The sequence below is a fragment of the Thioalkalicoccus limnaeus genome (assembly GCF_041197575.1).
Taxonomy (GTDB): domain Bacteria; phylum Pseudomonadota; class Gammaproteobacteria; order Chromatiales; family Chromatiaceae; genus Thioalkalicoccus; species Thioalkalicoccus limnaeus.
Map to the genome: position 1 here is coordinate 225,013 of NZ_JBDKXB010000001.1, position 57,671 is coordinate 282,683.

Consider the following 57,671-nt stretch of genomic DNA (forward strand, 5'->3'; position numbering starts at 1 on the left):
CGCGAAGCAGGGAGGTACCGAGGGCTTGTCACTGAGGCTGGCGGCAGCGCGGCAGGCCGACGGTTCGATCGATTATCGGATGGGTTTCGACGATGCCAGCGAAGAGGATATCCGGTTCACCGCCGATGGTGTGGATATCGTGATCGCGCCGGAGTTCATCCCTTTGCTCGAACAGGCGACATTGGACTATGTCGAGATAGAATCGGGTCAACATCATTTCATCTTCCTGAACCCCCTCGATGCGAGCTATGTCCCGCCACGAAGCGACTAGACCGCGGGACCATCCGTCGATCCCTCCCGGGCCGCGCATTTCCGCGGTAAGTCACCCGGGCCTGGATGAGGCGCGCTCGGCGATGGGGCCTGGCTTGTTCGGGTAGCCGGCCGTGCTCAAGCCGATTCGTCTGTTGCCGTCCCAGCTCATCGATCAGATCGCCGCCGGCGAGGTGGTCGAGCGCCCCGCGTCCGTTGCGAAGGAACTGATCGAAAACAGCTTGGATGCGGGCGCCGGCCGGATCGACATCGACGTGGAACAAGGAGGTATCAAGAGGTTGCGGGTTCGTGACGACGGGCACGGCATCCCTGCCGCCGAGCTGAGCTTGGCCTTGTCACGTCATGCGACCAGCAAGATCGTCGAGTTGTCCGACCTGGAGGGTGTCGCCAGTCTCGGGTTTCGAGGCGAGGCGCTGCCGAGCATCGCGTCCGTCTCGCGTTTGACGCTGACGTCGCGGGTCCGTGGTGCCGATTTGGCCTGGCAGGTGCAGAACGATGGCGCCGCCGATTTCGACCAGCCGAGACCGGTGGCGCATCCCGACGGGACCACGGTCGAGATCCGGGATCTCTTCTTCAATGTGCCGGCCCGGCGCAAGTTTCTGCGTACCGCCAAGACCGAGCTGGGCCACCTCGAGCAGGTCGCCCGATGTTTTGCATTGGCGCAGCCGGGGATCGCGCTGAGTCTGACGCATCAGGGCCGGGTCCTGTTCGATCTGCCGGCTGCGACAGATGCCGCGGCGATCAGGCAAAGGTTGGCCGACCTGCTCGGTTCGGGTTTCGTGGAGCAGGCCCTCGAGATCGATGAGCAGGCCGGAGACTTGTCTCTGCGCGGCTGGGTTGTGCGCCCGGCCTTCTCCCGGAGTCAAGGGGATCGGCAATTCTTCTTCGTCAACGGTCGTTTGGTGCGTGACCGGTTGGTGGCCCACGCCGTTCGCCAGGCCTTCAAGGATGTGCTGCACCATGGACGTCATCCGGCCTATCTGCTGCACCTCGCGATTCCGCCAGCATGGGTCGATGTCAATGTTCATCCAGCGAAACAGGAGGTCCGGTTTCGCGACGGGCGCCAGGTTCATGACTTTCTGAATCGGGCCTTGAGTCGGCGTCTTGCCGAAGGTGCGGCGCTCGGCATGGGAGCGCCAACGCTTGTCGGTGACGCTGAGCGGTCGCAACTAGGGGTGCCAAGCCTCGCGCTTCAGGCGCAGGAGGCTTGGCACCAGGCGGTGATGCCGCTGCGCATTCGGGATCGTCGCAGCGACTACCGGTTCAGCGATCTGGTGCAAGGTCCTGAGGCGCCGACCGCGGCGTCGGGTCCGGTGGAACGGACCGATGCCGGCGATGAAGGCATGCCTGATACGACGGCCGAGATGCCGCCGCTCGGGCTCGCAATCGCCCAGCTCCATGGTACCTATGTGCTGGCCCAGGCGGCCGATGGCTTGATCATCGTCGATATGCATGCGGCCCATGAACGCATCGGCTACGAGCGGCTGAAGTCGGCCTGGGCCACGGGTCGACTGACGAGTCAGCCGCTGCTGGTGCCGATCTCGGTTGCGGTCGACCCGAGTGCCGTGGCACTGGTCGAGTCCCAGCGTCTGCTCCTCGAGGACCTCGGGTTGGTCGTCGATCCCCTCGGCCGCGATCGGCTTGCCGTTCGGGCGATCCCGGCACTGCTGCGCGGGGCCGATGTCGGGCATCTCGTCCAGGATCTGCTCGCGGATCTGGCGGCTCATGGGGATCCTGGCCGTGTTCGCGACGAGATCCATCGCGTGCTGGCGACGATGGCCTGTCACCGAGCGGTCCGGGCCAACCGGCGGCTGACCCTGATCGAGATGAACGCCCTGCTGCGCGACATGGAGCGGACGGAGCGTTCAGACCAGTGCAATCACGGCCGACCGACCTGGATCAAACTGAGCCAGGCCGATCTCGATCGACTCTTTGCCCGTGGCCGATGAACGCGGCGAAACACCAGGTAGAGTAGGCGTGCGCGTGTCCAAAGCGGCCGCGTCACACCGTCACGCGGCGCCCGATCCCGCGGACCGGCCACTGGCGATCCTGCTGATGGGGCCGACAGCCGCACGCAAGACCGATCTGGCGGTGGAGCTCGCTTCGCGGTTGCCATGCGATATCGTCAGCGTCGATTCGGCGATGATCTACCGCGGGATGGACATTGGTACGGCGAAGCCCGGGCCGGCGATCCTTGCACGTGCGCCGCACCGCCTGATCGACATCGCAGACCCGGCGGAGCGCTATTCTGTTGCCCGGTTCCGTTCGCAGGCCCTGGCCGAGATGGCAGCGATCGCGGCCACCAGACGGATCCCGCTGCTGGTCGGCGGTACCATGCTGTACTTTCGAGCGCTGCAACAGGGTCTGTCGAGGCTCCCGGAGGCCGATCCGGGGGTTCGGGCCGGGCTCGATCAGCAGGCTCGGCTCATCGGTTGGGACGCGATGCACCGGCGTCTCGTCGCGCTCGATCCGGTCACCGCGGCACGGATCCACCCGAACGATCCGCAACGGATCCAGCGTGCCCTGGAGGTTCAGATCCTCACCGGGCGACCGATGAGCGAGCTGCTGGCCGCAGACAGAGCGGCGAACGTGTTACCTTATCGGCTGCTGAAATTGGTGCGGGCGCCGTCGGATCGGGTGGAGCTGCACGCGCGGATCGCACAGCGTTTCCAGCGAATGCTCGATGCCGGGTTCGTCGCGGAGGTCGAGAACTTGTTGGCCCGCGGGGATCTGTCGCCGGATCTGCCGTCCATGCGCTGTGTCGGTTATCGCCAGATGTTGAAATACTTGGCTGGCGAATATAGCTTCGGGACGATGGTCGAGCACAGCATCGCTGCGACCAGGCAGCTCGCCCGGCGTCAGTTGACCTGGTTGCGGGCTGAACCGGCTTGTCACTGGCTCAGCGACGAGGATCCCGTTTCGTCGGCCGTTGCCTTGATTGCCGGTTCCGGGGCGGTGCTGGCCGAATAGCCGCTTGATTGCTCGATTCGCGTCGGTGAACGAATTCAGTGGCGGACTCTCACAACGAAGGTCGTACAACAACAAGGAGTCATTTCATGTCCAAGGGTCAAAGCCTGCAGGACCCATTTCTCAATGCGCTGCGAAAGGAAAGGGTCCCGGTATCGATATTTCTCGTGAATGGAATCAAACTTCAGGGTCAGATCGAATCCTTCGATCAGTTCGTCGTCCTTTTGAAGAACAACGTCAGTCAGATGATCTACAAGCACGCCATCTCGACGGTCGTTCCGGCGCGTAACGTCAAACTGCCGTCAGCGCCGGAGGGCCATGTACCGGAACCAGGCAACCATTAGCGCCAACAATCAGGAGGCGATCCGGCGTCGTAGTGCCCGCACGCGATCCGGTTGGGCAGGTGTGGATGATTGCCGTTAGGACAGACGATGTTTGACCGTCCCGCCAGTGGGGAACGGGCCGTCCTCGTTCAGATCGATCTCGAAGGGCCGTTGGCTGGTGGCGATCGCGAGGAGCTCGTGCAGCTCGCGATCGCCGCCGGGGCTGAGTGCGTCGGTCTGCTGGGTGGCTCCCGCGCCACGCCCGATGCGCGTTTCTTCATCGGCGCCGGCAAGGCGGACGAGCTCAAGGCTTTGGTGGCTGAGACCGAAGCCGACTTGGTCATCGTCAATCACTCGCTGACCCCGGCGCAACAGCGGAATCTCGAGCGGCTCCTCGAACGCCGCGTCGTCGATCGGACCGGACTCATACTCGATATCTTCGCCCAGCGCGCCCGCTCGTTCGAAGGCAAGCTCCAGGTCGAGTTGGCCCAGCTTCGCCATTTGGCGACCCGGTTGGTGCGCGGCTGGACCCATCTCGAGCGCCAAAAGGGTGGCATCGGCCTGCGTGGGCCAGGCGAGACCCAGCTCGAGACCGACCGGCGGCTCCTCGACAAGCGTGTGGCAGGGTTACAGCGCCGCCTGCAGCGGATCGCCGTGCAGCGCGATCAGGGGCGGCGTGCGCGACGCAAGGCCGAGCTTCCGCTCGTTTCGCTGGTCGGCTACACCAATGCCGGTAAATCGACGCTGTTCAACCGCCTGACCGATGCCGGTGTGTACCAGGCGAACCAGCTCTTCGCGACGCTCGATCCGACGTTGCGACGGCTGACGATGCCATCCGGTCAGCCCTTGGTCCTCGCCGATACGGTGGGGTTCGTCGAGAACCTGCCTCACGAACTGGTCGCCGCCTTTCGGGCAACGCTCGAGGAGACCCGGACCGCCGATCTGTTGTTGCATGTGATCGATGCCGCGGCGCCAGAGCGCGATCGCCAGATCGCCGATGTCGTCGCGGTCCTCGCACAAATCGGCGCCGATTGCCTTCCTCGATTGCAGGTTTTCAACAAGATCGATCTGACTCAGGATCCCGAGCCTCGGTTGGAGTGCGATTCGAGCGGACGACCGGTGCGGGTCTGGTTGTCGGCGCAGGAGGGCGCGGGGCTCGACCTGCTGCGGACAGCAATCGATCGATTGTGTGGCGGGGATGTCGTTCACCGGCGTATTCACTTGGCCCCGGGTCAGGGCCGCCTGCGGGCCTGGCTGTTCTCTCATGCCCGGGTCACCAGCGATGACCCAAGTTCAGACGGCGGCTGGGATGTCGAGGTCACGATTCCACGGCTGGCCTTGCATCGGCTGCGCCATCAGGATCCAGAGGCCGCGGCGTCGCTCGATCGGACGTCGAACCACCCGCCTTCGGCGGTACGCCCCTAGGGAAGCGCCGAGCGAGTCAGCGCATCCCGCGAGGGGCGGGAACTCCGCCGCCTTCATCGCGATAAGCGACTGCAATACAAGGAAATCGGTTACCGCGCTCGCGACTTCCGTGCCGAAGTTTGGCCAGGAGGGCCGATCGATCAGCGTCTCCTTCGTCGCTGTGGATGCCCGCTTCGGTCCGGCGTGCCACCCGGCGCGGGTTTGCCCTCGATCTCCGGTCCCCCTAGAATGACGACCCTACAGTGTGTTCCCGAGAACAGGCGCGATGCCTGTCCGGCTCCTCGCCTCGATATCCGACCGACGCGGCGGCACTTTTCCCGGTCCTCGGTTGTCTTGAGTCAGGAGCGCCCGTACTCGGGCATCGGCAAGAAGCGATGGCGGCACGCCCCCGGCAGCGGGGAACAGCTACCTTGTCTCCAATAACGACCTTGATCGGTCACAGATTGCGGCGGAGTTACTATGGCGTGGAACGAGCCAGGCGGCGGTAAAGACCCCTGGGGCAACAAGGGAGGCGAACAGGGCGGGCCTCCCGATCTCGATGAAGTGGTGCGCAAACTTCAGCAGCGGCTCGGTGGCCTCTTTGGCGGCCAGGGCTCCGGGTCCGGTGGTGGTTTCAGTTCGATCGGTGGTGGCGGCGGCGGTGGCCTCAGCGGTCGCGTCATCGGCATCGGTGCCGCGATCCTGTTCGTGCTGTGGTTGGCGTCGGGTATCTATATCGTCAATCCGGCGGAACGGGGGGTCGTGCTTCGCTTCGGCGCTTACGCCGATACCACCGGGCCGGGGCCGCATTGGCATATTCCGTTCCCGATCGAGAGCGTGACCAAGGTCAATGTCGACGAGGTCTCGACCTTCACGCATCGCGCCTCGATGTTGACCCGCGATGAGAACATCGTCGAGCTGGAATTGACCGTGCAATCGAGGATTCAGGATGCCGCGGACTTCCTCTTCCAGGATCGCGATCCGCTGAAATCGATGCGCGATGCGACCGAGGCGGTGACCCGCACGACGATCGGAACCAGCCTGCTCGATTTCATCCTGACCGAAGGGCGCGGACCGATCTCGGCCCAGATCCAGCAGATGATTCAGGAGTTGATGAACGAATACCGTACCGGGCTCCTGATCACGGCCGTCAACATGCAGCCGGCTCGGCCGCCCGAGCAGGTTCGGGATGCGTTCGACGACGCGATCCGGGCCCGTGAAGACCGCGAACGCATCGAAAACGCGGCCGAGGCCTATGCCAACGAGATTCTGCCGCAGGCACGTGGTGAGGCCGCTCGTCTCGTTGCGGATGCACGGGCCTATCGCGATCGCGTGATTGCGGAGGCCGAAGGTGAGGCTTCACGGTTCGTGGCCGTGCTGACTGAATACGAGCGTGCCCCGATCGTGACGCGCGAGCGCCTCTACCTCCAGACGATGGAAGAGGTGTTGCGCAACAACAAGACGGTCTTGCTCGACGTTCCAGAGGGAAATAGTCTGATGTACCTGCCACTGGATCAGATTCTCCAGCATTCGCGCGGAACCACGGGGCAGTCGACCGCCGTGCAGGATGCCTTTGCTCCGCGCGTGACCCAGGATCCGGGATCCCAGCCGGAACGGACCGTGACCCGTGAACGGAGCGTGCGCTGATGAACCAACTCAAGGTATTTCTCCCGGTCGGGCTCGTCGCGTTCGGTCTGCTCTTCTACGCGTCGGTCTTCGTTGTCCAGGAACACGAGGTCGCGATCAAGCTGCGGCTCGGCGAGATCGTCGGGACCGACTACCAGCCCGGGTTGCATTTCAAGGTGCCGGTGTTGAACAACATCATGAAGTTCGACCGGCGGATCCAGACCCTCGATGCTCGTCCGCAGCGGTTCCTGACGCTCGAGAAGAAGGATCTGATCGTTGACTCCTTCGCCAAGTGGCGGATCGCCGATGCCGCGCAGTTCTTCCGCTCGACAGGCGGGGATGCCGATCGCATCGCCCGTCTGCTGTCGGAACGCATCAACACGGGGTTGCGTGATGAATTCGGCCGGCGGACCGTCCAGGAGGTGGTCTCGGAGGATCGCAAGGAGATGATGACGGAGTTGGCCCGGGAGATCGATCGACGAGCGTCGGACCTCGGTGTCGAGGTCGTGGATGTTCGGGTCAAGATGATCGATCTGCCGGCCGAGGTCAGCGAATCCGTATTCGCCCGCATGCGGATCGAGCGCGAGCGGGTCGCTCGTGACCTTCGGGCTCTCGGTTCCGAGGCGGCCGAGCGGATTCGCGCCGATGCCGACCGTCAGCGTACCGTAACCATTGCCGACGGCTACCGCGAATCCGAAGTGCTCCGTGGTGAGGGCGATGCGCGTGCAACCGAAATCTACGCCGCGGCCTTCGAGCTGAACCCGGACTTCTATTCCTTCTATCGCAGCCTGAATGCGTACCGCACGGCCTTCATGTCCGGCGACACCCTGATGGTGCTGCAGCCTGAATCGGACTTCTTCCGCTATTTCCGCGAAAACACAGCGCCCTGAGGTCGGTCGGCGCGCCTCGCGATCGGGCCGTTGCGTCCACTTGGGCGCAGCGGCCCAGCCGCATTTGGCGGTAGCCGGTCATTCCGTGTTTCGGGAGGGGCGGCCCGCCTTTCGGTGCCTTCGCGTCTGCAGGAGCGGTGCAGCCCTGTCGCCGGACGGTCTCTGTGAGTCCAAACGGTGATCGACCCTTGACGCCGCTGCTCCGGCCCATGGACAGGGCAAGGTATTTCTGAAATAGTTACCAGGTTTAGCATGGTTTCCCTCACCGAGCTGGACGCCGGGTTCCCGCCCTGGTCGCCTGGCTCGACCTGTTCATGGTCACGGGGAATCCCGCGCGCCCAGGTATAAGGATAAGAATGACTGGCGCGATTCGGTCGCCTTGGGCGGGTGTTAGGCTGGTCCTCGCCCGACCTCCGGGTCCTTCGATGATTCGAGAACCGTGACTTGATGTATGTGGCAGGAACTGCTGATAGTGCTGGCCCTTCTTCTGGTGATCGAGGGCATCTTTCCGTTTCTGGCCCCTGGGCGGTTTCGCGCGGCCTTGTTGGAGTTGGCGAAGGCCGATGATCGGCTGTTGCGGATAACGGGTCTGATCAGCATGCTGGTCGGCGTCGGTTTGCTCTACCTTGTCAAGTGAGAGGTGTCGATGGACGAGGAGCGCTGGTTGCTACCCGTCGGTATCGAGGAGATTCTGCCGCCGCAGGCCGAGGCCGTGGAATTTTTGCGGCGTACGCTGCTGGATCTCTATCGCAGCTGGGGCTACGAATTAGTCATTCCGCCGTTTCTCGACTATCTGGATTCGCTGTTGACCGGGACCGGGCAGGATCTCGATCTGCAGACCTTCAAACTGACGGATCAGGTCTCGGGTCGTTTGCTCGGTATCCGCGCCGATATGACACCGCAGGTTGCTCGTATCGACACGCACCAGCTTCGCCGCGAAGGACCCAGCCGGCTATGCTATCTGGGTACGGTGCTGCGGACTCGGTCCGACGGGTTTGCGGCGAGCCGCAGCCCGCTGCAGGTGGGTGCGGAGATCTTCGGCCACGCGGGCCCCGAGAGCGATGTCGAGATCTTGCGCCTTTTGATGCTCACGCTCGCGGCGGCCGGAATCGATTCGGCGTACCTGGATCTTGGACACGTCGGCATCTTCCGCGGCTTGGCCCGCGAGGCTGGGCTCGACCGCAGGCAGGAGATGGCCCTGTTCGACGCGCTGCAACGCAAGGCGTTGCCGGAGATCGAGGAGCTGATCGTATTGGCCGGGGTCTCTGGAGAGCCGGCCCGTCGGTTGCTGGGGCTCGCGGAGCTCTGTGGCGAGGCTGCGCTGGACCGTGCAGCGACCCTGCTGTCCGGGGCTGGCGCGCCGGTGCGCTCCGCCGTCGACTATCTTCGGCGGGTCGCGGATGAACTGCACGGATGGCTGCCCGACGTGCCGGTTCATTTCGACCTGGCCGAACTGCGTGGTTATCACTACAAGACAGGTGTCGTTTTTGCGGCCTTCGTGCCGGGCTGGGGGCAGGAGATCGCACGTGGAGGGCGCTACGACGACATCGGCCGTGTCTTCGGGCGAGCCCGTCCGGCGGTCGGGTTCAGTGCCGATGTCAAAGGTTTGCTGCGTCATGGCCGGCCGGCGCCCGCGGCCATGCCTGGAGCGGTGTTGGCCCCATGGTCGGCTGACCCGGATCTGCAAGATGTCGTAGCCCGGTTGCGCCGCGCCGGGCGTCGGGTCGTGGCCGAGCTGCCAGGGCCCACCAATACGCGCGCACCCTTGGGCTGCACGGAAAGACTTGTTCGCAAGGATGGGCAATGGCTATTGGCTCCCTGTGAGTGACCGGACGGAAAGAGAAGCGATGGGCAAATTTGTTGTGGTGATCGGCACCCAATGGGGTGACGAGGGTAAGGGTAAGGTCGTCGATCTGTTGACGGATCAGGCCGAGGCCGTTGTGCGGTTCCAAGGTGGCCATAACGCTGGGCATACCTTGGTGATCGGCGGCCATAAGACCGTCTTGCACCTGATCCCCTCCGGTGTCTTGCGCGACGATGTCTTGTGCCTTGTCGGAAACGGCGTGGTGCTGTCGCCGACCGCGCTGTTCGAAGAGCTGCTGATGCTCGAGCAAACCGGTGTGCCAGTGCGCGAGCGTTTGCGTATCAGTGCCGCCTGTCCCTTGATCCTGCCCTATCATATCGCGCTGGACCAGGCGCGCGAACGGGCGCGCGGGCAGCGGGCGATCGGTACCACGGGTCGCGGCATCGGTCCGGCCTACGAGGACAAGGCGGCACGGCGCGGGATCCGGCTCGGGGAGTTGCTCGATGCCGAGCACTTCAAGGAACGCTTGCGCGAGGTCCTCGACTATCACAACTTCACGCTGGTCAACTACTTTCAGGCCGACGCGCTCGATTATCAGCGGGTGCTCGATGAGGCGCTGGCGCAGGCGGCCGCGTTGGCGCCATTGGTCGCTGACATACCGGGTATCCTGCACGATTTGCGCGCCGGCGGAAGAAACGTCTTGTTCGAAGGCGCTCAAGGCGCGCTGCTGGATATCGATCATGGCACCTACCCGTACGTGACCTCATCGACGACGACTGCTGGCGGCGCGGCGAGTGGCAGTGGTGTCGGCCCGCGCGATCTGGATTATGTTCTCGGAATCGTCAAGGCATACACGACGCGAGTCGGGAGCGGTCCCTTCCCGACCGAGCTGTTCGATGCCGTTGGCGAGCATCTCGGTACGCAGGGTCATGAGTTCGGCGCAACGACCGGCCGCCGCCGTCGTTGTGGCTGGCTCGATATGGTGTCGTTGAAGCGGTCTTTCGCGTTGAACAGCGTGACCGGTATCTGCATCACCAAATTGGATGTGCTCGACGGCATGGAGACGATCAAGCTGTGCGTCGCGTACGATCTGCACGGGGAAGAATTGGCGGCGCCGCCGGTTGGGGCCGATCTGCTGGCCGAATGCCGGCCACGATTCATCGAGCTGCCTGGCTGGAAGACATCGACGGTCGGTGCGCGTTCTCTCGACGACCTGCCGGAACAGGCCCGGGACTATCTACGCACCATCGAAGAGATGAGTGGGTTGCCGATCGATATCATCTCGACCGGGCCGGACCGTGAAGAAACCATCGTGCTGCGGCATCCGTTCGATGTGAACCTTGACGCGATCGGGTAAGGCTCGGTACCATTCGGCGCTTATGTCCGAAGGGTTACCTGAAGATATCGATTGGCTGCGCGCGGTCAAGAGCGGGCTCGTCCTCGAAGGGGTCTTGCCTCTCGTCGATCTGCCGAGGCTGCGCGAAGCGCTCTATGGTCGGGTCGAGGGCATGCTGTGCTATTCGATCGCGTTCGAGCGCGACCAGGCGGGGAGGGCGCTGATTCGCGGGAGGCTTTCAACGGCCTTGCGGCTTGAATGCCAGCGATGTCTCGGGCCGATGGCGCAGCCGGTCGACGTCGAGCTGATGGTGGTCCTGGTGACGGCGGAGTCGTCTCTCGAGGCACTGCCGGAAGAGTATGATCCGCTCGTGGTCGAGGGCGGCTCGGTTCGACTTCGAGACCTCATCGAGGACGAGTTGCTGCTGGCGATTCCGCTGGTCCCGCGACATCCGCTCGGCCAATGTGCTGATCCGGGATTGGCCGAAGGCGACCTGTCGTCCCGCGACGGGGCGCGGCCAAATCCTTTTGCGGTGCTTGCCGGTTGGCGGCGGCACCCGTCCAACTGAAGACTTCTTAACGGAGGCCGCCGCTATGGCAGTCCAACAAAACCGGAAGACCCCTTCGAAACGGGGCATGCGGCGTTCGCACGATGCGCTGTCGAAGCCGACGCTGTCGACCGATCCCACCACGGGTGAGACTCATCGGCGCCATCACGTTTCGCCGGACGGTTTCTACCGTGGTCGCAAGGTTGTCGATAAAGGCGACGAATGAGATCCCCTCGACCGAGAGGTTTTTGAGTAACACCTTGGAAGGCCTGCCCATGCCTCGAAAGCCTGCCCGAGTGGTCGTGTCTTGAGCGCGCGCCTGACCATAGCCCTCGATGCGATGGGCGGCGATTACGGTCCCAGTGTCGTAGTGCCGGCCGCACTCGATTACTTGGCCAAGACGCAGGGCATCGCATTGATCCTGGTCGGCCAGGAGGCCTTGATTGCGAAGGAGCTCGCGGGGGTCCGCCACGACGAGCGTCTGGCGATCCATCATGCTTCGCAAACGGTGGGCATGGACGAGCCGCCGTCGAAGGCCTTGCGCACGAAGAAGGATTCGTCGATGCGTGTGGCCATCGAGCTGGTCAAGAGCGGTGTGGCCCAGGCCTGCGTGAGTGCTGGTAATACCGGCGCACTGATGGCGACGGCGCGCTTCGTGCTGAAGACCTTGCCCTTCGTCGACCGTCCCGCGATCATCACGGCCGTCCCGTCGCAGCACGGCTCGACCCATCTGTTGGACCTCGGGGCCAATGTCGATTGCACGGCGATCCAACTGTTTCAGTTCGCCGTGATGGGCAGCGAGCTGGTGACCGCTGTCGAGGGGTTGGCGGCGCCGAAGGTCGGTCTGCTGAATATCGGCGAAGAGGAGATCAAGGGCAACGAGCAGGTGAAGCGGGCCCATGAACTGCTCGTGGCGAGCCACCTGAACTATGTCGGTTACGTCGAAGGCGACGATATCTACCTCGGCGACGTCGACGTGGTGGTCATGGATGGATTCGTCGGGAATGTCGCTCTGAAGACGAGCGAAGGCGTGGCGAAGCTGCTGGCTCGCCGTCTCGGCAACAGTTTCAAGAAGAACTGGGCCACACGGTTGGCCGGTTTGGCGGCCCTCCCGGTGCTCAACCGTTTTCGTCAGACCTCGGACCCCCGTCGCTATAACGGTGCCAGCTTGCTCGGCCTGCGCGGTATCGTGATCAAGAGTCACGGTGGCGCGGATCGGATCGCGTTCGAGAATGCCATCCGCATCGCCGAGAAGGAGATCCACTCCAACGTGCCAGAACGGATTGCGATGCAGGTGGCGAGCCAGCTCGATGATGGCCGGAAAAGGGCCGCCGGATGACCGTCTATACACGTATCCTCGGGACGGGCGGCTATCTCCCCGATCGTGTGGTGACGAATGCCGATCTCGAGAGGACGGTCGACACCTCGGATGCCTGGATCGTCGAGCGCACCGGAATACGCACGCGTCATGTCGTTGCCGCGGACGAGACCTGCTGTGATCTGGCCGAGCAGGCAGCGCGTCGAGCGCTGAGCGCCGCCCAGCTCGATCCGGGTGATATAGACCTGATCGTGGTGGCGACGACGACACCCGATCAGACCTTTCCCAGCACCGCCTGCCTATTGCAGCAGCGTCTCGGAATCCGCGGTTGCCCAGCCTTCGACGTGCAGGCCGTATGCACGGGTTTCGTCTATGCGTTGTCGATCGTCGACAAGTTCATCCGCACGGGCAGTGCCCGTTGTGCCCTCGTGGTCGGTGCCGAGACCATCTCGCGGATCTTGAACTGGGAAGATCGTGGCACCTCGGTGCTGTTCGGTGACGGCGCGGGCGCGGTCGTCGTTGGTGCGGCCTCGGCACCGGGTGTCGTCTCGACGCACCTCCACGCCGATGGCGCCTTCAAGGAACTCCTTCAGGTACCGGCGGGTATTGGGAACGGTGGTGCTGGATCCCCGTACATGGAGATGAAAGGCAACGAGGTCTTTCGGATGGCCGTGACCATCCTCGGGCGCATCGTCGACGAGGCCTTGGAAGCCAACGGCATGGCTCGGTCCGAGCTCGACTGGTTGGTTCCGCACCAGGCGAATATCCGCATCATCCAGGCGACTGCGCGAAAGTTGAACCTTCCGATGGAGCGCGTCGTCGTGACCGTCGGTCAACATGGCAACACGTCGGCTGCATCGGTGCCTCTCGCATTCGACCAGGCGGTCCGCGATGGTCGCATTCAACGCGGCCAGACCGTATTGATGGAGGCCTTCGGCGGCGGGTTCACTTGGGGTTCGATCCTGTTACGTTATTGATCCGGCCAGATCCAGACCATGGCGTCATCACTCGCTTTTCTATTTCCAGGTCAAGGTTCGCAGTCCGTCGGGATGCTGAAGGCATTGGCGGCCGCGTGGCCGGTCGTTGGCGAGACCTATGCCGAGGCGTCCGATGTCCTCGGCTACGATCTTTGGCACCTGGTCGACGAAGGTCCGAAATCGGAACTCGATCGCACCGCGGTGACCCAGCCGGCGATGCTTGCGGCCGGGGTAGCCGTCTGGCGAGTCTGGCGGAGTGCGGGTGGACCTTGGCCGATCTGCGTCGCCGGCCATAGCCTTGGCGAATACAGTGCGCTGGTGGTGGCCGAAGCGATCGACTTCCGTGACGCCGTAGCCTTGGTCGCTGAGCGCGCCCGCGCGATGCAGTCCGCGGTGCCGCCTGGGGACGGGGCGATGGCCGCGATCATCGGGTTGTCGGACGCGGAGGTTGTTGATCTGTGTGCGACTCAGGCCCGCGGAGAGGTGCTCGAAGCCGTCAATTTCAATGCCCCGGGGCAGGTCGTGATCGCCGGCACCAAGGCCGCCGTCGACCGAGCCGTGGTCGCCGCCAAGCCCGCCGGGGCCAAGCGAGCCTTGCCATTGCCCGTCAGCGTTCCGTCGCATTGCGCCTTGATGCGGCCGGCGGCCGAGGCACTCGTCGGGCCTTTGGCATCGATTCCGGTTGCCGCGCCGCGCATCCCGGTGCTGCATAATGTGACAACGGCGCCCGAGTCGGCGCCCGACCGGATTCGTGAGCTCTTGGTCCGGCAACTCTTCAGCCCAGTCCCCTGGGTCGGGACGATGGAGCGTTTGGCGAAACAGGAGTCGGTGACGCTGGCGGTCGAGTGTGGCCCTGGTAAGGTGTTGACCGGTCTCAGTAAACGTGTGGAGCCGGCGGTGCCGACGCTGCCGGTCTATGACCCCGATACACTTGCGTCCGCGCTGGAGGTGGTCAATGCGGCTTGATGGTGAGATTGCGCTGGTCACTGGGGCCAGCCGCGGGATTGGTCGAGCGATTCTCCTCGAGCTCGCGTCGCGGGGGGCGGCCGTGGCGGGCACGGCAACCACCGAAGCTGGTGCGTCGGGTATCGCCGAGCGCTTGTCCTTGGCTGGCTACACCGGTCTCGGCCTGGTGCTCGATGTCGCCGATCAAGCCTCGTGCGAGACCGCGGTCGAGCGCGTGGCGACGGCCCTCGGTGCGCCGACGATCCTGGTCAACAACGCCGGTATCACTCGTGACAACCTGCTGATGCGCATGAAGGACGACGAGTGGTCGACGGTGATCGAGACGAATCTGACTTCGGTGTACCGACTCTGCAAGGCCTGTCTTCGGCCAATGACCAAGGCCCGCAAAGGCCGAATCGTCAATGTCGCGTCGGTGGTCGGGGCGACGGGCAATGCGGGACAGACGAATTACGCGGCGGCCAAGGCGGGCATGGTCGGTTTCACCAAGTCGTTGGCCAGGGAAGTCGGCTCGCGCGGCGTCACTGTGAACTGTATCGCCCCCGGTTTTATCGATACCGACATGACCCGTGAGCTGCCCGATGCCCAGCGCGGCGAACTGCTCAAGGGGATCCCGTTGGGCCGGCTCGGGCAGGCCGACGAGATCGCTGCGGCGGTGGCCTTTCTGGTGTCGCCGGCGGCCGGGTACATCACCGGAGAGACTTTGCATGTCAACGGCGGAATGTATATGGCCTGAGATCTCGATGCGCGACGCCGGAGCAGCGGCGTGGCGCGACGCGCGCGTCGCCAGCAGGTTTCAACTGTCGAGCTCCCCGCGCCGTCAGGTTAAGCTATTTGTATCAGTCGCTTAAGCCTGCTGCGCGATAAGGCTGGCGCCTTTCATCGGGCGCCGAATGTCACTAGAATACCCCGGACCCGAGCTGCGGGTTTTGGCCTTCCAAATTGATGAGGATTCATTGCAATGAGCAGCGTCGAAGACCGAGTGCGTAAGATCGTTGTCGAGCAACTGGGGGCGAAGGAGGAGGATGTGACCCCTGAAGCATCGTTCGTCGATGACCTGGGCGCCGACTCCCTGGACACCGTGGAATTGGTGATGGCCCTCGAGGAAGAGTTCGAAACTGAGATCCCCGACGAGGATGCGGAGAAGATTACGACCGTTCAGCAGGCGATCGACTATATCAATGCGCATCTAGGTTGACGACCTCGCCGCAAGGGCCGCGCCTCGGCTTGATTGAAGCCGGCCCGACGACACGCGCCACCGGCGGTTGCCGCGCGCCGAGAACCGCGACAGGTCCGCGGGCGGGACGGCCGACCAAATATCCGATGGGCAGTCTCTGCTCCACTTCGACGCGCTGATCGCAAAGGCCGGTCGCGCGCGTCACGATTCGATCTCAGGTGAATCACATGGCAACAAGAAGGGTAGTGGTGACTGGATTGGGCCTTGTGTCCCCGGTCGGTCTGGATGTGCGATCTGCGTGGGAAAACATCCTGGCTGGCCGCAGTGGTATCCAGCCCATTACCCATTTCGATATCGCCCCATTCAGTACCCGCTTTGGCGGTCCGATCTATGGGTTCGATCCGACGCCCTATATCTCGAAGAAGGAGCTTCGCAAGATGGATCGCTTCATCCATTACGGCATCGCCGCGGGCTCGCAAGCCATCGAGGACTCGGGTTTGGAGATCACCGAAGCCAATGCTCGCCGCATCGGGGTCGCGGTCGGATCCGGTATCGGCGGTATCGGCGGTATCGAAGCGAATTACGAGGCCTACCGTACCGGTGGGCCGCGCAAGATTTCGCCGTTCTTCGTCCCCGCCAACATCATCAACATGGTGGCTGGCGATCTGTCGATCAAGTACGGGCTCAAGGGTCCGAACTACTCGATCGTGTCCGCGTGCAGTACGGGTTCGCACAATATCGGTGAGGCAGCCTTGATGATTCGCCATGGGATCGTCGATGTCATGGTCGCCGGCGGGGCCGAGATGGGTACGACCCCGGTGGGGCTCGGAGGCTTTGCCGCGGCGCGCGCCCTATCGACGCGAAACGATGATCCCGAAGGGGCCAGTCGTCCGTTCGATAAGGACCGCGATGGGTTCGTGTTGAGCGATGGCGCCGGGGTCGTCGTCCTCGAAGAGTACGAGATGGCCAAGGCCCGGGGTGCCAAGATATACGCAGAACTGGTCGGCCTCGGCATGAACTCGGATGCGTACCACATGACGGCGCCATCGGAGAATGGTGAAGGTGCGTGCGATTGCATGCTGTTGGCGATCAAGGACGCCGGACTCGACGTGACCGATATCGATTACGTGAATGCCCATGGCACCTCGACGCCGGCCGGCGACATCGCCGAGACCCGGGCGATCAAGGCCGCCTTCGGTGACCACGCCTACCAACTCGCGGTCAGTTCGACGAAATCGATGACCGGGCACATGCTGGGCGCCGCTGGCAGTGCCGAGGCCATCTTCAGCATCCTCGCGATTCGCGATCAGGTGGCGCCGCCGACGATCAACTACCAGACGCCGGACCCCGATTGCGACCTCGACTATGTGCCGAACACGGCGCGCGAGATGCGGTTGGACGTGGTGCTCAGCAACTCGTTCGGCTTCGGCGGCACCAACGGCACATTGGTGTTCCGTCGCGTCTGACCTCTGGCCGCTCTGCGGTCTCGCCGTGGTCGGGGCGCCGCTGCGAACCTGGGTCGATGGCGTCCCCGATGATCGGGTGTCGGTCTTCGATCGCGGCCTTCATTATGGCGATGGCCTGTTCGAGACATTTCGCGTGCAACATGGCCGGCCGTGTCTATGGCGGGATCATCGGCGGCGCCTCGCGTTGGGCGCCCAGCGGCTGGGATTGCCCGATTTGGACACGGACCGATTGCTGGCCGAGGTCCGGGCGCTGTCCGCAGATCGGCCCTTGGCCGTGGTCAAGCTCCTGGTGACGCGTGGCGATGGCGGGCGCGGTTATCGTCCGTCCCGCGATGCCCGGCCTCGACGGATCCTGAGCCTCTACCCGTGGCCCGACCACCCACCGGCCTGGTCGGCGCAGGGTGTCGATGTGATCCTGTGCCAGACCTCGGTGAGCGAACAACCGCGACTTGCGGGAATCAAACATCTCAACCGGCTGGAGCAAGTGCTGGCGCGGGACGAATGGGATGATCCGGCGATCGCGGAGGGATTGATGGCGGATGCCGATGGACGGCTTGTCGGCGGTACGATGAGCAATCTGTTTCTTGTGCTCGGGGATCGCCTCGTCACCCCGTCGCTGGACCGGGCGGGGGTCGCCGGTACCGTCCGCGCGGCCGTGATTCGCGAGGCGCCGGCGCTGGGATATGTGATCGTCGAAAGGGGCGTCGAATTGGCCGACCTGTTCGCCGCCGATGGCGCCTTTTTGACCAACGCCCTCATCGGTTGCTGGTCGATTCGCCGGGTCGGCGGCCGCGACCTCGGGCAGGCTCCACTGCTCGTTGCCCTGGCGTCGTCGATCCGCCGGCTCGCAGCGACCCCGGATTGATGTCAGACATGAAGCGACGTTCGCTGATGCTTTGGGTCGCGGTGCCGATTCTGCTCGTCGGGGTCGCCATCGGCCTGCTGAGCCTCGACCATCGGCTGTTCGTGAACCGGCCCTTGCCGCCGAACACGAGCGAACCCTATTTCGAGATCCCGCGCGGGGCCTCGCTGCGCCAAATCGCGGAGCAGTTGGTCGCCGAGGGCTATCTGACCGAACCTTATCGATTTCTTGCGCTTGCCCATCTCTCGGGTCACGCCGGGCGCCTGAAGGCCGGGGAATACGCGTGGGGCGAGGGGACGACACCCCGGGCCTTATTGGAACGGCTGACCACCGGTCGTGTGGTCCAGCACTCGATCACCCTTGTCGAAGGATGGACCTTCCGGCGGGTTCGCGACGCCTTGGCGGTGGACGAGCGTTTGACCGGCGAGCTCGCTCAGTTGACGGATCAGCAGATCATGGCCCGGCTCGGGCGGCCGGACCAGCATCCAGAGGGTCTGTTCTTTCCGGATACCTATCTGTTCACGCGGGGTACGCCTCGAATCCAGATCCTGCAGCGTTCACTGGAGCGCATGGACCAGGTTCTGGCCGAGGAATGGGCGCGTCGGACGCCGGATCTTCCGCTCGCGACGCCCTACGAGGCGCTGATTCTGGCCTCGATCGTCGAGCGCGAAGCCGCCTTGGCGTCGGAGCGGGCCGAGATCGCCGGAGTGTTCGTGCGCCGGCTCAGGATCGGAATGCGGCTGCAGGCGGATCCGACGGTGGTCTATGGCCTCGGCGATGAGTTCGAGGGTCGCCTGCGGCGCGTCCACCTGCGTGACGACAACCCCTATAATACCTATGTCCGCGCGGGTTTACCGCCGACCCCGATCGCGCTGCCGGGGCGCGCGGCGATCGCTGCGACACTCGATCCGGCCGACGGCGAGACCCTCTACTTCGTCGCGCGCGGCGATGGCAGCCACCATTTTTCGAGGACGCTGAGTGAACATAATCAGGCCGTCCGGCGCTATATCCTCGGCCAGGAATGACCTGGTCGGGGCATTCGTCGTCAGTCGATGAACGAGCGAGGACGTTTCATCACGCTCGAAGGGATCGAAGGGGCTGGGAAGTCGACGCAGGCCGCGGTGGTCTGTGATCTGCTCACCGAACAGGGCCGCGACCTGGTGCGCACGCGCGAACCGGGCGGAACCGAGATGGCCGAGCGAATCCGAACCCTGCTGCTCGATCCTGCGCATCAGGGGATGTCGGCAGAAGCCGAACTTCTCCTGCTGTTCGCGGCCCGCGCCGAACACCTGGCGCGTACCATACGGCCGGCGCTGGCGGCCGGTCGCTGGGTCGTCTGTGATCGCTTCACCGATGCCACCTATGCCTACCAGGGCGGCGGTCGCGGCCTGGACAGCGCGGTCATCGGCTGCCTCGAGAAGCTGGTGCAAGGATCGTTGCGACCCGACTTGACCCTGTTGCTCGACCTGCCTGTGGCCGTCGGGTTGGCGCGCACGCGCGGGCGCGCCGCGTTGGACCGCATCGAGACCGAGAACGAGGAGTTCTTCGATCGGGTGCGCGAGCATTACCGGCAGCGCGCGAGGCTCGAACCGGCCCGGATCCGGCTGATCGATGCGGGCGCGGATCTGACAGCCGTGACGGGATCGGTGCGCAGGGTGCTCTCCGAATACCTGGCCTGCTGTGATTGACGGGCCGGCCGCTACAGGTGGTCAGGGCGCGGTCGATGGGGTTTCGGCTTTTCCCCATCGACCTCCGCCTTGGACCCTGCCCGCATGGAGCGCCCTGATCCGAGCCCACCGGGCCGACCGGATGCCGCATGCGTTGCTGATCACGGGACCCGCCGGTATCGGAAAAGGGGTCTTCGCCAGGGCCCTGGCCGAGGCCTTGCTCTGCGTCGCTGCAACGGACGAGGGGGTGGCCTGCGGTGGCTGCCCCGAGTGCCGCCTGTTGGCCGCTGGGAATCATCCGGACGGCCTGTGGGTCGGCCCCGATCCGGATGCCAAGAGCCCGGAGATCCGCGTCGACGTCATTCGCGACCTGATCGATCGGGAGGGATTGACGTCGCATCGGGGGCGATACAAGATCGTTGTGATCCAACCAGCGCATCAACTCAATCGTGCGGCGGCCAACAGTCTGCTTAAGACCCTGGAGGAGCCGTCAGCGAGCACCCTGATGCTGCTGGTCAGCGAGGCGCCCGGTCGTTTGGCGGCAACGGTGCGCAGCCGCTGTCAACGGATCCTCCTGCCGCTGCCGCACGAGGATCTTGGTCGCAAGTGGCTGGCCGGTCGGGCCAAGGGCGCGGATGCGCGGCTTCTGTTGCGTCTCGCGCATGGGGCACCGTTCGGCGCACTGGCGCTGCTCGAAGATGGCTTGCTCGAACGCCGCGACGCCCTCTTCGAGGGTTTTGTCGAGGTCCTGAACGGCGTCCGTGACCCGATCGCCGAGGCCGAAGCTTGGAACATCTCGGACGCAAGGCTATCATGCGAGTGGTTGGCTGGATGGATCAGCGACATCCTGCGGCTCGCGGCGGCCCCGGATCCTCGTCATCTTGCTCATCCGGACAAGGCCGAGTCCTTGGCGGAGCTGGTGCCAAGGATCGACCTGAGATCGGCGCATCGCTATTTGCAGGACGTCTACCGTGCCGGTGCGCTGGCTGGAACCACGGTCAACAAACTTTTGCTTCTGGAGTCGCTTTTGATCGGCCTTGCGAACCTGCGCCGACCCCGGTGTTGAATGGAAACGAGTTCCTTCGGTAGCCAACAGCGGATCCTGAGCTTCGCGATCCGCGATAAACAGGCGTTGTTTCAAGCCTTCATGCCTTTTGTCGAGAATGGTGGGCTTTTCATTCCGACCACGAAGCGTTATCAACTCGGCGATGAGATCTTCCTGCTCCTGCAACTGATGGACGAGCCGGAGCGGATCCCGGTCGCGGCCAAAGTCGTCTGGGTCACGCCCCCCGGCGCCGAAGGCAATCGTGTCGTCGGGGTCGGTGTGCAGTTCAGCGACCAGGACAAGGGGCTTGCACGCCGAAAGATCGAGGAATATCTGGCCGGCCTGTTGAACGCGGAACGTCCAACCCACACGATGTGATCGACAGCGGCGTTTCGCGGCCTTCACCGGCGACCTTTCCATCACCGCGTCGGCGCGGCCCCTTGCGATCATGTTTGCCGATTCACATTGTCATCTCGACTGCATAGACCTGAGTCCCTACGGCGGCGAGTTCAGCGGCCTCGTCGCGGCCGCCGAGCGGGCCGGTGTCACCCGAATGTTGTGCGTGGCGATCGACCTGCGCCGGTTTCCGGCGATGCGCGCGCTGGTCGACCCCTATCCGCGAGTGCTGGTATCTGTCGGGGTGCATCCGAATGCACCGGATGACCAGGAACCATCCGCCGACGAGCTGATGGCCATGGCGGCCGATCCGCGTTGTGTCGCGATCGGGGAAACCGGCCTCGATTTCTTTCGTGACAAAGGTGATCCGGGTTGGCAGCGGGTGCGCTTTCGGCGCCATATCGAGGTCGCCAGGGCGATCCAGAAGCCGCTGATCGTGCATACCCGGTCGGCCCGGGACGACACGTTGCGGTTGCTCATCGAGGGGCGCGCCGACGAGATCGGCGGCGTGATGCATTGTTTTACCGAAGACTGGGACATGGCGAGACGCGCGCTCGATCTTGGATTCCATATCTCGTTCTCCGGCATCGTCACCTTTCGCAATGCGGCCGAGTTGCGCGAAGTCGCGCGCCGCGTGCCGCTCGATCGACTACTGATCGAAACCGATGCCCCCTATCTGGCCCCGGTGCCCCACCGTGGCCGACCGAACGAGCCCAAGTACCTCCCGGCCGTGGCGCAGTGCATTGCCGACCTGCGCGGCCTCGATCGGGACGAGGTCGCGCGGCGCACAAGCGACAACTATCAGCGCTTGTTCGGTGACATCGGCGCGGGTCCACTTTAAGACAACCACCAGGAACAGCTACCACGATGCCCCAATATCGCTCGCGCACCACGACTCATGGCCGCAACATGGCCGGCGCCCGCGCGCTCTGGCGCGCCACTGGGATGAAGGACGGCGACTTCGACAAACCCATCATTGCAGTTGCCAATTCGTTCACGCAGTTCGTCCCCGGTCACGTCCACCTGAAGGACTTGGGGCAACTGATCGCCCGCGAGATCGAGCGGGCTGGCGGCGTCGCCAAGGAGTTCAACACCATCGCGGTCGACGATGGCATCGCGATGGGTCACGCCGGGATGCTCTATTCCCTCCCGTCGCGCGACATCATCGCCGACTCGGTCGAATACATGGTCAATGCCCATTGCGCCGATGCGTTGGTGTGTCTGTCGAACTGCGACAAGATCACCCCCGGTATGCTGATGGCGGCATTGCGGTTGAACATCCCGACGGTCTTCGTGTCCGGTGGTCCGATGGAGGCCGGCAAGGTGATCCGCGGCGGGCAGGAGCGACATCTGGACCTGGTCGATGCGATGATCGCGGCGGCCGATTCGGCCCAGACCGACGAACAGGTTGCCGAGCTGGAACGCTCGGCCTGCCCGACCTGTGGATCCTGTTCCGGGATGTTCACGGCCAATTCGATGAATTGCCTGACCGAGGCGTTGGGGCTGAGTCTGCCGGCGAATGGCTCGCTGCTCGCGACCCACCGCGCGCGCGAGGCGCTGTTCCTCGAAGCCGGGCGTTTGGTCGTCGAGCTCGCCAAACGGTATTACGATCACGATGACGAGCAGGTGCTGCCACGGGCCATCGCGTGTCGCGATGCCTTCGAGAATGCAATGAGTCTCGATATCGCGATGGGCGGCTCGACCAATACGGTCCTGCATCTGCTTGCGGCCGCGCACGAGGCTGGCGTGGATTTCACGATGGCCGATATCGACCGGCTCAGCCGCCGGGTGCCGAACCTGTGCAAGGTCGCGCCGGCGACGTCCTTGTATCACATGGAGGACGTCCATCGCGCCGGCGGCGTCTTCGGGATCCTCGGTGAACTGGACCGGGCCGGTCTGATCCATCGCGCGGTGCCGACCATCCATAGCCCGTCGCTCGGCGAGGCGCTCGATCATTGGGACCTCGCGCGCACCGACGACGAGGCCGTCCGGCGGCGCTATCTCGCGGCGCCCGGTGGTGTGCCGACGCAGGTTGCCTTCAGTCAGGACCGTCTGTGGGAGACACCGGACATCGATCGGACGAGCGGCTGTATCCGCGATCTCGAGCACGCCTACAGCCGCGATGGCGGGCTCGCGGTCCTCTACGGCAACCTCGCCGAACAGGGCTGCATCGTCAAGACCGCTGGTGTCGATCCAGACAACCTGATCTTCAGCGGTCCGGCGCGGATCTTCGAGAGCCAGGAGGCGGCCGTAGCCGGCATCCTGGGCGGCGAGGTCGAGGCCGGCGATGTGGTCGTGATCCGTTACGAGGGGCCAAAGGGCGGGCCTGGTATGCAGGAGATGCTCTATCCGACCAGCTACCTGAAGTCGAAAGGACTCGGCAAGGCGTGCGCGCTGATCACCGACGGCCGTTTCTCCGGCGGTACCTCGGGGCTGTCCATCGGCCATGTGTCTCCCGAGGCGGCCGAAGGCGGGCTGATCGCGTTGATCGAGCCGGGCGATTCGATCTTGATCGACATCCCTCAGCGATCGATCGAACTTCAGGTCGATGAGGGGGTCCTGGCCGAACGGCGCTCCGCGATGCTCGCGCGTGGTGCCGCTGCCTGGCAACCGCGGGGACGGCAACGCCCGGTGTCGACCGCGCTTCAGGCCTATGCCGCCTTCACGACCAGTGCGGCGCGCGGCGCGGTTCGGGATCTATCGCAATGGCGTTGAGCCCCCTTCATCCCGGATCCTGCTCGATCAGGGGCCTCCCCGGTTACGCGTCTCGGGTAACCGGGATCGCCGATCGGTGCCTGTCGCGGGGTTGACGTCGATGGACTGCCGAGCGCCAGGCGAGGCCCTCCAGCAGCTCGAGGAATGGTTCGCGACCCCCCTTGGTCAGGAATTGGCCGCGATGGAGGTCGCGTGTCTCGAGCGCATGCTGCAGGACACCTTCGGCTATTACCTGCTTCAGGTGGGACTCACCGAGGTGCTCGATGGGGCCTTGGCGCGAACGCGCGTGCGCCACCGCATCCGGTTGCCCGACGGCCACCCGGGTGCTCGTCGGAACGATGGCGGTCCGGCGCAGATCGTCGTCGATCCTTGTCGATTACCGATTGCCAGCGACAGCATCGACGCCGTGGTCTTGCCCCATTTGCTGGAGTTCGCCGTCGATCCACGGCAGGTGTTGCGTGAAACCGAGCGCGTCCTGATCCCGGAGGGACGGGTCATCATCGTCGGGTTCAACAATCTGAGTTTGTGGGGGCTGCGGCGGTTGGTGATGCGCCAGCAGCGGCGTGTCCCCTGGTGTGGTCAGTTCCTGACGCCGTTTCGCGTCGGCGATTGGTTGTCGCTGCTCGGGTTCGATGTCGAGATCGACGAACGCATGATGTTCCGTCCGCCGTGGCGCCGCACGCTGTTGCGTCACCTGCCGTTTCTCGACGTGGTTGGTCATCGGCTGTGGCCCGCGTTCGCGGGCGTCTATGGGATCCGTGCGGTCAAACGCGTCTCGACGCTGACGCCGTTGCGCCCGTCGTGGCGGCAACGGCGAGCGTTATTGACGGGGCGGCGAACCGTCGAGCCGACGGTGCGGAGAACGCCGCGCCAGAAGGCTTCGGGCAAGGCGCACGAAGGTCGATCGAAGGACACCTCGCGGCAATGTCCCGGATGATCGAGATCTACACTGATGGTGCCTGCAAAGGGAATCCGGGACCCGGCGGCTGGGGGGCCTTGCTGCGCTGGGGCGAGGTCGAGAAGGAACTGTTCGGGGGCGAGCCGAACACGACCAACAACCGGATGGAGCTGATGGCCGTGATCATGGCCCTCGAGGCCCTGAGGCGGCCGAGCAAGGCCCGCATCGCCACCGATTCCCAGTACGTCAAGCGCGGTGTCACCGAGTGGATGGCGCGCTGGAAACGCAACGGCTGGCGAACGGCCGCCCGTGAGCCGGTCAAGAACCAAGACCTCTGGGAGCGGCTCGATCGGGCCATGGCGCAGCACGACCTGGTCTGGCAATGGGTTCGAGGCCATGCCGGGCACCCGGATAACGAGCGGGCCGATCGGCTTGCGAATCGGGGCACGGCGCAGATCCTCGCTCGACGCTAGGGAGGGGTCGCCCGATCGCCGTGCGTCTGGCTTGCCTCCCCGAGGCAAAAGACATTACCCTTCGCTTATCGATTTCAATTCTAATCATAGGGAAGCGCATGGTCGAGGTCCGTCATACCGATCGAGCCCGGTTCAATATGGTCCAGCAGCAGATTCGGCCCTGGGGTGTCATCGATGATCAGGTGCTGGAGACGCTCGCCGCCGTGCCGCGGGAGGCTTACGTGCCCGAGGCCTATCGGGGTTTGGCCTATGCCGACATCGAGATCCCGTTGGGGCCATCGGGGCGCGTGATGTTGGCCCCGAAGGTCGTGGCGCGCTTGCTCCAGGCTCTGCGGGTCGAAACGGGCGAGCGCGCCCTCGAGATCGGCACTAGCCACGGCTATGTCACCGCCTGTCTTCGACATCTCGGCGCTCGTGTGGTCGTCGTCGAACCGGATGAGGAGCTGGCTCTATCGACCAATGAGCGACTCGTCGGCCTGGGCGATGCTGTCCTGGTGCGGTGCGCCGATGGCCTGACCGAACCGGTCGATGGCGGACCTTTCGATGTCATCGTCGTCAACGGGTCGCTGCCGAGCCCGGCGCAGGCCGCTGGTCTGGAGACCCAGTTGGCGATCAATGGGCGTCTATTCGTGATTCTGGGTCGGCCGCCAGTCATGAAGGCGCTGCGGGTGACCCGCGTCGGGGAGCACGACTACCGGCGGGATTCGCTGTTCGAGACCTTCGCACCTGGGCTGGCGCCGGTGTCGGCGACCGATGCGTTCGTCTTCTGAGGTCGCGCCGATGCGTCAATGGACCCCGGTCGAACTGGAGTCCCGCCTCGAGGCGCTGGAAGCGCCCCCGATGCTGCTCGATGTGCGTGAGCCCTGGGAATTCGATATCTGTCGCATCGCGGGGTCCGTGCTGGTTCCCATGCAGCAGCTACCGAGCCGGATCGGAGAGCTGGACTGCGATCGGGAAACGGTCGTCATCTGCCATCACGGCATTCGCAGCTACATGGTCGCACGCTATCTGACGCATCAGGGTTTCGCGCGGGTCTTCAATCTGCAGGGCGGGATCGCCGCCTGGGCTCGCGATGTGGATCCGTCGATGCGCGTCTATTGACGTGGCGGGCGAGGCGGTCCGTTAGCCTGACCGGCTTCCCGGATCGCGGTCCATCCTGTCCTGGGCGAAGGAGGCCGGCCGTAGAACCCGCGCGTGATCCGCGCGGTTGGTCCTTGATCGAGCGTTTGCTTGCCTTGGCCCCGAGGCCGGGATCTCAGGTCGCACCGGCCCCGGCTCGCGCCGGGCGCTTCGCAGAGTCGTGCGGACCGCCCGGCGTTGGTTCTGATCAACAATGGAGCACACCGAATCATGAGTATCCACCAGGCCGATCTTCCGCTGTGTCAGAGCAAATTCTCGCTGCTCCTGATCATCGATGCCCAGGAGAAGCTGGCCGCCGCGATGCCGCCGGCGGAGTTGGCCGACACCATCGCCAACATCAACCGGCTGTCGAGCGCGGCTCAACTGCTCAGCGTTCCGATCATCTGGGCCGAACAGAACCCGCAGGGGCTCGGCCGGACGGTCGAAGCGATCCGGTGTCACCTGCCGGCGGATGTGGCGCCGACCGAAAAGACCTGCTTTTCGAGTTGTACCGCCGGGGGCTTCGAGCGGGCCTTGACCCAGGAACCGAGTCGCAAGCAGGTGGTACTGGTCGGTCTGGATGCCCATATCGGGGTGTTGCAAACGGCGTCCGGCCTGCGGCGATGGGGCTATCAGGTCTTCGTCGCCGCTGATGGGATCTGCTGCCGCAGACCAGAGCACAAAGACAATGCGCTCGAGCGCATGCGCGATTGCGGCTTGCATGTCGCGAGTACGGAATCGATCGCCTTCGAGTGGCTCGCCGATTCGACACACGAGCGTTTCCGCGAGGTCCTGGCCTTGTTCAGATGAGGGGCTCTCAGGTCGGCGCTGACGACGCCAGCGCCTTCGCTGCGGGGGCAGGGATCACATCTCTACCCGCATCATGGTGGCGTCGTTCCGGTGGCGGCGCAACGGATCGGCGATGCGCATCGCGGCGCCCTTCCTATCCGTCAGGCCGGATGTCGATCGGTCGCGGAGGCTCCGCCGCGTGTCTGCCGGTCGCCCTGTCAGCGCCTTTTGCCGTGCAGCAGGGCTTCCGGATGACGTTCGAGATAGTCCGCGAGGAGCCTCAGCGATCGGGCGGCGGCACTGGTTTCGGCCAGGGCCTGTTGCAGGCGTTGCCGTTCCGGTGACCGATCGCCGAGCAGATGCTCGAGTTGTGCCACGCCGCCGCGGGCCTGTTCGAGCGTCTTGTCGGCGGTCTCGGCGGCGCGGATCAAACGGGCCACCAGCTCGCCGGCGGGCCCCTGCTCGAGGTCAAGTGTCACCCGGGCCTGCTCCATGGCGCCGGCGGTGGCGTCGGCCGCCTCCAGCAGGCTCGCGAGGAGGGGGTCGATCTGGGTGTCGATTCGAACGGCGATCTGCTCGGCGGCCGTGGCGGTGCGTTCAACGGCGGCGAGGATCGATGGGATCTCCTCGGCGGTGGCGAGTTCGGCGATACCGTCGAGGGCTGTCGTGATCTTGGCGATGATCTCCTCGAGCGGCAGCGTATCGATCGTCCGGCCCAAGCGCTGGATCCCCGTTTCCGTCGTCGCGATCTGCGGGTAGGGTGTCGGCAGGTCGACCTTGGTCGCGGGGCTGTCCGGAAAGAAATCCAGGTTGACATACAGTTGGCCCGTCAACAGGCTTTGCAGGGCCAGATGGGCGCGGATGCCGCGTTCGTCGAAGACCTCGGCCAATTCCTCGTCGTTGAAGTCGTCGGTGCCGAGCAGTCGGCCGTCGGCGGCATGAAACTGGCCGTGCGAGATCTGGATGGCGACCACCATGTTGACGGCTTCGAGGCGACGATCGTGGGCCTCGATGACCGGATTGATCGAGGTGACCTGGCCGATCGGAACGCCACGGAAGGCCACGGGTGCCCCGACCGAGAGGCCATGCAATGAACTGTCGAACACGACGACGAATTGCCGAGCTGGTTGAAACAGCCGGCCGCCGCTGAGCACCAAGGTCAGGCTGATAGCCAATATCACGGCGCCGATGACAAAGGCCCCGATCACCGCCGGGTTGGCCTTGCTTCTCTTCATGTGTCTCCTTATCCAGCGCGCCTCGAGCGGGATTGGACCCCCGAATTATCCGGAGCCCACTCTGTCGACATCGACCGCGACCGTGAGTTCGTGCGTCGCACCGCCATAGAAGACCCCGCGCAGCGGCGCCACGTCCTGGTAATCACGGCCGATCGCCACGGTGACATATTGCTCTTGGGCGGCCTGATCGTTGGTCGGATCCAGGTCGACCCAGCCCAACCCCGGGATCAGCACCGCAAACCAGGCGTGCGAGGCGTCGGCCCCGCGGAGCTTCGCCTGGCCGGGCGGCGGCCGCGTCTCGAGATAGCCGCTCACATAACGGGCGGCCAGACCGCGGCCTCGAAGCGCAGCCAATGCGACGTGAGCGAAGTCCTGACAGACTCCGCGGCGGTGTGCGAGGACTTCGTCGAGCGGCGTGGTGATGGTCGTGAAGGCCGGGTCGTATTCGAAGTCGCGATGGAGGCGTCCCATCAGATCGAGTGCCGCCTCGAGTATGGGGCGGCCGGGTCGAAACGACGGCGCCGCGAACGAGTTGGCTTCGGACGACAAGGGGACCTGATTCGAGGCCAGCGTGAACAGACGGGCATCGATGAGACGAGTGTCTCGCCCATGCTTCAGGGCACGAACCACCTCCTCCCAGGGTGGCGTAATGACCGGATCAGGCCAGGTGGGCGCCCTGATCTCGACCTCGCTTTGGGCCGTTACCTCGAGCGATGAATGGCTCTGTTGGATCGAGAAGTAATTCACCCGGTTGCCGAAGAAATCGATATGCTCGCGTGCGACGGCGGGCCAGGGGTCGACCCGCACCTGGGCTGTCAGGGTGCGTTGTCGTTCCGTGTCGCGCGGTTTCAAACGCGCCAAGCTGTGGCACAGCGAGACCGGATCCGTGTATTGGTAACGGGTGACGTGGGTGACGCGCAGCCTCATTGCGGCCCCCGGCCGACCCGGCCCAGCAGTGCGTGGGGCTGTTCCTCGTGGCGGAAGTACTGCGCGGTCAGCGCGTCCGACACGGCAGCGAGCTGATCGGATAGTTGACCCAACATGCGCCGCAGCGCGACGCGTTTGGTGCCGGTCCGATCCGGCTGAATCAACCGGTCGATCTCGACCAGACGAACGCCGGTCAGGCTGCGCAGGATCAGGCGCTCGATGCTGCTGCGACCGGCCGCCATTTCACCGCGCGGCATCTGGCGGCAGACTCGTTCGAGCTGTACGAGTTGGTAGGCCAGCGAGCGGGGGTTCGTTTCGTCCTGGAAGACCAGATCGAGCAGGGCACCGACACGGGTTCCGGCCTGGTAGCGTCGTCGGTAGGTGATCAGGCTGTCGGTGATGCCGAGCACCGCCTCGATGAGCAGGTGCTCTTCGTGTTCGCGTCCGATCCGCGACAGGGTCCCACGCAGCAGCGTCGCCGTGTTGAGGCCGCGCTCCAAGCGGCGGCCGGCCTCGAGGAAATTCCAGCCCTCGTTGTGGGTCATGTTTTCGTGCGTCAGTGCGGAAAAGGCAACGAGTGCGGTCACCAGCGGATCCAGCTCATCGAGCGCTGGGCCGAAGTCGCGTGGTGGGCGACGGGTCAGCGCGCGCAGGTGTTCTTCGATGTCGTTGATCACCCGCCAGGTGTCGACCGACAAGCGCTCGCGCACCGACCAGGCGGCCTGACCCAAGGCTTGCAGCGTCTGCGGCAGGCCGCCGAGGCGCTCCGGGTCGGCGATCAGCGACAGCATCTCCGGCATCGGATCGCGCAGCCGCTCCTCGAAACCGTCGCCGACGAAGCCCGGATAGGCCTGGCTTTGGTGCGTCAGGGCCTGGAGCAACGAGGGGACACAACTGGTCAGGTCATCGGTGGCCGCATAACCCTGTCGTTCCGACAGTTTGAAGATGGTGATCCGCAGGAGCCGGACCAGGCCCTCGGCGCGCTCCGCGTAACGGCCGATCCAGAAGAGGTTGTCGGCGACCCGACTGGAGACCTCGCTCTCTTGCGCGACTGCCGGCGCGAGCAGATCACCTGTCCCGAGCAGGCTCTCCTGGCGTTCCGGTTCGGATGCCAGGACCCAGGTGTCCTTGCCGATGCCGCCCAGTCGGCTGCTGATCATCGGCGTATCCTGCTCGAAGGCGACCCGGCTCAAGCCTCCGGGCATCACCGTGTAGCCCTGTTCCTCGGCGACCAGAAAGGTCCGCAGCACGGTCGGGCGCGGTTCGATGCGGCGCCCGATCAGTGCCGGTGCCGTGGACGGAACGATGTGCTCCTGCGCGACGAAGCGGTCGGGTTCGGCCTGGATGCGGGCGACCAGTGCGGCGCGCTCGGCCGGATCCATCCGGCCGGGAAACAGGCAACGCCGCCCCGGCGGATTCCCGGCCGGCTTGATCACCAAGGTCTCCAACTCGTCGAGCACGCGGGCCATGTCGGCCTGTTCCCCGCACCACCAGGTCGGGATATCTGGCAACAAGAGATCCTCCCCGAGCAGGTGCTGGCACAAGCGCGGGAGGAAGGCCATCAGGCCCGGGTGTTCGAGGACGCCGCTGCCGAGTGCGTTGGCCAGCGTCACATTTCCGGCGCGCGCGGCCTGCGTCAGACCAGGCACGCCGAGATGCGAGTCCTCGCGCAGTTCGAGCGGGTCGCACCAGAGGTCGTCGACGCGGCGCAGCACTGCGTCGATGCGCTCCAGGCGACCGAGCGTCCTCAGCCACAGCGCGCCGTCGCGCACGGACAGGTCGGCCCCCTGGACCAGGTTGTACCCGAGATAGTTGGCGAGATAGGCGTGTTCGAAATAGGCTTCGTGACTCGGGCCGGGCGTCATCATCACGATCCGTGTCGGCGGTGTGCGCCGCGCTGCGAGCCGCGTCAGGGCGCGGCGTACCGAGCGATAGAAGCCGGCCAGCCGATGAACGTGGGAATCGCGAAACAGCGACGGCATCACGCGCGACAGCACGACGCGGTTCTCGAGTGCATAGCCGGCCCCGGACGGGCACTGCGTGCGATCGCCGATGACGCGCCAAGCTCCATCCGGCGTGCGCGTCAGGTCGACGGCGTAGTCGACCAGCGGTTGATCGTCGGTAGCCGGAACACCGTGACAGGGGATCAGATAACCCGGGTAGGCGTCGATCAAGGTCGCCGGTAACAGTCCCGCGGTGATCAGCTTGCGCGGTCCATAGAGGTCGCTCAGGATCAGGTTCAGGAGCTCGGCGCGCTGAATCAACCCCCGTTCCAGTGTGGCCCATTCGTCGCTGCGGATCTGCAGCGGCAGGAGATCCAGTTCCCACGGGCGTGACATACCCTCCGTGTCGCCGTAGGCGTTGTAGGTGACGCCGTTGTCACGGATCAGGCGCCGCGCGTCGCGCCAGCGTTCCTCGATCCCGTCCGGGCCGAGCGCGCGCAAGACCTCGATCAGGTACTGCCAATGAGGGCGGACCTCGCCGTCCGCGGTCCGCATTTCGTCGTAGACACCGGCCACGGGCCGGTAGTCGTCGACAAGTCGAGTCGGCCCCCCGGATAGGGCGGCGGTTTGCGGCGGCATGGAGACACCTGGTTCGAGACAGCGGAGAAGGGTGCCATTAGACACCGAGGCGCCGGAGGGCTCAACCAGCCGACGCCTGACGCCATTCGCTTCCGCGGCGCTGGGAGTGCGTGCGGGCTCGACTAGCGCGGCCTGACGCCGAGCAGATTTCGCACTCGCCGGATCGGCGTGATGGTGACGGGGCTCTGGTCCGGACCCCGATCGAAGAAGAAGCCGGTCGAGGAACCGCCATCCAGATTCAGCGCGCGATCAACGGTCCAGTCCGTCAAGGCTCCCGGCGTTGCCAGCACGGCCGCGAGGTCGGCGAGGCTGATTGGAGTCGGAGTGGCGCCCAGGACCCAGTGTCCGCGCCAATCGGTCGCGACGAAGGTGCGCGGCCGCGGGTCCGACGCGGACAGCCCGCGGACGGCCTGGCCATGCTCGACGAGATAGGGGCCGCTCTGCAGCAGTGCGGTGATGCCGGGATGGTCGCGGAACTGGGCGCGCCGGACCAGATGGATCCCTCGTTGATCGCTGTAAATGACCCCGCTCAGCAGCCTGGATCTTTCGAAGCGGTGGATCCGTTGTCCCTCACTGATCATCAGTCCCAGGGGCTGCCGGTCCGCGTGGAAGAAACCGCCATTGACCCCGGCGACGCTACCGGCCGCTCGAAAGGCCTCGCTCAGTCCCGGTAGCGCCGGGCGAGAGTCGGCATCCAGGTCGATGACCTCGAGGCGAAACGCACGTGACGTGAAGAAGGCCAGATGCACCGTGACCTGTTTGCCATCGTTGGCGTGCATCGCGGTGCGCTGCGCGTACGTGAGCTCAGGCGAGATCGCGAAGCGATCGATCTCGGCCGCGGCCTTCCAGTCGCCTGTCACGTTACCCGTCACGGTGGCCAGGGCGACGACGACAAGAGCATAAAATAGCGTGCGGATCATCGGTCGGCTTTGCCTGTGGTGTACGATTCCCCAGTGTGGACGGCGGTGTCCCGGTTCGTCCTCGTTGAGCCGCCGCTTCGCCGGGACATGGTGACACCTCGGCGCGCCGACGGAAAGGCTGAGTAACGACCCTCTGACCCTGGACAGGATATGACGCACAGTCAGCAATACAATCACGAGGGCGTCGAACGGATGCCGCTCGTGGCCTTCAGCGAAAAGGCCTATCTCGACTATTCGATGTACGTGATCCTCGACCGGGCCTTGCCCCACGTCGGAGATGGTCTCAAGCCGGTGCAGCGGCGCATACTCTATGCGATGTCGGAGCTGGGGCTCAGCGCGGCGGCCAAGTTCAAGAAGTCGGCACGCACGGTCGGCGATGTCCTGGGTAAATTCCATCCGCATGGTGATAGCGCCTGTTACGAGGCCATGGTCCTGATGGCCCAGTCTTTCAGCTATCGCTACCCATTGATCGATGGCCAGGGCAACTGGGGTTCGCCGGACGACCCGAAATCCTTTGCCGCGATGCGTTACACGGAGGCGCGGATGACGCCTTATGCCGGGGTGCTGCTCGCCGAGGTCGATCAGGGCACCGTCGATTGGCAGCCGAATTTCGATGGCACCCTCGAGGAACCCGTGCTGCTGCCCGCGCGGCTCCCCAACCTGTTGCTCAATGGCGCCACCGGGATCGCCGTCGGCATGGCGACCGATATCCCGTCCCACAACCTGCGCGAGGTGGCGCGCGCCTGTATTCATCTGCTCGAACACCCGGATGCGAAGATCGCCGATCTGTGCGCTCTGATCCCGGGACCGGATTTCCCAACGGCCGGCGAGATCGTCACCGGCCCGGACGAGCTGCGCCGCATCTACGAAACCGGCGGTGGGTCGGTGCGCCAGCGCGCGTGCTATGAGCTCGAACAGGGTGATATCGTGATCACGGCCCTGCCGTATCAGGTCTCCGGCAATCGCATCATGGAACAGATCGCCGCGCAGATGGTGGCCAAGAAGCTGCCGATGATCGAGGACTTGCGCGACGAATCCGATCACGAAAACCCGACCCGACTGGTCATGGTACCGCGCTCGAATCGAGTCGATGTCGAGCGCCTTATGTCGCACCTCTTCGCGACGACCGACCTGGAGCGCAGCTATCGGGTCAACCTCAACCTGATCGGCCTCGACGGTCGGCCGCGCGTGATGAATCTCAGGGAGATCCTGAGCGAATGGCTCACGTTTCGTCAGCTTACGGTCCGGCGCCGCTTACAGCACCGTTTGGATCAGGTCCTCGCCCGCCTGCACCTGGTCGCGGGTTTGCTGATCGCGCTGCTCAACCTCGATGAAGTGATTCGCATCATTCGCACCGAGGACGAGCCCAAGCCGGTGCTGATGGACCGCTTCGGGCTGACGGACCTCCAGGCCGACTACGTGCTCAACACGCGGTTGCGCCAGCTCGCGCGCCTCGAGGAGCTCAGGATCCGCGCCGAACAGGACGACCTGGCCGCCGAGCGCGACCGATTACAGCAACTCCTCGGGTCCGCCGCGGCCTTGAATCGATTGATCCGCCATGAGATCGCCGCAGATGCCGAACGCTTCGGAGACGCCCGCCGTGCCCCGCTCGTGCTCCGTCCCGCGGCGGCGGCGATCGATGACAATGAGCTCGCGCCGGCCGAGCCGCTCACCGTCGTGCTGTCCGAGAAGGGTTGGGTACGCGCCGCGAAAGGTCATGACATCGATCCGGCCGGGCTCGGTTACCGGGGCGGGGATCGGTTTCTCGGCGCGGCCCGGGTCCGCAGCAGCCAGCCCGTCGTCTTCTTCGACTCCACCGGGCGCAGCTATTCGCTGGCGGCGCATACGTTGCCCTCCGCGCGCGGTCAGGGCGAGCCGCTGACGGGTCGGCTCGATCCCCCGGCCGGCGCCCATTTCGTCGCGGTGCTTGGCGACGAGCCGCAGCGCCGTTTCGTCATGGCCTCCGATGCGGGCTATGGCTTCCTCGCGCCGCTCGAGGCGCTGTATGCCAAACCGAAGGCCGGCAAGGCGGTGCTGACCTTGCCGCCGGGCGCCCGGGTCTTGCCGCCAGCCGCGGTGGCGGATCCAACCACCGACCAAGTAGCGGTCGCCACCAACGCGGGCCACCTGTTGGTCTTTGCGATCAGCGACCTGCCGGAGCTGTCACGCGGTAAGGGTAACAAGCTGATCGCGATTCCGGCCGCCCGACTCGCGGCGCGCGAGGAGTTCGTCGTGGCGGTTGCGGTACTGTCCGCGTGCGCCAGCCTGGTGATCCACTCGGGCAAACGGAGTTTTACGTTGAAACCAACCGATATCGCGCACTATCGGGGTGAGCGCGGACGGCGGGGAAGGCTGCTGCCGCGGGGTTTCCAGCGGGTCGATGGGCTGGCCGTCGGTGGGAGCTGATCGCGGCCACGGGTCTGGCGACTTCGGCGTGTCATAGGCGTAGGAACGAGCGTGCTGCGATATTGAGGAGTGGTCGAGACTGGTGTAACCTCGCACCCAAGGGCGCCGGTGCGATTACGCGATGATGGGTCTTCGATTTGGAGCTGGGATAAGGAGGTTGCCGGAACAGGGAGTCGCCGATCAACACCTCTCGTGGTCATCCATAGCGGGCGCGAGGAACGTTATGAGATTGTGGCTACAGCAACTGAATGAACTGGAAGTCCCGTTTTGCCGCGCCTGGTCCTGCTCGATCGAGCGGCGCTGGGTGCACCGCCCGTTTGCGGTGGTCAGTCGCCTTGGCGACGGCGTCTTCTGGTATGGCCTGATCGCCGTGCTGATCCTGATCAAGGGTCGTGAGGGACTCGCGGTCGGGTTGCACATGCTGGCCACCAGCTTTGTCGCCTTGGTGCTCTACAAGTCGCTGAAACACGCGACACGCCGCGAGCGGCCTTGCCATTACGCGGTCGGCATCGTTCAGGGCGCGCCACTTCTCGATCGGTACAGCTTTCCATCGGGCCATACGTTGCAGGCGGTCGTGTTCACGACGGTCGCCGTGTTCTATTACCCCGGCCTCGCGCTGATCCTGGTTCCGTTCACCTTGCTGGTGGCCAGTTCGCGCATCGTCCTCGGTTTGCATTATCCGAGTGATGTGCTCGTGGCCAGCATTCTCGGGCTGACGCTGGGCTACACGAGCATCGTGGTGCTGCGCTGAAACCATCGCATCTGCCGATCGACGGGCGGGCGCAGGCACCATAGCCCTGCACCCGCCGCCGACGGTCAGCAGACCGGGCCATTCGACCCGGCCCGGGAATGCGCCGCGTGCACCCGCATCCGCGTCACGGGCCGTAGCGCAATGTGACGAACAGGCTCCGACCCGGTTGCCGGTACCAGGCCGTCGTCTCATAGTCTTCGTCGAATAGATTCTCGAGGCGTCCCTGCAGTGCGAGCGACGGGGTGAATCGGTACTCGGCGCGCACATCGACCAAGGTGTAAGGGTCCAGCTTGACGGTATTGGCCAAGTCGTCGAAACGGCGACCGGCGAAGAACAGCGACCCGCCCACCTGCCACCGTCCGACGCGGCGATCGAGGTCCAACGCGATGCTCTGTTCCGGCCGCCGGGGCAGTAGGTTTCCGTTGTTCGGGCTGGCTCCGCGGTTTCGGGCATCGAGCAGCGTCAGGTTCGCATTCAGATTCCAATCGTACACGCGTGTGGTGAGCAGTCCTTCGAGCCCGCGCAGGCGCGCACGGTCGATGTTCGCCGGAGCCCAGAGCAGGGCATCGTAGGCGATCAGGTCGTCGACATCGGTCTGATAGAGGTTGATGGCCCACTGCGTTGCCCGGTGGTCCCCGGACAGGCCGATCTCGAGGCTGCGGGATGTCTCGGGCTCGAGGTTCGGGTTGCCGAAGCCGGGGAAATAGAGCTCGTTGAAGGTCGGGGCCTTGAAGGCGGTGCCATAGGATGCCGCGAAACGCAGGCCGGCCGGCAACCTGTAGCCCCAGGCCAGGCTGCCGGTCGTTTCGCCGCCGAACTGCTGGTTTTCGTCGTGGCGGAGGCTGATCTGGGCGTTGCTGGCACCGAATTGCCCCAAGTATTCGGCGAACACCCCGGTGTTGTCGCGGCTGTTTCGCGCGTAGGCGAGGGAACTGCCGACCTGGTCCTGTAGATAATCGACCCCGAGCACCGTCTGATGTCCGTCAGCGATCGCGATGTCGTGCTGCCACGCCAGGCTATCGCGTTGCGTCCGATAGCGGCTCGAGAACTGGTCCTCGAAGAAGATCCGGGATTCATCCCAAGCCCGCCCGGCCGACAGCGTCATCGTCCAACGCGCCACGGGTGTCAAAGCGATGCGTCCGCCGAGGACTTGTTGGCGATCCTTCGACTCGTCGCCGGCGAACAGGGATCCGTCGTACTCGTTCAGGCTGTCGGTTTGCAGCCATTGGACATCGAACCAGCCGAGCTCGCCGAAACGGTAACCGGCGCGGGCATTGACCGCGGCATTGCGATAGCCGTCGCGGTCGGGGTCGTCGGCGCCGCAGCCGGCAAAGGGTGTCTCGCGCCCGCGGCAGGCATCGAAACCCTTGGTGTCCTCGAGACTGACGCCCAGATCGAACCACGCATCCTGCCCGCCGCCTGATAAACCACCCGAGATGCTCGCAGTATCGTATGAGCCGGCGCCGATGCTGAATCTCGGCGTCAGGGGTCCACCGCCTTCGCGGGTACCGCCTTCGCGGGTGAAGATCTGGATGACCCCGCCGATGGCTTCCGAACCATAGAGGCTCGAGCGTGGACCACGCACGACCTCGATGCGGTCGATGAACTCGATCGGGATCTGCTCGAAGGCCGTCGTGCCCAGCGTGGCCGAGCCGACCTTGATGCCATCGATCAGCACCAGGATCTGATCGGATTCGCTGCCGCGGATGAAGACCGAGGTGGTCTTGCCCCGGCCCCCGTTGTTGGCCAGCGCGAGCCCGGGAACCCCGCGCAACGCATCGGGCAGGGAACGAATCTGGCGGCGCTCGAGGTCCGAGCGGGTGATGACCGTGACCGACGCCAGGGTCGCCTCGGCGGTCTGCGCCGTGCGCGTCGCGGTCACGATGATCGGATCCATCTCGGTGGCGGCCTGGGCCACGACGAGGGCCGGGATGACAACGAGCAGCCCGACGGCTGAAGGAAGGGTTGGATGCATTAGGATCTCCTCTGACCGTGCACACCCGCACGGCGGTTGCGGGCGGTCCGCGGAGGAGAAGCCTGACGCAGCGGGGACGGAGGATGACCGGACGCAGCGCCGGCCATTGCCCACCGCAGGACCGAGACAGCGCGACAGGCCGGTCTCCGGGCTTGCGGGGTGGAAAGCCGTAGCCTTCCCGGGACGGCGCCTTCCCATGTCGTATGGACACAGTGGCTCGAATGCCGTCCCTCATGACCCGCCTACCGTTGCGGGGGCAGCGCCGGCCTTGCGCAGCCATCGGGCTGCGCGCACCGGCTTCCCGTTCAACCCGACAAAAGGTCGGGGTACCTGTGGCGACGCCGGGCAGCCTAGCGGGAAGTCAGAGGCCCGTCAAATCGACATTCCGTGTCACGTCAGGGGCGATGGACGCTGATCCGGGCGCTTACTCGCTACGGGCGTTTCGGCGCGGTCAGTTCCGTGGCGGTTTTCAGCAGTGCCTTGCGGCCGCGGGCATCGGTCTGACGAAAACGAGCGAGCAGCGTCTGTTCCTGCTCGTCGAGAAAGGCTTCGTCGTCGAGGCACAGCAGGTAGGCCGCCGAGACGGTGCCGAGCGCCGCCGACAGGGCCTGCGCTTGCTCGAGACCCATGCGTCGGATGCCTTGCTCGTAATTGCTGATCCTGGATTTCGAGAGGCTTCCGGCGGTCCGCTCGGATAGCTGCATCAGCGAAAGCCCCTGGGCATGGCGCGCGGCGCGCAAGCGTTGACCGATACGCTGAGTCAGACCCTGTTCGGTGTTGGGCATAAATGCTGCCTCCCGCGAGTATCGTCTGGTGGCGTTGGCGGAATCGATCCCAAACCTCGACTCGCCCGAGTGCCGTGTCAAGACAACGAGGCTCCATCGCGCCAACATCGGCATAGAGCGGACGCCCGGTCGGGCGAGACCTGGAGGCCGAGATCGGCAAAGTCACGCCGGCATCCTCGTCGCCGACCGCTGAACACGAAACCGAGCGATGGGGCAAGAGTACAGCGGCGCCTGAAAGCTGTCTACAAGCGGCGTGTTCGGTGCCGGCTCCGCTCCCATCGATGATTTGTCGGCTAAGCCCTTGGTCTATCGATATACAAGGCGTGCGACCGAGCCGCCTACGGGAGGGCGGCAGCGAGGCGTCCGTGCATCGATGCCGGCGGCCTTTCGTCAACACTCTGTCCCTGGTGACCCCAGGTTTCGTCATGGCCGATCGGGAACGAGCTGCCTGATCGCCGCGCGACCCAACAGCCGTGAAGGCCAGGTGGCACCGCATGGGGTAACCTGGCGGTGGCGACCGTGTGCAGATCCTCGGCGTCCAGAATCAGGAGTTCGGAGACGTCCTCGGTGGATCGGTAGACCAGCGTAAGGATCCAGCGCTCGCGCCCATCGTCGCCGGTGACGACGATCGGTTCGCCCGGGAGATCCCATCCGAAATCGCGGACGACGCGAGTGCCGGTGTCGGTATCGAGACGTTGCAGCGACGTCAAGACCGGGAGCGCCCTGTCGATGGGGGCGGTAAGGCTATAGATGAGCCGTCGGGGCTTGCCGAACGGGCTCGGTGCCACCCGCGGCAACTCGGCTTGGCCAGAACCGAGAGACCGACAGGTGACGGAGCCGCGCCGCGGATCGATGATCAAACGCTCCAGTCGCGGGAGGCTGCCGGGATCGGTATCCTCCAAGAAGCTCTGGACATCGGACAGCGGCGGATAGCGGCCATACCGGACCACATCGATGATGAGCGAGCCGTCATCGCCATCGAAGGACTGGGCGACATGAAACACGAAGCCCGGCTTGGTCGGGAAGATCCGAGGTGGCCCGCCATCGCGCGGCAACAGGAGGAGGCGCATCGGCCGGTCCGTGTTCAGTCGCAGCGCTGCGGCCGGTGGCGTGAGCCCGAGCAGCGCTGGCAGCGCCTCGAAATGAACCTGCGGGAGCAGAAAGGCGATCCATTCGCGGGTCACGGCGAGGTCGTGGACGAAACTGAGTCGCTCGAGCGTCACGACGCGAGGCGGCGCCATCTGACCCTGGCCGTCGACATCATAGATCAGCAGACGGCTGGGATAACCGAACATCAGCCCAAAGGCGACCATGGCGCCGGTCTCGGGGTCGATCTTCGGGTGGGCGGTGAAGGGCATCAGTGGCGACAGTAGGCGTTCGAGCGGCGAGAAGGGGGTGCGCAACCGCCCGCCGAAGTCTTCGGTCCCCAGAGTTTCCAACGTTACCGGGTCGAGTCGATGAGGTGGGCCCCCCTCCCATAGCGCCAGCAGACGACCACCCTGCCAGATCACATTGGTGTTGGCGGCATTCTTGAATCGCGCGCGCAGGAAATTCGGCGCTAGGCCGCCTGGCCGGTTGCCGCCGAAGGCGCGGTACAGGATCTGGCCGCTGCTCTCCTCGGCCCGAAACTCCGCCGTCCGCACGAAGCGGTTGCTATACCGGGCGGCCCCATCGCGCAGTGCGAGACGAACCAGATGACCGTCGCCATCGAACCAGTGGCCGTACCTGTGACCACCGCGTTCGAAGCGACCGGGACCGTTGCGGTACAGCACACCTTCGAGTTCGATCGGTACCTGGCCGTCCACCGCGAGCGGTCGATTGGTGTGTTCCTCGGTCACGGTGCGAAACGCCGCGTCGAGCGTGTGGCGCATGCGTAGTCGGTCGAAATCTGGCAGCATCGATACTTCCGGGCAGCAGGTGGTGCTTGACCGCGTCGGCGAATGGCCGCGGATCATCGTTCGAACTACGGGTCCTGGCCGGTCGCGTGATGCGCGGTGCCAACCTTTGCGGCTCGTGACACCCGCTGTCGGATGTCACGCAGCCTTCGACCTTAACCCACCCGCGCTGCCAAGGAAACGCTGGAGAAATCAGCGTTTCTCCGCTGGCACCCGTTCCCGACCCCGGGCCTCGGGGGTCAGTCCAGCGTCAATGCGAGCACGCCGAACAGCATCACCAGGCAAGCGAGCAGCTTGCCGACGAGGTGCCCCTCGCGGAAGAAGAAGCCGCCGAGCAGGACCGCGAACAGCCCGGCGGTTCGCTTGACGGCCATTGCATAAGACGCGAGGGTCAAACTGAGCGCGATCTGATCGGCGATACGCATCAATGCGAACAGCAACCCGAGCAATAGCAGCGGCCCGGCGACCTGGCGGACCGATGGCGACACGAGTTCGCGATAGAATCCCGGCTCGCGAACGCTGAACAAGATGAACAGGATCAACGGATTGACGACTGCGACCATGACCGCAAAAGACAAGGGGTCGCTCAACTGGATGCCGATACGCCCGAGCGTGCTCGCCGCGGCAAAGCACGCCGACGCGATCAGCGCATACCGGCTGCCGGGGTTGGTGATCAAGTGTTGCAGCGGTCGATACCAGCGATCCAGTCCTTGACCGGCGCTCAGCCAGTAGCTGCCGACCATCAACAGGGCGATTCCAAGAAAGCCCAGGGCACCCGGTAGGCTACCAATCAATAGCCACTCGAGCAGGATCACGAAACCGGGGGTCGAGGTCATGATCGGGCCGACCAGCGACACCTCGCTTTCGTGGATCGCGTAGTTCAGCGCCCAACCGCCCAACCCCGAGGCCAGTCCGCCGAGCAGGACCGCCATCAAGTACTCGGGGCTGGACAGCGGGAAGTCGTGATACCACAGAATCAGTGGCAGGGTCACCGCGAGGCTGGCAAGATTGACGTAGATGGTCAGGACGGGCACCGGCAAGGTCAGGCTCAACCATTTCGTGGCGGCCATCCGCGACGCGTGGAAAAAGGCTGACAGCAGCGCGAAAACGACCCACAGGTGGGCGTAAGGGGCAAAATCCATTGTTCGTCGTTCGTGTCGATGCAATGCACGGCACCTGGCCGGCGACTCTGGGAAGGGGCACGCCGCCGGCTGTCGGCGCGATGATCGGCCGGCGAGGATTGCCGGCGGTCCGGTTCAACGATTCAATGGGGGAGGCCCCGAGTTGCCGACTTCGACCCTGATCCTCGGGCTTGGCAATATCCTGCTGTCGGATGAAGCCGTCGGCGCGGTCGTTGCGCGCCGCGTGCAGGAGCGCTGGCCGAATCGGCCAGGCTTTCACTACCTCGATGGCGGCACCCTGAGCTTTACGCTGGCCGAACCCATTGCATTGGCGGCGCGGCTGATCGTCGTCGACGCGGCGCGGATGGACTGTACCCCGGGGACCGTTCAGATCTTCGAGGGCGCCGCGATGGATCACCGGTTGCGCTACCATGGCCGCAGCGTGCATGAAATCAGTTTGGCCGATCTGCTGGATATGGCCCGGCTCACCGATACCTTGCCGATGCGCCGGGCACTGGTTGCCATTGAGCCGGCGCGGATCGATTGGGGCGACAGCCTCAGCCCAGCCGTTGCTGCGGCTGTCGAGGTCGCCGCGGCCCGCATCGACGAGCTGATCGCTGGCTGGGGCCAGGACGACGAGCCAAGTTGAGGCGCCTGTCAGGAAGGCCGTTGGCGATCGGTCGCTCCGGCCGAAGGCGCCGTCGAACGGCGCGTTGGCGCAGGCGTTCTGGTGCGGGTTCGTCAATGCAAGGCGCCGCCACAGCTGCTACCTTGGCCCGCGGTGCAACCGTAACAGTGTTCACCGACCCGGATGGGCCGCCCGGTCAGCGCCGCCGCGCTCAGGTCCCGGATGTGCCAGCGCTCCGACGCCGGGGTTTCCAGAGGCAGGTCGAGCATCTGGTTGAAATCGCAATCGTAAAGATACCCGCGCCAGTCGATGCTGACCAGATCCCGGCACATGACCGCGGCGAGGTTCTCGGCGCGATGGGCCGTCTTGAGCAGATCCAGGTACTCGCCGAAGCGTCCGGTTGATTGCAGCAGGCTGCCGAAACGCTTGATCGGCATGTTCGCAAGCGTCAGGAGCCGATCGAAGCGGATCCCGTAACGGCTCGCCAGTTCCCGTTTGTAGTCGGCCTCGAGCGCGCATTGGGGTGGCGGCAGATCCGGCCCCCGCGGGTTGTAGACCAGGTCGAGCTCGAGACCGCTGACGCCATCGCCGTAGCCGAGCGCGTTCAAACGGCGCAAGCCGCGAAGACTGGCCTCGAAGACCCCTCGTCCGCGTTGGGCATCGACGTTATCCTCGAGATAACAGGGCAGCGAGGCCACGACCTCGACCCCCTGGTCGGCGAGGAAGGCCGCGAGCTCCTCCTGGCCCGGTTCCTCGAGGATCGTCAGATTGCAGCGGTCCATCACGGACACGCCTCGCGCGCGCGCGCCGCGGACCAGGTCGCGGAAGCCCGGATTCAGCTCTGGCGCACCGCCGGTGATGTCGAGCGTGGCGACCGGCTCGCGATCGAGGAAGGCCAGGACCTCGGCGATCGTCTCGGCCTCCATCTGCTCGGCCCGATTCGGACCCGCGTCGACGTGGCAATGCTGGCAGGATTGGTTGCAGCGATAACCGAGATTCACCTGGACCGTCAGCAAGTTGCGCCGTTGGATCAGGGGGAAATCGGTCGGCCAGAGGAGGGGGCGGGAGTCGAGCACAGGGGTACCTCGAAGATGATGTGACGATCCGATCACGGAATACTTGTAGATCACCGTATCGGTGCTAGAATAGCGGTCCGCAAGGCAATGGACGGATCGGCGGTGGGCCTGGTCGACCCTAAGGGTACCGATCAGTCCGCGCCAATCCAAGATCAAAATGGGGCCGTAGCTCAGCTGGGAGAGCGTCGCGTTCGCAATGCGAAGGTCAGGGGTTCGATCCCCCTCGGCTCCACCAATTCAATCCCACCGTAACGCGATACGGCCGCTTCAACGAGGCTCGGGATTGCCTTTTCGCGCCTTTCCCGGATCTCTCACCGAGTTTAACCTCAGCGACCGCGGTCTTCTGCCGATCCCGCTGCTGTCTCTACCTTCGAAATCACCGGTAGCATTCCAGGCGCGAGTCTGCGGTTCTTCGCATTTCGAGATGTTCCACAAGGTCATCAGTACCGGTAACATCTGCCGCAGCCCCCTCGCCGAAGCCGTTGTTTCTCTGCTTAATCCGCGATCCACCGCCTTTTTTTCGTTACGGTCGGTCTTCCGCCAACGCCGATCGCCTCTCGGGAAAGGTCGTGCGCGTCCTGGATGGCGATACCGTCGAGGTGTGTTGGAGAATTGACATGGACGATTTGTCACCGTCTGATCTGAAGACCATCCTACATTCGAAACGGGCCAATCTCTACTACCTGGAACACTGTCGTGTACTGGTCAACGGTGGGCGCGTCGAGTACGTCACCGATGAGGGCAAACGTTCCCTATACTGGAATATCCCCATCGCCAATACGACTTGTGTGCTCCTCGGCACGGGCACGTCCGTCACGCAAGCGGCCATGCGCGAACTGGCGAAAGCGGGCGTCATGGTCGGCTTCTGTGGTGGTGGCGGGACCCCCCTCTTCAGCGGAACAGAGCGTGATACCGACATCGTCTGGTTCGCCCCGCAGAGCGAATATCGCCCGACCGAGTATCTACAAGCTTGGGTGCGTTTCTGGTTCGATGAAGGGCTGCGCCTCGAAGCGGCGAAGACCTTTCAGCATGCACGGCTTCAGCGCATCCAGGCACACTGGACAGCTAGGCGAGCGCTGACGGAGGCCGGTTTCGAACCGAACCATCCATTGCTCAATACCTTGGTCACCCAAGCGGCAGCCGACATCCAAGCCGCAGCGGACCATGCGGCGCTTCTCACGCAGGAAGCGCGGTTGACGAAGCAGCTCTACAAGCTTGCTGCGCAGGCGACCCGGTATGGCAATTTCGTCCGTAGCAAGCGTGGCCAAGGGACGGATGCCGCCAACCAGTTCCTGGACCACGGTAACTATTTGGCTTACGGCCTCGCTGCGACCGCTACCTGGGTGCTTGGTCTCCCCCACGGGCTGGCTATTTTGCACGGCAAGACCCGACGTGGTGGACTCGTCTTCGATGTCGCCGATCTCGTCAAGGATGCCGTGATTCTACCGCAAGCCTTCGTTTCGGCAGCTCGTGGCGATACCGATCAGGCGTTTCGGCAAGCCTGTATTGAGTCATTGACGCGCAGCGAGGCGCTGGATGCAATGATCGAGCAGCTCAAGCAGGTCGCGCTGCGACTCGGTGGATCGACGCAATCGTCCGCGTCATGAATATCCTGCTCATCTCGCAATGCGACAAGCGCGCGTTGACCGAAACCCGTCGCATCCTCGATCAGTTTGCCGAACGCCGCGGCGCACGGACGTGGCAAACACCCATCACGCGGGATGGCTTGGAGACCCTGCGCCGCCTCTTGCGCAAGTCTGCGCGCAAGAACACCGCGGTCGCCTGTCATTGGATTCGCGGACTCGACCATTCAGAGCTCCTTTGGATCGTCGGTGATCGCCGGCGCTTCAATCCACTTGGCGCAGTCCCGACCAATACGACACAGCGCTCGGTGCTGCGCCGAGACGACGAGAACGATTGGCACACTGGCGAGCTGATCCGTCAGCTGGCCGATCTGGCTGGGCTACTGCACGACCTTGGCAAGGCGATCCATGCCTTTCAGGCACGCCTGCGGGACCAACTCCAGGGCCGCAATCTGATCCGCCACGAATGGGTCTCCGTGCGCTTGCTCGAAGCCTTCGTCGGCGCGGACGACGATGCCGCGTGGCTCGCGCGTCTGGCGGCGCCGAGCGCGGCCGATGATGCGCGCTGGCTCGGTGCGCTGCGCCGGGATGGTCTCGACGGGTCACTGGATTCGCCGTTCGTGGCGCTCGCCAACGCACCCCTGGCACAGGCGCTGGCCTGGCTGATCCTGACCCATCATCGCCTTCCGGAGCTGCCGCCGAACGAACACTTCCAGGCCTCGGCACTGCGTGGACTGTTGACGCGAATCGAGCCGGCTTGGAACGAAACAGCGTTCTTGAACGCCGAGTGCAAGGCGCTCGAGGCGTATTGGCGCTTCCCCGAAGGCCTCCCGATCACCACACCCGCCTGGCGTCAACGCGCCAGTCGTCTCGCGCGCCGTCTCGGCCCCTTGGTGGTGGCGACAGGGTCGCTACCGACGACGGGCACGGTGCTCGACGAGCCCTTCGTGATGCACCTGGCGCGGCTGTGCCTGATGCTCGCGGATCATCACTACTCGAGCCTCGAAGGGGATCACCCCGAGCGTATCAGGATCCAGTCTGACTCACCGCTGCTCGCCAATACGCGTCGCGCGAGCAGCGAACCGAACCAGCGGCTCGATGAGCATCTGATCGGGGTTGCTCGACAGGCCTCCGAGATCGCCCACTTTCTGCCCCGTTTCGAGCGGCATCTGCCCAGGCTCGGTCAGCGCCGCGCCTTGAAACGGCGCGCCAAGGAGGCACGCTTCCGCTGGCAGGACAAGGCGGCCGATGCGGCAGCCGGCATGCGTGAGCGCACCCAGCAGCAGGGGGCCTTCATCGTCAACATGGCCTCGACCGGCTGCGGCAAGACTCTCGGCAATGCCCGCATCATGAATGCCCTCGCCGATCCCGTGCTCGGCATGCGCTGCGCCTTCGCACTGGGGTTGCGCACGCTGACGCTGCAAACCGGGCGAGCCTTCCGGGAGCTCCTCGGCGTGGATGAGGAGGCCCTTGCCGTCCGAGTCGGCGGCGCCGCGAGCCGGACCCTGTTCGAGCGCCAGGAGGCTGAGGCCGAGGTCAGCGGCTCGGCCTCGCGCCAATCCCTATTGGACGAGGAGGCGCATGTCGTCTACGAAGGCCAGCTCGACGCGCATCCCCTGTTGCGCCGGGCGCTGGTGGATGCCAACGTCAACAAGCTCTTGGTGGCGCCGCTGCTCGTCTGCACCATCGATCATCTGATGCCCGCGACTGACAGCCCGCGGGGCGGTCATCAAATCGCGCCGATGCTGCGCCTGATGAGCGGCGATCTGGTGCTCGATGAGCCGGACGATTTCGATCTCGACGACCTGCCCGCTCTCACCCGCTTAGTGCACTGGGCCGGGATGCTCGGGGCGCGCGTGCTCCTGTCATCCGCCACGCTGCCGCCGGCGCTGGTCCAGGGGCTATTCGAAGCCTATCGCAACGGCCGGCACCACTTCCAGCGTAATCGTGGTGCCGAGCCGGGTCGCTTCGAGTCACCGCCGGCGGTCTGCTGTGCCTGGTTCGATGAGTTCGAGCAGCAGGTAGAGGACTGCGCGGACGTGAATCGTTTCGTCGAGGCGCACGCACTGTTCGCTCAGCGCCGCGCTGGGCAGCTTGCGGCCTGCGCCGCACACGCTCGTCAGCGCGCCACGATCCGGCCGCTGCTGGAGATGCCGAACGCACGCCATTGGGAGCCGCTCGCCAAAGCCTTTGCGCCCCAGGTGCTCGATGCGGCGGCGCGCTTGCACGCCGTGCACCATAGCGTCGATCCGTCGAGCGGCAAGCGAGTCAGCTTCGGTCTGGTGCGCATGGCCAACATCGAGCCACTGATCGAGGTCGCGTTGGCGTTGTTCCAGCTCGGTCCGCCACCCGGCATGCGTGTACATCTATGCGTCTATCATGCCCGCCATCCGCTGTTGATCCGCTCCGCCATCGAGACCCAGCTCGACCGGACCTTGCGCCGCCATCAGCCTGAGGCGGTCTTCGTCCTGCCGGAGATGCGCCAGCGTCTCCATGCCACCGCCGAATCCGATCAGCTGTTCATCGTGCTCGGCTCGCCGGTGACCGAAGTCGGTCGGGATCATGATTTCGACTGGGCGCTGGTCGAGCCGTCCTCGATGCGTTCATTGATCCAGCTCGCCGGTCGGGTGCGCCGTCATCGCACCACGCCGGTCACCGACCCGAACATCCTTGTCTTCAGTCACAACCTGCGCCATTACCGCGATGCGGGGAAGGCGGCCTTTTGCCAACCAGGGTTCGAGCTGGACAGCGGCGAATTCCGCCTAGTCACCCACGATCTGCGTGAGCTACTCACGGCCGAGGAGATCGCGGTCGTCGACGCGCGCGCGCGGATCGTCGTACCGGACGTGTCCGCGCTGCGACCCGCGGAACGGCTCATCGATCTCGAACAGGCACGTTTGTACCATCGGATGCTGCCACGGCTCCAGAGCGCCAATGCTGGCGAGTCCTCGGGACGCCGCCAACGCGCGAGCGCCGCAGCGCCCGTCCCGGCACTCAACGCCAGTGCTTGGTGGCAGTTGCCACCGCGCGATGCGCTGCTGAGCGCACTGCTGCCCCGCCAGCAGCCGTTCCGCAAAGCCTCCGTTCCGCCGAATGTCACACTGGTGCTCTTGCCGGATGAGGACGGCGAGGAGGCGTACCTGTATCAAGTCATGGAGCACGCCCACCGTGGCGATCCCCCCTATGCGTTGCTGGATCGATCGATGTGCGTGCATGTCCCCGATGCCTGCGTGCGGGGTGAGCGGATCGAGCCCTGGGGCGTGACCGACTACGTGGAGGCCCTGTCCGCCCTCGCCTCAGCCTTGGATCTTCCTCTGGAGCATTGCGCGCGGCACTTTGGCACGTGTGCCGTGCGACCTAGCGAAAGCGGGTGGCGGTATCACCCGGCTCTCGGCTTCGCCGTGAATAGGTCTGGCGCGGGATGACACCCGCGCCACCCGATCGCTGCCTGTTCGGCAGTGGCTGGGCTCAGATTTAGCCAAGTCTCATTTTTCTGATTTCTGAGCTGCTTTCCAGCAGTTGGGCAAGTATGCGGCAGGATTCACGACCGTTTCCCAGCTAAATATCATTGGCTGATATTATGAGAAACCTGTCCTATCGTACGCACACAGCAACCATGCCGCCCGCACAATCCGGAGCATCATGTGTCCACACCACTCACCCACCGTCAAGCCCGGCTGCGCGCGCTCATCCAGACCTTTCTGAGCGAGCGACTGAAGACCAAGCTTGACAAGTTGCGCGATGATGATCCCAAACGCGCGTTACTGATCGCACAGTTTGAGTCCAGCACCTGGCTCGAGGAGGCCGCCCGTCGCGTCGCGCAGATCCAAGCGGTTACCCATTCCCTAAAGCCGATCCATCCCGACGCCAAGGGCACCAACCTCTACCACGACCCAGCCGCGTTGCCCGTGCTCGAGGACGTCGGCAGTCACGTCCTGGGCAGCGACGTTGCAATCGATGTCGTCGGCAATGCCGCAGTCCTTGATGTCTACAAGCTTCTCAAACTCGAGGATGCGGGGAGCACATTGCTCGAACTGTCACTCGCTCAAGACGCCGACCTCGCCGTCGCACTCAGCGATGCACCCGACATCGCGCAACGCTGGATGTCGGCCTTCGCCAGCCTCGTCCGACCGAGGGGGGGGCTCAGCAGCCATACCTTCGCCAAGCAACTCTATTGGCCTGTCGGCGATGATCCGCACGATGATGCCACCTACCACCTGCTCGCTCCACTCTATCCGACGTCGCTCGTACACCGCCTATACCAGGTGCTCCAAGACGATCGTTTTGGTGAGGAGGCCAAAGCGGCCCGTGAGGCACGCAAGGGCAAAGAGTGGCACGTCCGGCCAGTCCGCGAGTATTCCAACCTGGCGGTGCAGACACTGGGCGGATCGAAGCCGCAAAACATCAGCCAGCTCAATAGTGAGCGGCGCGGAGTGAACTACCTGCTGGCCTCGCTTCCCCCGGTCTGGCAGTCGCGTCCGATCCAGCCCCTGCTTGGCAGCAGGTCGCTGTTCGAGCGCTTTGGCTGGCGCCGCGAGGTCCGCTCCCTGACCGAACAGCTCAAGCGTTTCCTCGAAAGCGATCCACAGCGCAATCTGCGCACCCGTCAACATCGTGACCTTCTCGTCGATACCCTGATCGAGGAGCTGATCCAATTCACAGCCGAAATGCGCACGCTCGAGCCTGGATGGAGCGCCGAACCTACCTGCCTGCTTTCTCCGACGGAGCGCGCTTGGCTGGACCAAGACACGGCGCAGGCGCCATCCGCGGAGGTCATCGCCGCCGTGGCCGATGCCTTCGCGCGCTGGTTGAATAACCGCCTGCGTCAACCCCTGCCAGTGGGTGATCCCGAGTATCTGTACTGGCGCAAACTGGCCGGTGAGCAACTGTGCCAATACATCTGGGAGACCAGCAGTGATGCTTGAGAACAGCCGACCCCTGCACCGCGCCATCCTGGTTCTGCCCCATCTGCGGGTGCAGAACGCCAACGCGATCTCGAGCCCGCTGACCTGGGGCTTCCCGGCGATCACCGCCTTTACCGGCTTGATGACCGCGCTCGAACGCCGCTTGGGGTCGGGCTCCGGCATCGCCTTCTACGCCGTCGGCATCATCTGCCACGAGTTCGAAGCCCAGATCACCTCGGGGGGCTTTACCCGCGCCTTTCATCTTACCCGCAATCCCGTCCTGCACACTGGCGAGTCCGCGGCCATCGTTGAGGAAGGACGCGTGCACCTTGAGCTGACCCTCGTCTTCGACGTGGAGATCAGCGATGTGCATTTGGAGGAGACAAGCCGCTGTGCGCTCGCCGAGTGCATCGCGGGCGAGCTCGCCGGTATGCGCTTGGCCGGTGGCAGCCTCATGCCAGCGCTGCCCGGACACAGACACCGACCACGCGCCCCCGTGTTGGAGACCATCCCCGACGCGGACGATAGCCGCGCGCAAGCCAAGCAATTCCGCCGCCTCGCACGGCGCTGGCTACCGGGCTTCGCGCTGGTGTCACGGGATGATCTGATGCGGCAACGCCTATGCGAGCTGCGCGAGGAGTGCCCAGAGGCCACCGTCTTGGACGCCTGGCTCGATCTCTCGCGTTGGAACAGCCATGCCGTCGAGTCGCCCGAGGACAAACCTGGCGATCCCACCTCCAACGTGGTCTGGCACACCGACCCGCACCCAGGCTGGATCGTGCCGATGCCGGTCGGCTACGCGGCGCTCTGCGACCTGCAGCCGCCCGGCAGCGTGCGCGGCGCCCGCGATCAGACGACGCCCTTCCGTTTCGTCGAATCGATTTGGTCGATCGGCCAGTGGATCAGTCCGCATCGTCTTGAGCGTTTGGAGGATCTACTCTGGGAGCCGGAGCACGATCCCGAACACCCGACCGCATCGCGCCTCTACCGTTGCCGTAACCGCTATCAGCCGCCCATCGAACGGCCCGAGTCAGCACTCTGACCATCATCCATAGCTTCCATGTCATGACCGAGGAGCAAACCATGACCAGTAAAGACACAACTCTCAAGACAGCTTCCGTGCTCGCCTTCGAGCGCAAGCTCAATCCTTCTGATGCCCTCTTCTTCAGCGGTGACTGGCACCAGCGCGATGAGGCCAATGCCTGGGTACCGGTGGCGCTGCGCGAGAAATCGATTCGCGGCACGATCTCCAACCGGCTCAAGGCAAAGGATCAAGATCCCGGCAAGCTCGACGCCGCAATCGAGAGCCCGAACTTGCAGACCGTCGACGTGGCGACCTTGCCCGCCGATGCCGATACGCTCAAAGTCATCTTCAGTCTGCGTGTACTTGGTGGCACTGGCCGGCCGTCCGCCTGCAACAATGCCAACTATCAGGCGAAACTCTTGAGAACAGTCCAGGATTACGCCGAGACCCAGGGGTTTTCCGAGCTCGCCAGACGCTACGCCTACAATCTTGCCAATGGGCGGTTTCTCTGGCGCAACCGGATCGGCGCCGAGGAGATCGAGGTACGTATTCAGCACTTGGTGCAAGGCCGGGTGGCCACCGCCTGGAGCTTCCCGAGCCTGACGCTTTCACTCCGCGATTTCGAGGTCCCCGACGCACTCCAGGCGGACCTGCAGGCTGTCGCCGATCTGATCGCGGACGGGCTCGCGGGCACCACGCATGTCCTACTCCAAGTCACAGCCTTCGTGCGTGTCGGTGCCGGACAGGAGGTCTATCCCTCGCAAGAGCTGATCCTCGACAAGGGTAACAGCAAAAAAAGCAGAACCCTCTATGGCGTGAAGGGCATTGCTGGCATGCACTCGCAGAAACTCGGTAATGCACTGCGCACCATCGACACATGGCATCCCGTGGCCAGCGAGCTCGGGCCGATTGCCGTCGAACCCTACGGTTCAGTGACCACGCTCGGAAAGGCCTGCCGTCGACCAACAGAAAAGTGCGATTTCTACAACCTGCTGGATGGTTGGCTGCTCAAGGACAAGGTACCGTCGCTCGATGATCAGCATTTCGTGATCGCCACGCTGATCCGTGGCGGTGTTTTCGGTGATGCGGGAAAGGATTGACAGCATGAGCCACTACATCGATATCCACCTACGGCCCGATCCGGAGTTGCCGTCTCACCAACTGATGGATGCACTCTATGCCAAGCTCCACCGGGCTCTGGTCCAGCTTCAGCTCGCCCGCGTTGGCGTGAGTTTTCCTGGCTACCAAGAAACGCCCCCAGCGCTGGGAAAGACTCTGCGCCTCATCGGGCCAAAAGATACGCTGGAGCAGTTGATGGCTCACGCATGGCTTCAGGGCATGCGCGATCATGTGGACACAAGAGAAATCGCTTCCGTGCCCGACGATGCTACGCACCGGTGCTTGCGTCGAGTCCAGGCCAAAAGTAACCCCGAGCGCCTCCGGCGTAGGCAGATGCGCCGACATGCATTGAACGAGGAGCAAGCCCGCGTTCGGATACCAGACAGCACCGCTGAGGTGTTGCGGCTACCGTTCGTGACCATGAGAAGCACAAGCACTGGCCATACGTTCCCGCTCTTTCTGCAGCTGGGTCCGCCGTTACTCTCGGCAGAGCCGGACGGCGAGTTCAACTCTTATGGCTTGAGCAGCACAGCCACCATCCCCTGGTTTTGACCCTTTTTTTGGGCAATCTCCTATCTCATTGTTATAACGACACTTATGGAGATGCGCCGGCTTCAGGGCAAGAAAGCAGAGATTTCCAAAATAAGATCTTCAAGCAGTAACTTAGGTTGAGTTTGGCATAGTTCACTGCCGCATAGGCAGCTCAGAAATCGGAGATCGCGGCCGACACCATCGCCGATGAGTTCACTGCCGCATAGGCAGCTCAGAAAGTGGGAGATGGTGGACGACCGGACCGGCGAGCGTTCACTGCCGCATAGGCAGCTCAGAAAGCGAATAGCAAGCCGCCTTTGCGCACTGAGGTGTTCACTGCCGCATAGGCAGCTCAGAAACGCAAAAGCGGCACCCGCCCACTCACCGACAGGTTCACTGCCGCATAGGCAGCTCAGAAAACCACGGGTCGTCGTGGCGCAAAATCCTTCCAGTTCACTGCCGCATAGGCAGCTCAGAAAGGTACCCTTGGCGCTGCGCTCGGCGCTCAATTGTTCACTGCCGCATAGGCAGCTCAGAAAGCGAGCTCCTCGGCGTCGGCATCGCGGATGTCGTTCACTGCCGCATAGGCAGCTCAGAAAATGCGCGAAATCGGCGAGGTCCTGCTCTCATCGTTCACTGCCGCATAGGCAGCTCAGAAAATGCCGGAGTTGTCCTTCTTTCCGTGTGATATGTTCACTGCCGCATAGGCAGCTCAGAAATTGAACCAGTTCGGCGCGTCTACGCTCGGCGAGTTCACTGCCGCATAGGCAGCTCAGAAAAAGCCGCGCACGCTTGACATGTCCTTTCGTCAGTTCACTGCCGCATAGGCAGCTCAGAAACCTCGCAGATCGAGACGGACGACCAAGCGCCAGTTCACTGCCGCATAGGCAGCTCAGAAACTTACGATCGATCCCGAGCTTCTAAACGATATGTTCACTGCCGCATAGGCAGCTCAGAAATGGGGGATATCGAGGTTCTTGGTACTGTTGATGTTCACTGCCGCATAGGCAGCTCAGAAAATTCCGGAAGACCTTCGGTCTGATCCGCTTTCGTTCACTGCCGCATAGGCAGCTCAGAAAATCACGCTGGACACGCTGGAGCTGCCCTCGGGGTTCACTGCCGCATAGGCAGCTCAGAAACGCTCTACGACTGGCGAACGGAAGACATCTGGAGTTCACTGCCGCATAGGCAGCTCAGAAAGCGATAAGAGCACTGGGGCGATCAACCAAGGGGTTCACTGCCGCATAGGCAGCTCAGAAATGATGGGACAACACGCCCGACGAAAGCTCAGTGTTCACTGCCGCATAGGCAGCTCAGAAAAGTTGCCGCCGGCGATCGGGCACATATCAAGAGTTCACTGCCGCATAGGCAGCTCAGAAATCGACAGCGATATTGAGCATCGCAAGCTCGTCGTTCACTGCCGCATAGGCAGCTCAGAAAAAATCCGGCATCGGAGAAGCCGACATCAATACGTTCACTGCCGCATAGGCAGCTCAGAAAGTATTGATGCTGTAACTGAGCTTTCGTCCGGGGTTCACTGCCGCATAGGCAGCTCAGAAACGTCGAACAAGACCACCGCTAAGCCCAATGTCATTAAGTTAGCGTTTTTCGGCGATCAAGTTCATGAAAAGGTTATAATAACCGGCGATCTTCAACCACAACGGAGCAGCAGACAATGGTGATCAAGCCCAAGACGGCCGACTTCTCCCCGGCGGAAGCCGAACACACAATGGTGATTTTCTTCTATTTATAGGGCCATAAACGATACTTTGGCATCCCCGGACTTCGCGGACCGCCACCGGGTCGGCGAGACGGCGTTCACGCGCGAACGCAAACTGCCGCTGCCGCAACTGGTGAAATTCTTGTTGAACTTGCGCAAGGGCGCGAACCAGGATGAATTGGACCGCTTCTTCGAGGTCGTCTGCGATGAGCCGCTGGCCGAGAGCGTGTCGAAGTCCGCCCTCACGCAGGCGCGCGCCAAACTGCGCGCCGAGGCCTTCGCCGAACTCGGTCGGATCGTCGTGGACGAGGCCATGGGTGCGCTGCCGCTGCGCCGCTGGCATGGCTTTCGACTGCTGGCGGTGGACGGGTCGGTGTTTCTGTTGCCGAAGGCCCCGGCGATCGTGGCGGCCTTCGAGCAAACCGGGGAGGTGACCCCGCAGGGGCGGTTTTCGCGCCTCTACGATGTCCTCGATGGCTTGATCGTCGCGGCGGATATCGAGCCGCAGCGTGTCGGGGAGCGCGTCCTGGCCGGCGAGTATCTGCCCGCGACCCTGGCCGATGATCTGCTGCTCTACGATCGTGGCTACCCGGCCTTCTGGCTGTGTGCCGCTCACGCCGTGGAGCAACGCCACTTCTGCGCCCGCCTGCCACGGACCTTCTGCGCGGACGTCACCGCCTGCGTGGCCGGCCAGGCGCGCAGCGCGGTGATCACGCTCACCCCGGGCGAGGAGGCGCGCCGCCAATGCCAGGCCTTTGGCTTGCCGAGCGAGGCGCTGCGTCTGCGTCTGATCCGCGTGCGCCTCAAGGGCGGGGAGGAGGAGTTTCTGATCACCTCGCTGCTCGACGAGGAAACCTTCCCGGCCCCGCTGTTCAAGCGCTTGTACCACCTGCGCTGGGGTATCGAGGAGGGCTACAAGAGGGAAAAGTGCTTCGCCGAGATCGAGAATTTCTCCGGGCGCACGGTCCACGCGCTCCAGCAGGACGTCCTGGCCAAGGTGCTCACGCTCAACCTCACCGCCCTCCTGGTGTGGCTGGCGCAGTGGATGACCAAACGCCTGTATCAGGCGCGCCGACACCGCTATCAGGTCAACTTCGCCAATGCGCTGTCGAAGATGAAGGACAACGTCGTGCGCCTGCTCGCCTTGGACCCGCCGCCGCGACTCCTTGAACGGCTGCTCGGCGCCATGGCCGCGGAGGTGGAGGCGATCCGCCCGGATCGCTCCTTCCCGCGCGACATCAAGTCATCCAAGCCCAAGCGCTTCCAGCCCAACTACAAGCGATGCCGGTAGGGCTTAACTTAATGGCATTGCCGCTAAGCCTCCGTTAGTTCACTGCCGCATAGGCAGCTCAGAAAGTTTGGAAAATCCGGCGGGTCGGCCTCGGGGTGTTCACTGCCGCATAGGCAGCTCAGAAAGTGACGATGCGTTGGTTCGTGTTCGTTGTTCTGTTCACTGCCGCATAGGCAGCTCAGAAATATTATCAAGCGGGCGTGCTGATGTCGGCCTCGTTCACTGCCGCATAGGCAGCTCAGAAAGCCAGCGCGTCCGCGATCGCCGCGCGCAGCTCGTTCACTGCCGCATAGGCAGCTCAGAAAATCGCAAGATCCGCCTGGCCGTAGGGGTTGGCGTTCACTGCCGCATAGGCAGCTCAGAAAAGGACGCGCTGGACATGCAGAAGCGCCTGGCCGTTCACTGCCGCATAGGCAGCTCAGAAATCGCCAAGCCGGACCGGGTGATCGGTCGCAAAGTTCACTGCCGCATAGGCAGCTCAGAAACTGCGCGAGACTCAGGAGGCTGGGCGCCAGGGGTTCACTGCCGCATAGGCAGCTCAGAAATCGATGCACTGCTCACGGAGCGCCGTCACCGGGTTCACTGCCGCATAGGCAGCTCAGAAATGTTCGAGCCGGCGGGCCGGCCTGCGCCGTCAGTTCACTGCCGCATAGGCAGCTCAGAAAATCGACCGTGACGCTTTGCAGGGCCTGCGAGTGTTCACTGCCGCATAGGCAGCTCAGAAAACACCGAACGGCATGCTGAGCTCGTAGGTGATGTTCACTGCCGCATAGGCAGCTCAGAAATGGTACGAAAAACCGCGGATGGTCAGCGTGTCGTTCACTGCCGCATAGGCAGCTCAGAAAACGATGGCCTCGTGCACAGCCGTCATGCTCGTGTTCACTGCCGCATAGGCAGCTCAGAAAGGTGAGGCGCTGGCCTCGGTGCCGCGCCCGACGTTCACTGCCGCATAGGCAGCTCAGAAATGGAGGGTGTTGTTCAGGTCCGCTTTGCCCGCGTTCACTGCCGCATAGGCAGCTCAGAAAGTTTAGCGCCACCGGGTCCCCGCCAAGCACAAGTTCACTGCCGCATAGGCAGCTCAGAAAAAGAAGGGCCGAGATCGGCGTCGTAGGCTTGCGTTCACTGCCGCATAGGCAGCTCAGAAAGCAAGTTGTCGCCGTCGCGCGAGGTCATTTGGGTTCACTGCCGCATAGGCAGCTCAGAAAGCATAGTTGGTGACGCGGATGCGCATCTGCCCGTTCACTGCCGCATAGGCAGCTCAGAAAGCCAACCGACTCTTGCAACCGCCGCAGGGCCGGTTCACTGCCGCATAGGCAGCTCAGAAAACCTCGGCGTTCATGTTGAGCTGCACGGACACGTTCACTGCCGCATAGGCAGCTCAGAAAGCGCGGCAGCAATCAAAGCAGACGAATCAGACGTTCACTGCCGCATAGGCAGCTCAGAAAATGCAAATATGAGCCACCCCCGCCCAGTCCCAGTTCACTGCCGCATAGGCAGCTCAGAAAAGGCTGCGCTCCTGGAGCGCACCGCCGGAGTAGTTCACTGCCGCATAGGCAGCTCAGAAAAGGTAGGCCAACCGCGCCTCGTGGGTCGGCACGTTCACTGCCGCATAGGCAGCTCAGAAAAGTCAGGAGCGGCTGATTCTCGGCAACTGCCTGTTCACTGCCGCATAGGCAGCTCAGAAAAGGACGTACAAGGACTTGTTCCCCGAGGTCTAGTTCACTGCCGCATAGGCAGCTCAGAAAAGGCGCTGCGCGACCCGGTCCGGCTGATGCAAGTTCACTGCCGCATAGGCAGCTCAGAAATACAGCAGCGGTGTTGAGCGGCTGCGCATGACGTTCACTGCCGCATAGGCAGCTCAGAAATTGCGATATTGCGGCTCATATGCTGCCGATGTGTTCACTGCCGCATAGGCAGCTCAGAAATGGTCGTCGGCGTGCGGATCGATCACGACTGGGTTTACTGCCGCATAGGCAGCTCAGAAAGTGCGCGATGCCGGGATCCTTCGAGCCACTGCGTTCACTGCCGCATAGGCAGCTCAGAAACCGCGAAGATCGAGACGCACGACGAACCGCCAGTTCACTGCCGCATAGGCAGCTCAGAAATTTCGAAGCTCGCCGGTGCGCTCGTCCACCATGTTCACTGCCGCATAGGCAGCTCAGAAAG

49 protein-coding genes, 1 tRNA gene, 2 CRISPR repeat arrays and 1 riboswitch (2 of these 53 only partly in view) are annotated in these 57,671 nt (G+C 64.1%); of the genes, 41 read left to right on the top strand and 9 right to left on the bottom strand.

Annotation, left to right across the window (positions count from 1 at the left end; all coding sequences use genetic code 11):
• The 30 genes from ABC977_RS01140 to ABC977_RS01285 form a co-directional block, all read left to right on the top strand.
• Window positions 1–271, top strand: the 3' portion of a protein-coding gene (locus ABC977_RS01140; protein WP_369665383.1) for a HesB/IscA family protein. 44 nt of this gene lie to the left of the window's left edge; 271 of the gene's 315 nt are visible here — the last part of the coding sequence; its start codon lies off the left edge, out of view; the stop codon is at window positions 269–271.
• A 112-nt stretch (window positions 272–383) separates the two neighbouring features.
• Window positions 384–2,219: a DNA mismatch repair endonuclease MutL gene (gene mutL / locus ABC977_RS01145; RefSeq protein ID WP_369665384.1), complete on the top strand. Its 1,836-nt coding sequence runs from the start codon at window positions 384–386 to the stop codon at window positions 2,217–2,219.
• 106 nt (window positions 2,220–2,325) lie between these two features.
• The gene (gene miaA, locus ABC977_RS01150; protein ID WP_369665479.1) at window positions 2,326–3,240 is read left to right on the top strand and encodes a tRNA (adenosine(37)-N6)-dimethylallyltransferase MiaA; all 915 of its coding nucleotides are present in this window, start codon (window positions 2,326–2,328) and stop codon (window positions 3,238–3,240) included.
• Window positions 3,241–3,326: 86 nt separating this feature from the next.
• Window positions 3,327–3,581 (top strand): RNA chaperone Hfq, encoded by a 255-nt coding sequence (hfq, locus tag ABC977_RS01155; RefSeq protein ID WP_369665385.1) that lies wholly within the window; start codon window positions 3,327–3,329, stop codon window positions 3,579–3,581.
• Between the two features lie 87 nt (window positions 3,582–3,668).
• Window positions 3,669–4,985, top strand: a complete 1,317-nt coding sequence (gene hflX, locus ABC977_RS01160; RefSeq protein ID WP_369665386.1) for a ribosome rescue GTPase HflX — start codon at window positions 3,669–3,671, stop codon at window positions 4,983–4,985.
• Between the two features lie 459 nt (window positions 4,986–5,444).
• On the top strand, window positions 5,445–6,611 hold the full coding sequence (gene hflK / locus ABC977_RS01165; protein WP_369665387.1) for an FtsH protease activity modulator HflK: 1,167 nt from the start codon (window positions 5,445–5,447) through the stop codon (window positions 6,609–6,611).
• Window positions 6,611–7,480 carry a protease modulator HflC gene (gene hflC / locus ABC977_RS01170; protein WP_369665388.1) on the top strand — a complete coding sequence of 290 codons (870 nt, stop codon included), beginning with the start codon at window positions 6,611–6,613 and terminating at the stop codon, window positions 7,478–7,480. The genes hflK and hflC overlap by 1 nt, the downstream gene beginning before the upstream one ends.
• Before the next feature lie 451 nt (window positions 7,481–7,931).
• Complete coding sequence (locus tag ABC977_RS01175; RefSeq protein ID WP_369665389.1) at window positions 7,932–8,117, top strand: DUF2065 domain-containing protein; 186 nt, start codon at window positions 7,932–7,934, stop codon at window positions 8,115–8,117.
• Between the two features lie 9 nt (window positions 8,118–8,126).
• Window positions 8,127–9,308 (top strand): ATP phosphoribosyltransferase regulatory subunit, encoded by a 1,182-nt coding sequence (locus ABC977_RS01180; RefSeq protein ID WP_369665390.1) that lies wholly within the window; start codon window positions 8,127–8,129, stop codon window positions 9,306–9,308.
• 19 nt (window positions 9,309–9,327) lie between these two features.
• On the top strand, window positions 9,328–10,641 hold the full coding sequence (locus ABC977_RS01185) for an adenylosuccinate synthase (RefSeq protein WP_369665391.1): 1,314 nt from the start codon (window positions 9,328–9,330) through the stop codon (window positions 10,639–10,641).
• A gap of 22 nt (window positions 10,642–10,663) precedes the next feature.
• A complete protein-coding gene (locus tag ABC977_RS01190; RefSeq protein ID WP_369665392.1) occupies window positions 10,664–11,188 on the top strand; it encodes a YceD family protein in 525 nt (174 codons plus the stop codon).
• 25 nt (window positions 11,189–11,213) lie between these two features.
• Window positions 11,214–11,393, top strand: a complete 180-nt coding sequence (gene rpmF, locus ABC977_RS01195) for a 50S ribosomal protein L32 (protein WP_369665393.1) — start codon at window positions 11,214–11,216, stop codon at window positions 11,391–11,393.
• An 81-nt stretch (window positions 11,394–11,474) separates the two neighbouring features.
• Window positions 11,475–12,506, top strand: coding sequence for a phosphate acyltransferase PlsX (plsX, locus tag ABC977_RS01200; protein ID WP_369665394.1), 1,032 nt, complete (start codon window positions 11,475–11,477; stop codon window positions 12,504–12,506).
• Window positions 12,503–13,462 (top strand): beta-ketoacyl-ACP synthase III, encoded by a 960-nt coding sequence (locus ABC977_RS01205; RefSeq protein WP_369665395.1) that lies wholly within the window; start codon window positions 12,503–12,505, stop codon window positions 13,460–13,462. The genes plsX and ABC977_RS01205 overlap by 4 nt, the downstream gene beginning before the upstream one ends.
• 18 nt (window positions 13,463–13,480) lie before the next feature.
• Complete coding sequence (gene fabD / locus ABC977_RS01210) at window positions 13,481–14,428, top strand: ACP S-malonyltransferase (protein WP_369665396.1); 948 nt, start codon at window positions 13,481–13,483, stop codon at window positions 14,426–14,428.
• Window positions 14,418–15,161 carry a 3-oxoacyl-ACP reductase FabG gene (fabG, locus tag ABC977_RS01215; protein ID WP_369665397.1) on the top strand — a complete coding sequence of 248 codons (744 nt, stop codon included), beginning with the start codon at window positions 14,418–14,420 and terminating at the stop codon, window positions 15,159–15,161. Before fabD ends, fabG begins: the two co-directional genes overlap by 11 nt.
• Window positions 15,162–15,386: 225 nt before the next feature.
• The gene (gene acpP / locus ABC977_RS01220; protein WP_369665398.1) at window positions 15,387–15,623 is read left to right on the top strand and encodes an acyl carrier protein; all 237 of its coding nucleotides are present in this window, start codon (window positions 15,387–15,389) and stop codon (window positions 15,621–15,623) included.
• Window positions 15,624–15,829: 206 nt separating this feature from the next.
• Window positions 15,830–17,068, top strand: coding sequence for a beta-ketoacyl-ACP synthase II (fabF, locus tag ABC977_RS01225; protein ID WP_369665399.1), 1,239 nt, complete (start codon window positions 15,830–15,832; stop codon window positions 17,066–17,068).
• A gap of 25 nt (window positions 17,069–17,093) precedes the next feature.
• Window positions 17,094–17,933, top strand: coding sequence for an aminodeoxychorismate lyase (gene pabC, locus ABC977_RS01230; RefSeq protein WP_369665400.1), 840 nt, complete (start codon window positions 17,094–17,096; stop codon window positions 17,931–17,933).
• An 8-nt stretch (window positions 17,934–17,941) separates the two neighbouring features.
• Window positions 17,942–18,955 carry an endolytic transglycosylase MltG gene (gene mltG, locus ABC977_RS01235; protein WP_369665401.1) on the top strand — a complete coding sequence of 338 codons (1,014 nt, stop codon included), beginning with the start codon at window positions 17,942–17,944 and terminating at the stop codon, window positions 18,953–18,955.
• Between the two features lie 27 nt (window positions 18,956–18,982).
• Complete coding sequence (gene tmk / locus ABC977_RS01240) at window positions 18,983–19,618, top strand: dTMP kinase (protein ID WP_369665402.1); 636 nt, start codon at window positions 18,983–18,985, stop codon at window positions 19,616–19,618.
• Window positions 19,619–19,715: 97 nt separating this feature from the next.
• Window positions 19,716–20,663, top strand: coding sequence for a DNA polymerase III subunit delta' (gene holB / locus ABC977_RS01245; RefSeq protein WP_369665480.1), 948 nt, complete (start codon window positions 19,716–19,718; stop codon window positions 20,661–20,663).
• The gene (locus tag ABC977_RS01250; protein WP_369665403.1) at window positions 20,664–21,020 is read left to right on the top strand and encodes a PilZ domain-containing protein; all 357 of its coding nucleotides are present in this window, start codon (window positions 20,664–20,666) and stop codon (window positions 21,018–21,020) included. It begins immediately after the preceding gene.
• Between the two features lie 70 nt (window positions 21,021–21,090).
• The gene (locus tag ABC977_RS01255) at window positions 21,091–21,879 is read left to right on the top strand and encodes a TatD family hydrolase (protein WP_369665404.1); all 789 of its coding nucleotides are present in this window, start codon (window positions 21,091–21,093) and stop codon (window positions 21,877–21,879) included.
• 26 nt (window positions 21,880–21,905) lie between these two features.
• The gene (ilvD, locus tag ABC977_RS01260) at window positions 21,906–23,753 is read left to right on the top strand and encodes a dihydroxy-acid dehydratase (RefSeq protein ID WP_369665405.1); all 1,848 of its coding nucleotides are present in this window, start codon (window positions 21,906–21,908) and stop codon (window positions 23,751–23,753) included.
• A gap of 100 nt (window positions 23,754–23,853) precedes the next feature.
• Window positions 23,854–24,690, top strand: a complete 837-nt coding sequence (locus tag ABC977_RS01265; RefSeq protein WP_369665406.1) for a class I SAM-dependent methyltransferase — start codon at window positions 23,854–23,856, stop codon at window positions 24,688–24,690.
• Window positions 24,678–25,124, top strand: coding sequence for a ribonuclease HI (rnhA, locus tag ABC977_RS01270; RefSeq protein WP_369665407.1), 447 nt, complete (start codon window positions 24,678–24,680; stop codon window positions 25,122–25,124). The genes ABC977_RS01265 and rnhA overlap by 13 nt, the downstream gene beginning before the upstream one ends.
• A 98-nt stretch (window positions 25,125–25,222) precedes the next feature.
• Window positions 25,223–25,894, top strand: a complete 672-nt coding sequence (locus tag ABC977_RS01275; RefSeq protein ID WP_369665408.1) for a protein-L-isoaspartate O-methyltransferase family protein — start codon at window positions 25,223–25,225, stop codon at window positions 25,892–25,894.
• A gap of 10 nt (window positions 25,895–25,904) precedes the next feature.
• The gene (locus ABC977_RS01280; RefSeq protein WP_369665409.1) at window positions 25,905–26,225 is read left to right on the top strand and encodes a rhodanese-like domain-containing protein; all 321 of its coding nucleotides are present in this window, start codon (window positions 25,905–25,907) and stop codon (window positions 26,223–26,225) included.
• 249 nt (window positions 26,226–26,474) lie between these two features.
• On the top strand, window positions 26,475–27,053 hold the full coding sequence (locus ABC977_RS01285) for an isochorismatase family protein (protein ID WP_369665410.1): 579 nt from the start codon (window positions 26,475–26,477) through the stop codon (window positions 27,051–27,053).
• A gap of 197 nt (window positions 27,054–27,250) precedes the next feature.
• Here ABC977_RS01285 and ABC977_RS01290 read toward each other — a convergent pair whose 3' ends face one another.
• The 4 genes from ABC977_RS01290 to ABC977_RS01305 all read right to left on the bottom strand — a co-directional run bounded on the left by ABC977_RS01290 (window position 27,251) and on the right by ABC977_RS01305 (window position 32,696).
• Window positions 27,251–28,267, bottom strand: coding sequence for an MlaD family protein (locus ABC977_RS01290; protein WP_369665411.1), 1,017 nt, complete (start codon window positions 28,265–28,267; stop codon window positions 27,251–27,253).
• 45 nt (window positions 28,268–28,312) lie between these two features.
• Window positions 28,313–29,194: a transglutaminase family protein gene (locus ABC977_RS01295; RefSeq protein WP_369665412.1), complete on the bottom strand. Its 882-nt coding sequence runs from the start codon at window positions 29,192–29,194 to the stop codon at window positions 28,313–28,315.
• Entirely contained in the window at window positions 29,191–31,776 is a 2,586-nt protein-coding gene (locus ABC977_RS01300; protein WP_369665413.1) for a circularly permuted type 2 ATP-grasp protein, read from the bottom strand. The genes ABC977_RS01295 and ABC977_RS01300 overlap by 4 nt, the downstream gene beginning before the upstream one ends.
• A 122-nt stretch (window positions 31,777–31,898) precedes the next feature.
• Window positions 31,899–32,696, bottom strand: coding sequence for a phosphodiester glycosidase family protein (locus ABC977_RS01305; protein WP_369665414.1), 798 nt, complete (start codon window positions 32,694–32,696; stop codon window positions 31,899–31,901).
• Between the two features lie 150 nt (window positions 32,697–32,846).
• Here ABC977_RS01305 and parC point away from each other — a divergent pair, with 150 nt between their 5' ends.
• Both parC and ABC977_RS01315 read left to right on the top strand, forming a co-directional pair.
• Window positions 32,847–35,102 carry a DNA topoisomerase IV subunit A gene (parC, locus tag ABC977_RS01310; RefSeq protein WP_369665415.1) on the top strand — a complete coding sequence of 752 codons (2,256 nt, stop codon included), beginning with the start codon at window positions 32,847–32,849 and terminating at the stop codon, window positions 35,100–35,102.
• 223 nt (window positions 35,103–35,325) lie between these two features.
• Window positions 35,326–35,853, top strand: a complete 528-nt coding sequence (locus ABC977_RS01315; protein ID WP_369665416.1) for a phosphatase PAP2 family protein — start codon at window positions 35,326–35,328, stop codon at window positions 35,851–35,853.
• A gap of 124 nt (window positions 35,854–35,977) precedes the next feature.
• On the opposite strand, the gene btuB is transcribed toward ABC977_RS01315, so the two are convergent.
• The 4 genes from btuB to ABC977_RS01335 form a co-directional block, all read right to left on the bottom strand.
• Entirely contained in the window at window positions 35,978–37,828 is a 1,851-nt protein-coding gene (gene btuB / locus ABC977_RS01320) for a TonB-dependent vitamin B12 receptor (protein WP_369665417.1), read from the bottom strand.
• A gap of 120 nt (window positions 37,829–37,948) precedes the next feature.
• Window positions 37,949–38,177: riboswitch (cobalamin riboswitch) on the bottom strand.
• Between the two features lie 82 nt (window positions 38,178–38,259).
• On the bottom strand, window positions 38,260–38,613 hold the full coding sequence (locus tag ABC977_RS01325) for a helix-turn-helix domain-containing protein (RefSeq protein WP_369665418.1): 354 nt from the start codon (window positions 38,611–38,613) through the stop codon (window positions 38,260–38,262).
• Window positions 38,614–38,951: 338 nt separating this feature from the next.
• Window positions 38,952–40,511 (bottom strand): carotenoid oxygenase family protein, encoded by a 1,560-nt coding sequence (locus ABC977_RS01330; RefSeq protein WP_369665419.1) that lies wholly within the window; start codon window positions 40,509–40,511, stop codon window positions 38,952–38,954.
• Between the two features lie 236 nt (window positions 40,512–40,747).
• Window positions 40,748–41,650 carry an EamA family transporter gene (locus ABC977_RS01335; protein WP_369665420.1) on the bottom strand — a complete coding sequence of 301 codons (903 nt, stop codon included), beginning with the start codon at window positions 41,648–41,650 and terminating at the stop codon, window positions 40,748–40,750.
• A 142-nt stretch (window positions 41,651–41,792) separates the two neighbouring features.
• Here ABC977_RS01335 and ABC977_RS01340 point away from each other — a divergent pair, with 142 nt between their 5' ends.
• Complete coding sequence (locus tag ABC977_RS01340; RefSeq protein WP_369665421.1) at window positions 41,793–42,278, top strand: hydrogenase maturation protease; 486 nt, start codon at window positions 41,793–41,795, stop codon at window positions 42,276–42,278.
• A gap of 92 nt (window positions 42,279–42,370) precedes the next feature.
• Here ABC977_RS01340 and arsS read toward each other — a convergent pair whose 3' ends face one another.
• On the bottom strand, window positions 42,371–43,333 hold the full coding sequence (arsS, locus tag ABC977_RS01345) for an arsenosugar biosynthesis radical SAM (seleno)protein ArsS (RefSeq protein ID WP_369665422.1): 963 nt from the start codon (window positions 43,331–43,333) through the stop codon (window positions 42,371–42,373).
• A 159-nt stretch (window positions 43,334–43,492) separates the two neighbouring features.
• Between arsS and ABC977_RS01350 the strand changes: the two genes are divergently transcribed.
• The 8 genes from ABC977_RS01350 (at window position 43,493) to ABC977_RS01385 (ending at window position 55,505) form a co-directional block, all read left to right on the top strand.
• Window positions 43,493–43,568: transfer RNA gene (locus tag ABC977_RS01350), tRNA-Ala, on the top strand.
• A gap of 382 nt (window positions 43,569–43,950) precedes the next feature.
• Window positions 43,951–44,940, top strand: a complete 990-nt coding sequence (gene cas1f / locus ABC977_RS01355; protein WP_369665423.1) for a type I-F CRISPR-associated endonuclease Cas1f — start codon at window positions 43,951–43,953, stop codon at window positions 44,938–44,940.
• Window positions 44,937–48,341: a type I-F CRISPR-associated helicase Cas3f gene (gene cas3f / locus ABC977_RS01360; RefSeq protein WP_369665424.1), complete on the top strand. Its 3,405-nt coding sequence runs from the start codon at window positions 44,937–44,939 to the stop codon at window positions 48,339–48,341. The genes cas1f and cas3f overlap by 4 nt, the downstream gene beginning before the upstream one ends.
• Window positions 48,342–48,560: 219 nt before the next feature.
• Complete coding sequence (csy1, locus tag ABC977_RS01365) at window positions 48,561–49,841, top strand: type I-F CRISPR-associated protein Csy1 (protein ID WP_369665425.1); 1,281 nt, start codon at window positions 48,561–48,563, stop codon at window positions 49,839–49,841.
• Entirely contained in the window at window positions 49,834–50,862 is a 1,029-nt protein-coding gene (gene csy2, locus ABC977_RS01370; protein WP_369665426.1) for a type I-F CRISPR-associated protein Csy2, read from the top strand. Before csy1 ends, csy2 begins: the two co-directional genes overlap by 8 nt.
• A gap of 23 nt (window positions 50,863–50,885) precedes the next feature.
• Window positions 50,886–51,944 (top strand): type I-F CRISPR-associated protein Csy3, encoded by a 1,059-nt coding sequence (csy3, locus tag ABC977_RS01375; protein WP_369665427.1) that lies wholly within the window; start codon window positions 50,886–50,888, stop codon window positions 51,942–51,944.
• 4 nt (window positions 51,945–51,948) lie between these two features.
• Window positions 51,949–52,515, top strand: a complete 567-nt coding sequence (gene cas6f, locus ABC977_RS01380) for a type I-F CRISPR-associated endoribonuclease Cas6/Csy4 (protein WP_369665428.1) — start codon at window positions 51,949–51,951, stop codon at window positions 52,513–52,515.
• 130 nt (window positions 52,516–52,645) lie between these two features.
• Window positions 52,646–54,054: direct repeats of the CRISPR family, unit length 28 nt; unit sequence GTTCACTGCCGCATAGGCAGCTCAGAAA.
• Between the two features lie 209 nt (window positions 54,055–54,263).
• The gene (locus tag ABC977_RS01385; protein ID WP_369665429.1) at window positions 54,264–55,505 is read left to right on the top strand and encodes an IS4 family transposase; all 1,242 of its coding nucleotides are present in this window, start codon (window positions 54,264–54,266) and stop codon (window positions 55,503–55,505) included.
• A 37-nt stretch (window positions 55,506–55,542) separates the two neighbouring features.
• Window positions 55,543–57,671: a CRISPR direct-repeat array (repeat unit 28 nt; unit sequence GTTCACTGCCGCATAGGCAGCTCAGAAA); it runs 119 nt beyond the window's last position.

Bases quoted from the DNA above. Each gene is read 5' to 3' on its own strand.
- miaA (WP_369665479.1), top strand. From the start codon at position 2,326: ATGGGGCCGACAGCCGCACGCAAGACCGATCTGGCGGTGGAGCTCGCT.
- hfq (WP_369665385.1), top strand. From the start codon at position 3,327: ATGTCCAAGGGTCAAAGCCTGCAGGACCCATTTCTCAATGCGCTGCGA.
- hflX (WP_369665386.1), top strand. From the start codon at position 3,669: ATGTTTGACCGTCCCGCCAGTGGGGAACGGGCCGTCCTCGTTCAGATC.
- hflK (WP_369665387.1), top strand. From the start codon at position 5,445: ATGGCGTGGAACGAGCCAGGCGGCGGTAAAGACCCCTGGGGCAACAAG.
- hflC (WP_369665388.1), top strand. From the start codon at position 6,611: ATGAACCAACTCAAGGTATTTCTCCCGGTCGGGCTCGTCGCGTTCGGT.
- ABC977_RS01175 (WP_369665389.1), top strand. From the start codon at position 7,932: ATGTGGCAGGAACTGCTGATAGTGCTGGCCCTTCTTCTGGTGATCGAG.
- ABC977_RS01180 (WP_369665390.1), top strand. From the start codon at position 8,127: ATGGACGAGGAGCGCTGGTTGCTACCCGTCGGTATCGAGGAGATTCTG.
- ABC977_RS01185 (WP_369665391.1), top strand. From the start codon at position 9,328: ATGGGCAAATTTGTTGTGGTGATCGGCACCCAATGGGGTGACGAGGGT.
- ABC977_RS01190 (WP_369665392.1), top strand. From the start codon at position 10,664: ATGTCCGAAGGGTTACCTGAAGATATCGATTGGCTGCGCGCGGTCAAG.
- rpmF (WP_369665393.1), top strand. From the start codon at position 11,214: ATGGCAGTCCAACAAAACCGGAAGACCCCTTCGAAACGGGGCATGCGG.
- ABC977_RS01205 (WP_369665395.1), top strand. From the start codon at position 12,503: ATGACCGTCTATACACGTATCCTCGGGACGGGCGGCTATCTCCCCGAT.
- fabD (WP_369665396.1), top strand. From the start codon at position 13,481: ATGGCGTCATCACTCGCTTTTCTATTTCCAGGTCAAGGTTCGCAGTCC.
- fabG (WP_369665397.1), top strand. From the start codon at position 14,418: ATGCGGCTTGATGGTGAGATTGCGCTGGTCACTGGGGCCAGCCGCGGG.
- acpP (WP_369665398.1), top strand. From the start codon at position 15,387: ATGAGCAGCGTCGAAGACCGAGTGCGTAAGATCGTTGTCGAGCAACTG.
- fabF (WP_369665399.1), top strand. From the start codon at position 15,830: ATGGCAACAAGAAGGGTAGTGGTGACTGGATTGGGCCTTGTGTCCCCG.
- mltG (WP_369665401.1), top strand. From the start codon at position 17,942: ATGAAGCGACGTTCGCTGATGCTTTGGGTCGCGGTGCCGATTCTGCTC.
- tmk (WP_369665402.1), top strand. From the start codon at position 18,983: ATGAACGAGCGAGGACGTTTCATCACGCTCGAAGGGATCGAAGGGGCT.
- ABC977_RS01250 (WP_369665403.1), top strand. From the start codon at position 20,664: ATGGAAACGAGTTCCTTCGGTAGCCAACAGCGGATCCTGAGCTTCGCG.
- ABC977_RS01255 (WP_369665404.1), top strand. From the start codon at position 21,091: ATGTTTGCCGATTCACATTGTCATCTCGACTGCATAGACCTGAGTCCC.
- ilvD (WP_369665405.1), top strand. From the start codon at position 21,906: ATGCCCCAATATCGCTCGCGCACCACGACTCATGGCCGCAACATGGCC.
- ABC977_RS01265 (WP_369665406.1), top strand. From the start codon at position 23,854: ATGGACTGCCGAGCGCCAGGCGAGGCCCTCCAGCAGCTCGAGGAATGG.
- rnhA (WP_369665407.1), top strand. From the start codon at position 24,678: ATGTCCCGGATGATCGAGATCTACACTGATGGTGCCTGCAAAGGGAAT.
- ABC977_RS01275 (WP_369665408.1), top strand. From the start codon at position 25,223: ATGGTCGAGGTCCGTCATACCGATCGAGCCCGGTTCAATATGGTCCAG.
- ABC977_RS01280 (WP_369665409.1), top strand. From the start codon at position 25,905: ATGCGTCAATGGACCCCGGTCGAACTGGAGTCCCGCCTCGAGGCGCTG.
- ABC977_RS01285 (WP_369665410.1), top strand. From the start codon at position 26,475: ATGAGTATCCACCAGGCCGATCTTCCGCTGTGTCAGAGCAAATTCTCG.
- ABC977_RS01290 (WP_369665411.1), bottom strand. From the start codon at position 28,267: ATGAAGAGAAGCAAGGCCAACCCGGCGGTGATCGGGGCCTTTGTCATC.
- ABC977_RS01295 (WP_369665412.1), bottom strand. From the start codon at position 29,194: ATGAGGCTGCGCGTCACCCACGTCACCCGTTACCAATACACGGATCCG.
- ABC977_RS01300 (WP_369665413.1), bottom strand. From the start codon at position 31,776: ATGCCGCCGCAAACCGCCGCCCTATCCGGGGGGCCGACTCGACTTGTC.
- ABC977_RS01305 (WP_369665414.1), bottom strand. From the start codon at position 32,696: ATGATCCGCACGCTATTTTATGCTCTTGTCGTCGTCGCCCTGGCCACC.
- parC (WP_369665415.1), top strand. From the start codon at position 32,847: ATGACGCACAGTCAGCAATACAATCACGAGGGCGTCGAACGGATGCCG.
- ABC977_RS01315 (WP_369665416.1), top strand. From the start codon at position 35,326: ATGAGATTGTGGCTACAGCAACTGAATGAACTGGAAGTCCCGTTTTGC.
- btuB (WP_369665417.1), bottom strand. From the start codon at position 37,828: ATGCATCCAACCCTTCCTTCAGCCGTCGGGCTGCTCGTTGTCATCCCG.
- ABC977_RS01325 (WP_369665418.1), bottom strand. From the start codon at position 38,613: ATGCCCAACACCGAACAGGGTCTGACTCAGCGTATCGGTCAACGCTTG.
- ABC977_RS01330 (WP_369665419.1), bottom strand. From the start codon at position 40,511: ATGCTGCCAGATTTCGACCGACTACGCATGCGCCACACGCTCGACGCG.
- ABC977_RS01335 (WP_369665420.1), bottom strand. From the start codon at position 41,650: ATGGATTTTGCCCCTTACGCCCACCTGTGGGTCGTTTTCGCGCTGCTG.
- cas1f (WP_369665423.1), top strand. From the start codon at position 43,951: ATGGACGATTTGTCACCGTCTGATCTGAAGACCATCCTACATTCGAAA.
- cas3f (WP_369665424.1), top strand. From the start codon at position 44,937: ATGAATATCCTGCTCATCTCGCAATGCGACAAGCGCGCGTTGACCGAA.
- csy2 (WP_369665426.1), top strand. From the start codon at position 49,834: ATGCTTGAGAACAGCCGACCCCTGCACCGCGCCATCCTGGTTCTGCCC.
- csy3 (WP_369665427.1), top strand. From the start codon at position 50,886: ATGACCGAGGAGCAAACCATGACCAGTAAAGACACAACTCTCAAGACA.
- cas6f (WP_369665428.1), top strand. From the start codon at position 51,949: ATGAGCCACTACATCGATATCCACCTACGGCCCGATCCGGAGTTGCCG.